This is a genomic window from Streptomyces sp. SID13666, assembly GCF_010548325.1.
GTDB classification, from domain to species: Bacteria; Actinomycetota; Actinomycetes; order Streptomycetales; family Streptomycetaceae; genus Actinacidiphila; species Actinacidiphila fildesensis.
Window position 1 is genome coordinate 396,702 of the sequence record NZ_JAAGLX010000002.1, and the last position, 56,674, is coordinate 453,375.

Below are 56,674 nucleotides of genomic sequence, written 5' to 3' on the forward strand. Positions count from 1 at the left end.
GCCGCCGTCCTGCTCGATGAAGCCGAAGCCCTTTTCCGCGTTGAACCACTTCACGGTGCCAGTAGCCATGTCAAATCTCCTCTGATAGGGGGCACAGCCGGAACACGCACTTCACGTGTTCCGCGTCGCCGCAATGAGCCCATCCGGAGATGACCGGAAAAACAAAATGCACCTGAGGGATGTAACCGTCAGGTGCACACAAAGTTTCATGGGTACCACAACTGCAACTGAGATCTACGATAGCACGTGGCCCGCATCCATGGCGGATGCGGGCCTTCCGGCGGCGACCCGGGTGCGCGGCGCCCTTGTGGCACACCGCCGGAATGGGGTGTGAGACCCGCGTCACGTCCGCCGTGTGCCGCGCAGGAACAGGGCCGCGAGGACCGCTCCGGCCAGCGCGAGGGCCGCGTTCACCAGGACCGCGTTCCCGATGCCGTCCAGCACCGCGCCCGTGCCGGACGAGACGGTGATCCCGGCGGTGGCGATGGCGCTCATGACCGGGGCGCCCATGGTGATGCCGACCTGCTGGGTCATGGTGGCCAGCCCGGTCGCCATGCCCTGCTCGGCGTCGGGGTTGCCGGAGGTGGCGGTGACCATGAAGCCGACGATCACCAGCATGTTGCCGATCCCGCCGAGGAAGGTGCCCGCCAGCAGCAGCGCCATCCAGCCGCGGTCGTCGCCCAGCGCGACCAGCGCCACCGTCGCCACGGCCTGGACGACACCACCGGTCACGAGCGTGGCTCTGGTGCCGATCCGGCCGATCACCCGGGCCGCGACCAGACCGCCGGCGACGGTGCCCAGGCCCAGCACACCGAAGGAGAGGCCCGCCGCCAGCGGGGAGAAGCCGAGCACTTTCTGCAGATAGAGGGTCATGAGGAAGACCAGCGAGGTCTCGGTGACGAAGGCGATGAGGCCCGCGACGTTGCCCCAGATCACGGTGCGGCGCCGCAGCATCGCCACCGGCACCAGAGGAGCGGACGCGCCCTTCTCGACGAGGCAGAACACGACGAGCAGTACGGCGCCGGTCGCCAGGGAGACCAGAGCCACCGGGTCACCCCACCCCTTCTCCCCCGCAGTGGTCAGCCCGAGGACCAGGGCGAGCAGGCCGAGGGTGACCGCGATCGCGCCGGGTACGTCCAGCCGCGGGCGGACCGCCGGGCGGCTCTCCTTGATCACCAGCGGGGCCACGATCAGCACCGCGACGGCGACCGGCACGTTGACGAAGAACGCCCAGCGCCAGGAGAGCAGGTCGGTCAGTACACCGCCGAGGACCGCGCCGGCGGTGAAGCCGGCCGACATCAGGGCGCCGTTGAGACCGAGCGCCTTGTCGCGGAGCGGGCCCTCGGGAAAGGAAGAGGTCAGCAGCGACAGCCCGGCCGGGGTGACGGCCGCGGTCGCCAGCCCCTGGGCGACCCGGGCAGCCAGCAGCATGCCAGGGCTGACCGCCAGCCCGCCGACCAGCGAGGAGACCCCCAGCACCGCCAGCCCGGCGAGGAACAGCCGGCGGCGGCCGACGATGTCGGCGATCCGGCCGAACAACAGCGTGAACCCCGCGGCGGCCAGCGCGAACGACGTACCGATCCACTGCAGGTCCGCCAGCGGGAACCCGAGCCCCTGGCCGACCACCGGCAGCGCCACATTGAGAATCGAGAAGTCCACGGCCAGCATGAACTGCGCGACCAGCAGCACCACCAGGACCAGCCGCAGCCGGCCCGTCATCCGGTCGGGCACGGACTCCCGTACGGACCCGCCGGCCGGCGCCTCCACGCCGGCCGGCACCCCTTCAACAATCGCCATCGTCCCGTTCCCTCCGGATACCGGGCCCGCCGCACCGATCGTGCCGCGGGCTCCCGGAAGGAATGCTTCGCCGCCCGGGGCGGCCGACCCAGCCCCCTGTACCGCGTACGCACGCGGCACGTACCAGCGCGGTTCCTACCACTGGCAGGGTCTGGACCCGGCCGCCCCGGAGGCACGGCGAAGGGCCGGAGGCACGGCGAAGGGCCGGAGGCACGGCGAAGGGCCGGAACGGATCAGGAGACGGGCACCAGCTGCCACTGCTGGTTGCTGCCGCCGTTGGCCGGCCACTGGACGACCGGCGCCTGGTCGGCGGTGGACGCACCGCTGACGTCGGCGAGCTGGCCGCTGTCGCGGCCCTCCAGCGTGTAGTAGCCGCCACCGCTGGGGACGATCAGCCATTGCTGGTGGGCGCCCCCGTTGGACGTCCACAGGTCGAGTTGCGTCCCGGCGACCTTGGCGGCGCCCGGTACGTCGAGCGCTTTGCCGCTGGCCACTCCGGTGACGGTGTAGTAGCCGCCCGCGGCCGGAGTGATCTTCCACTGCTGGTTGCCGCCGCCGTTGCGGGTCCACTGGATGATGGGCGTGCCGTCGGCAGTGCCCTGCTCGGCCGCGTCGAGCGCCTTGCCGCTGTTGCGGTTGACCAGCGTGTACGTACCCGACACGGCGGCCGGGGAGCCGGGCGTCACGCTGAGGTTGTCGAACTGGGCGGCCACGTACCCGGCGGTGCCGATACCGACCTGACCCGCCCCGTAGGAGTCGTCGGTGACGGAGCCGGCCTTCGTGCCGTCGATGGTCGCGGTGATGGTGCGGCCGGCGAAGGTGAGGGCGAGCCGGTGCCAGCTGCCGGTGCCGGGCGCGGCGACGGTGCCGGAGGCGAGGGTGGTGACCGCTCCGGTGGCGCTGTTGCGCAGGATGGACCAGGCCCCGGTGTTGGTGAGTTTGAGGTAGTAGGCGTTGATGCTGCCCGGGGAGAAGCCCTTCTGGGTGCCGACCCGGCCCATCAGCTGGACCGCGCCCGCCTGTTCGAGCATCGCGTCGGCCGACACGGTGTAGTCGGACCAGCTCAGGTCGCCGAGGGTCGCGTACGGGTCACTGCCGCTGTCCCAGGTGATGGGGGTCGTCGTGGCCATCTGCCGTACGCAGGTGCCCGTGCGGCCCGCGCCGCAGGCCGCGCCCTCGAAGGAGCCGTTCATGTCGGCCAGGTACCGGGCCTCGCCGCCGTGCCGGGTGGACTGGAAGTCGTCGGAGTAGGGCAGTGCGAGCAGCCCGCGGGTGGGTGAGGCGGCTGTTCCGGCGCCCTGTCCTGCAGTGGTGGTCACCGAGTACACCCGGCCCGGCTGCAGGGTCAGCTGGTAGGCGCCGTTGACGGGTGTGAGGTCGGCGGTGTGCACGAGGTAGTCGCTCTGCCGGCCGGAGGCGAAGTCGCTGGACCAGACGTGCACCGTGCCGCCGGGCAGTCCTCCGGCGGTCTTGAGGCTGACGGTCTGCGCGGCCGTGGCGTCGAGGGTCTCGATGACGGTGCTCCAGGCGGTCTTTCCCGGTGACTTGTAGCTGACATAGCTGCCGTTGGCCCGGTCGCCGCCCAGGTAGCCACTGCCGGAATCCAGGTACTGCCAGCCCGGCTGGGTGAACTGGGTGGTGTGCGCGGTGGCCCAGGTGCTCTTTCCGACGCTGTACGTACCCGACCAGGGCTGGGTGGCGGTCAGCATGCCGTCGGTGTTGTACGGGAGGTTCTGGTAGAGCGCGGCGGCCAGCGGCCAGTTGATGAACGCGGAGAACTTGGCGTCCAGATAACCCCTGTTGATGGCACGGGCGATGGGCGCGCCACCGGTGTTGTAGTCCTCCGAACCGTTCTCGCTCGCCCACAGCTGCTTTCCGGTCGCCAGGGCGTCGGAGGTGGTGGAGCAGGACGTCATGGCGGACATGTAGCCGCAGGGGTAGTGCGCGCCGACGATGTCCACGGAGGCGGCGAAGGCCGCGTCGCCGCGGATGTCCCCGGCGACCGACCAGTCGGAGTCCGCGCCGACGATCTTCGTCGATCCGTATCCCTTCGCGGCGAGGGTCGCGTGCAGATTCTCGTACCAGGCCTTGTTGTAGCCGCGCTCGTTCCAGCCGCCCAGGTAGTCGATCCGGAGTCCGTGCTGGGTGGCGCAGCCCATCCAGGCGATCAGGTAGTCGATCATGTCCTGGGACCAGAAGTTGCCGTTGCCGATCCAGCCGGGCGCGCCCCAGGCGAGCCCGTACAGCTTCACCGCGGGGTTGCGGGCCTTGGCCTGTTCCATCAGCCACCACTCGTACCCGGTACCGCAGTCGACGGTGCCGCGGGTGTGCTCATGGCTGGGCTCGGCGCCGTCGGTGGAGTTGGTGTCGCCGCCGATCTCGACCTTGAAGATCTGCAGCGCCGCGCCGTAACCGGGCTTGAACAGGTAGTCCAGGATCTGGCCGCGCTGCGGCTCCGGATAGTCCGCCAGCAGCCGCGAGTTGCCTCCGCCGCCGCTGATCGCTCCGACTCCGTCGAAGATCCGGCCGGCGGAGTTCCCGTCGACCGTGATCGCGGTGTTCACCGCCGCGTGGGCGGGCGGGGCCTGCAGGACGGCGAAGGCCGCCATGACGAGCACGAGCAGTACGGTCAGGGGCGTTCGCAGGGTTCGTAAGGTGCGCGGGTGCGCTACGGCGCGCTGTTGCGGTACGGCGTGCGGGCTTCGCATACGCGGGGCTCCTTCTTCGCGGCCGGACAGAGACGGCCGTTGGGGTTTGTGGAGAAGGGTTGCGAAAAGCGAACAGAAGACAACTCAGTCCACCGCCATCGGACGGTAAGACCGTGACCGTGTCTCGTCAACAGTTCGGACAACAGCGGATGCGTCCCCCGAACGGGGGTATACGGCCCGGAGAGACGCCAGTACCGCGCACCCGGCGGTTAACCTGGCGCCTTCCTGATGTACAGCGCCACCGACACCGACAGGGAGGACGAAGATCATGCCCGGCACCACCAGCGGCCCGAGCCAGTCCACCGACAGTCCGCAGCAGAAGCCCTCGCCCGTGCCCGTCCAGCGCTCCGACTCCGCCCAGTCGGCGCACCGCCGCTTCATGCAGCGCTCGAAGTGGTAGGACGCGGCGCTCCGCGCTGACCCGCGCCCCGCCCTCGGCCGCGCCGCGGCGAACGGTCAGATGTGATCACGCGGTGACCAATCGCGACCCTTCCTGAAAATGGAAGGGCAACTTCCTTACGCCATCGTTCACTTCCGTCGGCGCATGCCGCGTCCGGAAGCAGACTCGCTAGCTTTGCCACGACTCCGGTCCGCGGGAACAGCGGTACGGGTCGCAGAAAGCGAGGGGCGATGCCTGTCTGGGATGAGGTCCATCCCGCCACGATCTCCGTGCAACGCATGCGAGCCGGCGACCACTGCTTCGTCAGCTACGGCGACGACGAGTCGAACTGGGATGTGCTGACCACCTTCGCCTGGACGGGGCTGGCCCGCGGCGAGAAGGTGATGGTCTTCGCCGCTCCCCAGGTGAGCGATGACGAGGTGTGGTCCCGGCTGGAGGCCGACAGCCCTTCGATGGCCCGGGTCAGGGCCCGCGGCCAGCTGGTGCTCACCAGCATGCGGTCGCTGATCCGCCCCGACGTCGGCTTCACCCCCGAGCGGCAGTGGCAGCGGATCCGCGAGGAGACCGCCCTCTCGGGCCGGCAGGGGTACACCGGGCTGCGCACCTTCATCGACATGCACTGGGTGCCGGACCTGGACGCCGACATCGACGTGATGATGCATCGCGAGTCCCATGCCGGGCACCTGTTCACCGACGGCTCCTACAGCGAGATCTGCGCGTACGACCGCCGCTGGTTCGACGAGGACGTCCTGGCGCGGATGTGCCGGGCACACCCCGTCAATCTGCTCACCCGGCTCGGCGAACTGCGAGCGGTGCACGGGGACGGCTCGCTGCGGCTGATCGGCGAGGCGGACCTCGCCACCGGCGAGCAGTTCGGTGCCGCCGTCGGCGAGGCGCTCACGCGCACCGCGGACGCCCGCAAACTCGTCGTGGATCTGACGCAGTTGAGCTTCCTCAGCGTCCGGTGCGCCGACGACCTCCTCCGGCTGGTCCGCGCCGCCGACGGCCACGACCGTGTCGAGGTCCGCTGCGAGAGCGGCCAGCTCCGCGTACTGCGCGCGCTGGGCGAGCACGGCTCGGCCCGGCTGGTGCTGACCGGGATGGGACGCCGATGCTGACCGATCCGGCCGGCGGCCGTGCCGGCGAACCGGCGGAGTGCCTGCTGAAGGTGGCGTTCACCGGAGAGGACCTGCCACGGCTGCGGGTCCTCATCGAGCAGCGCGCTTCCCTGGCGGGGCTGTCGGAACCGCGCCGCGGCGAGTTCGTCCTCGCCATGGACGCGCTCGCCTCGAACGTGGTGGAGCACGCCGGCGGGGACGGCGCCCTGGCGCTGACCAGGGTCGGCGACGAACTGGAGTGCCGCATCAGCGATTCCGGTCCCGGCTTCTCCGAGGACGTCATCCCCGAGCTGGCGCCCGGGATCAACGGCGGCCCGGCCGGCCGCGGGCTGTGGCTCACCCGCCTGCTCGCCGACCGGCTGGTGATCGCCGCGGCCTCCCCCGGCGCTGTCGTGACCTTCGCGATGCGACTGGCCTGAGCAAGAACCGGCTGTCGCATCGCGGCACGGCCGGCGGTGGCTACAGGGCCGCTGCGGCCGGCTCCAGCGCCAGCTCGCGGACCACGCCCATGTCGCTGAACGGAAGCAGCTCGTCACCGATGATCTGGAACGGCTCGCTGCCCTTGCCCGCGACGAGCACGACGTCGTCGGGACCGGCGACGGACAGCGCGTAGCGGATCGCGTCCCGGCGGTCGGTGATCCGCTGGAACGGGATCCCGGTGTGGACCAGGCCGGGGGCGATCTGGTCGAGGATCCCCTCGGGGTCCTCGTAGCGCGGGTTGTCCGAGGTGAGGACGCACAGGTCGGAGAGCTCGCCGGCGATGGTGCCCATGGCGACGCGCTTGGTGATGTCCCGGTCGCCGCCGCAGCCGAAGACGGTGATGACCCGGCCGGCCGCGAAGCTGCGGATGGTGGTGAGGACCTTCTCCAGCGAGTCCGGGGAGTGCGCGTAGTCCACGATCACGCAGGAGCCCTGCGGGGTGGTGTAGCGCTCGAAGCGGCCGGGGGTGGGCGGCATCCGGTCGAGAGCGCTGACGAGACCCTGCAGGTCGTGGCCGAGCAGATGGCACGCCGCCAGGGTGGCCAGCGCGTTCGCCACCGAGAAGCGGCCGGGGACCGGGATCGCGGCCGGGTACTTGCGGCCGGCGTGGTGCAGCGTGAAGCGGCTGCCCGCCGCGTCCACGACCAGGTCGGTGGCACGGTAGTCCGCCGGGGCGTCCAGGGCGTACGTGGTCACCGTGTCCGGCATCAGCGCGATGATCTCGGCGCTGACCGGGTCGTCGGCGTTGACCACCGCACGCCGGCACAGCCCCTGGAACAGCCGCATCTTGGCGTTCTTGTAGTGCTCCATCGTGCCGTGGTCGTCCAGGTGGTCCTGGGTCAGGTTGGTGAAGACGCCGACGTCGATGAACACGCCCTCGACCCGGCGCTGCAGCAGCCCCATCGAGGTCGCCTCCAGCACCACGCTGGGCGTCCGGCGGTCACGCATGTGGCCGAGCAGGTACTGCAGGTCCGGTGCCTCCGGGGTGGTCAGCACCGACCTCGGCATGGGGATCGACTCGTCGCCGATCCGGCTGCCCGAGGTGCCGATGACGCCGACCTTCACGCCTTCGGCGATCCGCAGGACCGCCTCGACCATGTACGAGACCGAGGTCTTGCCGTTGGTGCCGGTGATCGCCACGACGTCCATCGCGCGGCCGGGCTCACCGTAGTAGCGCGACGCGACGACCGCGGCCAGCGCGCGGATGTCGGTCACCCGGACCACGCAGACCGCCGCGGGCAGGCCCGCGAGGTGCGGGGCGTCGCCCTCGGCCAGTACCGCGACCGCGCCCAGCTCCAGCGCCCGCCCGATCAGCTCGGGGCCGCCGTCCTCGTGGCCCGGTACGGCGATGTACAGCGAGCCGGCCGTCACCCGGTGGGCGTCGAAGCTCATTCCCGCGGTGATCGGCGTCGCCGGGTCGCCCTGGAGTACGTGGTGGTCGTGACCGTCGAGCAGTGCACTGAGTTTCACAACTATCCCCTCGGAAGCGGCCGGTGGTGCGCTGCGGGTGGCCCGGCCTGTCGGCAGGGGTGAGGGCAAACCGGATACCGCGATGATGACCATGACCCGGCGTCCCGGCACCGGTCGTCCGGTACCCGGCTGCCGGGGATCGTGCTGTCGGCCGGGTGCGGACCCGCTCCGGCGCAGTGCGGTGCACATGCGACGCGGAAGCCGGGGCACCGGCGGTGGTACGCGTGAAGGCGAGCGGTCCCCACAGGGGGGCGATCTGCGTGCGGACCGAAGGGCCGGATCGGCCGAGGACCGCTACCTGTCACTGCGCAACAACTGCGGCGTGCGTCCGGACCGGCTCAGGACCCGTTCCGGGGTCGGCCGAGATCCGGGCGGCAGCACTCTCTGGTCTGGCCGCAGACGGTTGGATACAGGTGGTGCATACAGGTGGCCGGGCGGAGCAGGGGCCTGCCCGACACCTCTTCAGTGTACGTCCGACCCTGCCACCTGCGGCCATGGTGCCAAATGCTGACATTTCGCCATGCCGAAACTCCCTGGCCGCGTTGCGGCGGGACCGTCCTCCACCGGCCCTCAGCGGCCGACCGCGGTCAGGTCCACACGCCAGTCGTTGCACCGGATCGGGTTCCCGGGCGGGTACTCGAAGTCGCAGACGGAGACCAGGGTGAAACCGGCCTTGCGGCAGATCGCGTTCGAGGCGGGGTGGTCGACGGACGGGTACGCGTGCAGGGACCCGTGCGTGCGCCGGGCCGCGGCGTCGGCGATGGCCGTGGTCGCGGCCGCCACCGCGATCCCCCGGCCCTGGTACCCCGGCAGCACACCCCAGCCGGTCTCGTACACCGTCTCGCCCTGCCAGACCCGGTCCCAGTACCCGATGGTGCCGACCGTCACGCCCTCCGGGAGCAGGACGACGCTGAACATCCGTCCCGTTCCGGCGCCTTCGATGTCCAGGTAGCGCTGATGGCGTACGAGCAGCTTCTCCTCGGGTTCCGGGCCGCCCAGGTGCTCCGTCATCTCCGGGGAGTTCGTCAGCCGCAGCAGCTCCAGATCCCGCTCCGCCCAGGTCTCGAGCCGCACCTGCGCCGTGCCGGCCGCGTCGCGCCGTTCGGACATCGCGCCGTTTCCTCTCCTCGGATCCTGGGCCGTCACACGCCCGCCCGGTGCTCCTGCGGCCGGATGCCGCGGACCCGCTTGAAGGCAGTGCTCAGGGCGAACGCGCTTCCGTAGCCTACTTTTCTGGCCACCGAGCCGACCGTGGCATCGGGCTCCCGCAGCAGGTCGGCGGCGAGCGACAGCCGCCATCCGGTGAGGTATGCCATCGGCGGCTCGCCGACGAGTTCGGTGAACCGCCGGGCGAGCGCGGCACGCGACACCCCGGTCTTCGCCGCGAGCGTGGCCACCGACCAAGGGTGCGCCGGGTGGTCGTGGAGCAGCCGCAGCGCCTGGCCCACCACCGGATCGGCCAACGCCACGTACCAGGTGGGCGCTTCGGCCTCCGGCCGGGCGAACCACGCTCTGACGAGGGCGATCAGCAACAGGTCCAGCAGCCGGTCGAGGAAGACCTCCTGGCCCGGCTCGTCGCGGACGATCTCCTCGCCGAGCAGCGCGACGAGCGGGCAGTCCCAGGAGTCGGCGGGCATCACGAGGAGCGTGGGCAGCGCTTCCAGCAGCCGCCGGCTGATCTCGCCGTCCATCGCATAGGTGCCGGTGAACATCATCGTCGCGCCGTCCGGGCGGTTGCCCCAGGTACGAACCCCCAAGTCCATGGTCTCGCACAGCTCGTCGCCCTCCGTGGAGGTGGAGAGCTGCCCGGGGTGGATCACGATCCGCGGCGGCGTGTCCGGAGTATCGGCGACGGTGTACGGGGCAGGGCCGCGGACAACGGCGATGTCGCCGGGGCGCAGGCACACCGCGGCACCGTGCTCGGGCAGCACCCACGCCTCGCCGCGCACCAGGGAGATCAGGGTCAGCGGAGCGCGGTCCTCGATCCGCAGCGACCACGGCGGGTCGAGGACCGACCGCATCAGGAATGCGCCACGGGCCCGGGGCCCGTCCAGGAGACCGGCGAGTGCGTCCATGTCTTTCAGCCTAGACGTCCGGGTGGACGCACGCGTATGGAGTTGAGGCTCTGCATCATGGCCGGTCCTGGCTGTTACGGCTTGACTGTCCTCATGACCGATCAGCCGCACGGCGGCCCGGCGGTCCGCTGAGGGAGGTTTCGACGATGGACGAGTTCCGCACGGTCGCACTGGTGGGCGCCACGATCACCACCGGGTTGATCGCGGGCCTGTACTACGGCTTCGCCTGCGCCGTCATGCCCGGTCTGCGCAGGGCCGACGACCGGACGTTCGTCGACGGCATGCAGTGGATCAACGTCCGTATCCTCAACGGCTGGTTCGCTCTCGGCTTCGGCGGGTCACTGGTGCTCACCCTGCTGGCCGGGGCGCTGCACCTGCCGGGGGACGCCCCGGACGGTCCGCTGCCCTGGATCGGCGCCGCTGCCGTCCTGTACGTGCTGACGCTGGTCTCCACGTTCGCGGTCAACATCCCGCTCAACGACGAGCTCGCCGCGGCCGGCGACCCGGGGTCGGCAGGCGCCTCCGCTCTCGCCGCGGTCCGTGAGCGCTTCGAGACGCGGTGGGTCCGCTGGAACCTCTTCCGCGCGGTGGCCGCCACGGGCGCGCTCGGCTGTCTGATCTGGGCGCTGGTGCTCTACGGGCGGGCCACGCCGTAGGTCCTGTCGCACCGACGGGCCCGGCGGAAGGCTCTCCGCCGGGCCCTCCCCCAGCTACCGCTGGGAGGTGCCCCAGTCGTTCCCGTCAGGGAATCCAGTAGTTGCCGGAGACGACGATCATCGACTGGAGCTGCACACTGCCGCCGTAGTAGAGCGAGGCGTCAATGGGCGTGCCGGCCAGCTTGTTCCACAGGGCGTCGAGCCAGGCCTGGGAACCGGGGTCGGTCAGGGCGGCGACCGCGAACGGTGCGGTGAAGGCCATGTCGTGGCCGCTGTCGAACGTCGATCCGTTCAGGTGGTAGCCGGTCACGATGCTGGCGGGGTTGCCGCCGGTCTTCGTCTTGATCCAGGCGTTGAGCTTGCGGGCCGAGGCGAGGGACGCCGGGTCACCGCTGGTGACGGCGTCGGTCGCCACCCGCCAGGGGTCACGGCAGGCGTTCCATCCGAAGTCCCCGTCGTTGGGGCTTTCGAGCACCTCTCCCGCGGCGGGCTTGGGGGTGGTGTTGGTGTTGACGACGAAGTCGGCGAGCAGTCCGGTACTGGGCGCGTAGCTCGCCTGCTGCTGGGTGATCAGGTTCTGGTGGGCGATGCGGATGGTGTCCCAGGCGCTGTCGCCGGTCGCGGTCCTGAAGGCGCGGAAGTGGTCGATCAGCCAGTCGGAGGACCGGGTGATCCAGTGGTGGGACTCCCCGGAGCCGCTCCAGTCGCCGAGCAGCATCAGGTGCGTGGTGGAGTTGACCTCACTGGCCTTGATGGCGTTGATGTGCTGGACCGCGAGGTTCTTGTAGTTGTAGGTGCCGGTGCTTCCCCACTGCCGGTCGGCGAGCAGCAGGCCGTACGCGACGTCGAGATCGCCGTCGGTCGCGGAGTCCGAGCCGTCGACGCTCTTGCAGGAGCTGTCCTGTTCGGCGGCGAGCAGGTTGGGGTTGTTCACCGACGGGTGCGCGAGCATGAACTTCACCAGGCCGTCGAAGACGGTCTTGGCATTGGTGTCGGCGCCCGCCATCAGCGCGGTGACGACCATGCCGTAGCCCTGGCCCTCGGCGACGTACGGGTGGTCGGCGTCGGGCGAGATGACCTCGTACCAGCCGTTGCCGCAGTTGTGCTTGACGAAGGCGGCCTTCCACTGGTTGTAGGTGGTGACGACGGCCTGGTCGATGGTGCTCTGCGCGCCCGAGGGCTTGAGGGTGCCCGCGGTGTACGGGAACTGGTGGCTGCCGAACGGCACGGTGGGTCCACCGCCGCCGCCTCCGCCCTGGGGGTTCGCGTCGAGGTAGTCGAGGTTGGGCCCGCCGTTGGCGGTGGTCGCGGTGGCGCGGATCTTGTTGCTGCCGGCCAGCAGCGTCGCTGTGAGGGTCTTGGTCTGCCAGGTGTCCCAGGAGCCGGTGCCCGCGAAGGAGACCCCGGACGCGACGGTCGTGCCGTTCACCGCGATGTCCATGGGGCGGTTGACCGTGGTGCCGTTGGCGAAGCCGAGGACGAGGGTGCCGCTGCCCGCGGCGGCCGCGGTCACGGTGAACTCCACGGAGGAGCCGGCGATGTTGGTGTAGTCGACGAAGCCGGTGCCGGAGAACCCGGTGTGGTTGGTGGCGACGGAGGACTGCGACAGTGTCGCGTTCTCGGCCTCGTAGCGGGTGGTGGCCGCCTGGGCCTGCGGTACCTCGACGGCCAGCGGCAACAGCAGGCCGAGCGATGCGGTCAGGGTCAGACCGAGGAGTCTTCGGGGGATGGGGATGCGCACGTGGGGACCTTCCCTCAGGACAGCGGGACGGGACGCGGGACGCGGTTAGGAAAGTTTCCTAACCAAGCATGCATGGGAGCGCCACGCGGGCCTTCTGTCAAGGGGCCCCGGGAGAACCGTTAGCCGATCGCGGCGAACGGCCCTCCCGGGGCGATCCCGCTACCCCACGTCCAGATGGTCGAGATTGGGCGCGCCGGTCGCCGTGGTCGCGGTCACCCGGACGGTGTTGGCCCCGGCGTGCAGCGCCGCCGTCAGCGTCGAGTCGGCCCAGGTGTTCCAGTCGCCGGTGCCGTTGAACGCCCTTGCGGACACCACGGTCGTGCCGTTGACCGCGATGTCCATCGGACGGTTGACCGTGGTGCCGTTGGCGTACCGGACGGCCAGCGGTACGTTTCCGGCGGCCGCCGCGTCGACCGTCCATTCCACGTACGCGCCGGACGCGTTGCCGGTGTTGACGAAGCCGGTCCCGGTGTACCCGGTGTGGTCGGAGTCGACGGTGCTGCCCGCGGAGAAGGCGGCGGCCTCCGCCTCGTAGCGGGCCGGGGACGGACCGGTGCTCCCGGTCGCGTACCCGGACCCGATCCAGGTCTCGTCGATGCGCAGCCGCTTGTAGCGCGCGGTGTCGGTGGAGGCGGCGTAGGTGCTGGTCACTTCGAGGCGGACATGACGGGTGGTGACCGCCGGGATGTCGATGGTCGCGACCCCGCGGGCGCTGGGCAGGGTGCCGGACTTCACCGGGCTCCCCCACGTGCTGCCGTCGCTGCTGACGTACACGTTGTAGCCCTTGATGCGTGCCGACTGCTCGGTGGCGGAGCGGGCGTAACTGACCGAGTCCTCCCGCTGGTTGATGCCGATGTACCGCACCGGCTTCGACGATCCGAGGTCGAAGTCGAGCCGCACGGGCAGCGTCTGATTGCTGTCCCAGTACGTCAGATAACTGCCGTCGGCCGCCGCCGGGGCGCCGTGGCCGCTCGCCGAGGCACTGGCGCTCATCGTGTACGAGGAGGCCGGATAGATCCCCGTACGGCCGTCGGCGGTCACCTTGAAGACCGTGTCGTACGGGTCCCAGCCGCCCAGCCCGGTCAGGGTGAGACTGCCGCCGGACTGGCTGAAGGCGATGGGCGCGCCGGTGCGCAGATCGGTGACGGCGGAGATCCGGTACCCGTTGTCGCGCAGGCGCAGCGTGCTCGTCGACGGCGGGGTGACGACATGGATGTACTGCCGGTCGGGGTCGGACGTGCTGATGGTCGTGACGCCGCGGGCGCCGTCGTTCCAGGCTCCGGGTTGCAGGCCGCCGTACAGATAGCCGCCGCCCTCGGTGCCGTGCAGCGATTCCCAGATCGGGTTCAGATAGCTGTTGGCGAAGGTGTTGAAGGCCTCCTGGTTCGACGGGAACCTGCCGTTGACCTGGGCGGTCTCGGCCATCAGCGCCTTCACGGACGATCCGGCGTTGGTGATGAGCCGGCCGAGGGTGAGGGCCCGGTCGACGGCGGGGTTGGAGCCGTCGTACCACCAGGCCCCGGTGGAAGGCAGTTTGAAGTCGGCCTCGGTCAGCCGGGGGCCGGCGGTGTAGAGCGCCTGCGGGTAGTCGTACGCCGGGGACATGCCGGTCTTCTGCTCGTTGCTGATCATGTCCATGATGGGGGTGTCTTCGTTGTTGTTGCTGATCGTGTAGTTGGGGCGCTTCTGGTAGATCTGGGCGTAGAGGTTGTGGCTCTCCCAGTAGGCGTTGTCGTTGTCGATCCAGAACCCGCCCAGGGTGGGATAGCGGTTCATGACCTCGAAGAAGTTGTCGTAGGAGAACTCCCCGAAGCCATCACGGGTGGTGAGGTCGACGGTCTTGCCCTTGTACGACGAGTAGGCACCCGAGTTGAGCCACTCATGGCCGCCCTCGGCATGCCACTGCGGGTCGTCGGTCATATAGAGGATGACCTTCAGGCCCTTCGCGCTCGCGGCGGTGATCAGTTCGCCGAGGAAGTCGCGGTGGGTACTGCAGCTGCCGGGGATCGCCGACGGCCACGGCCTGGCGTAGCCGAGCCGGCTGTGGAACGTGGCGAGCACCAGGTACTGCGCATGCAGCTTCTGGGCCTCGTTGACCCAGTACGCCGGGGTCCAGCCGCCGTTGGTGACATCGGACTCCCACTGGGCGCAGTCGGTGTGCGCCGGGGCGGTGCGTTCGCCCCAGTGCAGGAACAACCCGCTGGTGGAGCCGCGCAGGAAGTCCTGCCGCGGGTTCTGCAGATCGGCGCGCGCCGCGGTGCCGGGCAGCAGCAGGGCACCGAGGATCAGCGCGACCACGGCCAGCAGCCGCACGAACGTCCTCCGGTCCGCCCTCCTGTCCATCGCGTTCATACCGGACCGTCCAGGTAGTCGAGGTTGGGGCAGCCCGCCGCGGTCGTCGCGGTGGCTCGGATGGTGTTGGCTCCCGCGCGGAGCGGGACGGTGACGACGGCGGTGTGCCAGGTGTTCCAGCTGCCGGTGCCGCCGAAGGCCGTGCCGGCCGGGACCGCGGCGCCGTTGACGGTGATGTCCATCGGGCGGTCGGCCGTGGTGCCGTTGGCGTAGCTCAGGGTGATGTCCGCGGTGCCCGCCTGCGCGGCGTTCACCGTCCACTGGACGTAGGCGCCGGCCGCGTTCGCGGAGTTCACGAACCCGGTCCCGCTGTAGCCGGTGTGGTCGGTGTCGACCGTGCCACCCGCGGAGTACGAGCCGTCCTCCGCCTCGTACCGCGCGGCGGACGGCGGCGCGCAACCGGCGGTCGAGCCGGTGGCGTTGACGCGCAGCGCCCCGCCGGTGGTGTTGGCGCTGTTGGCGACGCAGTAGCCGGTGACACCCTGGAAGCCGAGGTCGTACGGGCTGTTGGTGCCGCGCTGGGCGGTGAAGTGGTCGAACTTCACCGTGCTGCCGGTGTTGGCCAGGACGGCGGGCCGGCCGTCGTTGGCGGCGAAGCGCACCGAGCTGTCGGTGAAGGTGATGTTGTTGGCGTTGTGCAGGTACCAGCCGTAGGCGGGGCGGGTGCCGATGCTGTTCGGGTTGTAGTCGGTGGGGTTGTTGGACGGGACGGTGACCGCCGTGGTGCCGCTGCCGCCCGGGACGGTGATGTTGACGTTCCGGAACATCACACCGTCGATGTGGTTGCCGCCGGACTCGCCCCACAGGGTCGGGCTGAACGCGGGCGAGGCGCCGGTCGCGGTGATGTTGTCGTAGGTGATGTCACTGATGTGACCGACGCCCGGGCTGTTGCCGCAGCGTTTTCTCGTGCCGATCTTCTGCATGATGGGTGAGCGCACACCGGTCATGGTGATGTCGCGGTAGTGGACGTCGGAGATGTCGGCGCCGTCCATGGAGACCATGCCGAGGCCCGACTTGTCGGCGCCGGTGATCGTGATCGCCTGGAACTGGTAGTCGGTGAAGTCCCCGCAGGTCTCGGAGCCGAACATCAGGGCGTTGCAGCAGCGCGCCGACAGATGTGAGTCATGCACGACGACATGGCCGTTGGGGAGTTTCGCGCCGAGCGCGTAGTCGCTCTTGAAGACGAGCGCGTCGTCGTTGGCGGCGATGTCGGCATGCGTGATGACGGCGTTGGTGGTGCTGATGATGTTCCAGCCGTCCCGGTCGCTCGCGGTGTCGATCGTCAGACGGTCCGAGGTCACGTTGGAACAGCCGTTGATGAGCGCGGCGAAGTGGCCGCCGCGCCGCAGGGTGATCCCGCTGAGCGTCAGGCCGTTGCAGCGCGTCAGCGAGATGATCTTGTCCGCCTCGCCGGCCTTCGGGTTGCCGGTGATGAGGTTGCCGCCGCCGTCGATCGTCCCGGATCCGGTGAACCCGATGTTGGTGAGCCGGTCGCCCCAGATCATGGCGTCGTGGAAGTGGCTGTGCCCGTAGTCCTGGTACGCGTCGTACGGGTTGGACTCCGCCGCGTCGTAGGTGTCGGCGCTGGAACCGGTGAGCGTGGCGCCCGAGTCCAGCTGGAGGGTCACATTGCTCTTCAGGCGGATCGAGTTGGCGGACTTGTAACTGCCGGACGGGAAGCGGACGGTGCCTCCGCCGGCGGCATTGGCGGCGGTGATCGCCTTGTTGACGGCGGCCGTGTCGTTCGTCGAGCCGTTGCCCGTCGCACCGTAGTCCCGGACGTTGAACTCGGCGGCCGCCCGGGCCGCCGCGCCGGGTGCGGAACCGGGTGCGGAGCCGGCCGTGCTTCCCATGGCGGGTGCCTGCGCCAGTCCGAGAATGACGAACAGGGCGAGTCCCACGAGAACTGCGATTCGCTTCATCACGTCACTCCCCGGCCTTCGGCGAGCTGCTGCCGGTGGTCCCCCGGAGCTGCTCGTTCATGATCAGGAAGGCGCCGAGGCCGTGGAAGTCGTTCGTGGCCCGGGTGCGCCCGATGTAGTAGGCGTAGGTGCCGACGTTGGTCCCGATGGAGATGTCGGAGAGGTTGGTCCGGCCGTCGGTGCCGAGCGCGACCTTGGCCAGCACACCCTGGTAGCCGCGCTGCGCCACCGCCGCGTAGTGCGGGTCGATGTAGCCCTGCTCCGCCGCGCGCGACAGGGTGAAGGTGAACATGCTGGAGCAGGACGTCTCGGTCCAGTCGTCCGAGTGGGTGCCCTTGTCGGCGACCTGGAACCAGCGCCCGGTGGCCGGGTCCTGGTAGTGCTCGATACCGGCCGCCAGGTTGCGCAGGATGGCCAGCAGCCGGTCCCGGCGCGGTTGGTTCGCCGGGATGTTGTCGAGGACGTCGATGGCCGCCATGCCGTACCAGCCGACCGCCCGGCACCAGTACTCCGGGGCCAGTCCGGTGGACGGGTTCGCCCAGCTCGCGGTCCTCGACTCGTCGTAGGCGTGCTTGAGCAGGCCGTTCGGCTGCTGGAGATGGGTGCCGTAGACCACCAGCTGCTTGGTCGTCTCGTCGTCGGCGTACGCGGTGTCGTTGAACTCCCGCCCGTACTCGACGAGGAACGGGTTGACCATGAACGTGCCGTCGGCCCAGAGCTGGTGGGCGCGGCTGTCCGAGGTGGAGTGCCAGAAGCCGCCGTCGGAGGTCCTGGGGTACGTGGCCAGCCGATTGCGGATCTTGGTGGCGGCCGTCCCGTACTTCGCCTGGCCGGTCTCGTGGTGCATGATCACCAGCAGCCGGCCGGCGAGCATGCTGTCCAGGTTGTTGAAGCTCTGGCCGATGCCGCCCTTGCTGTCGACGAACCGGTCCACCCAGCTCTTGATGTACGCCAGGTCCTTCGGGTTGTGGGTGCGCTGGTAGACGAGGTACTGGCCGTAGAGGTAGAGGCCTACGGGGTATGACCAGCCGCCGATCTGGCTGGGAGTGAAGCGCGCCATCGTCGAGTCGGTCATCGCGACCGACCAGTCGGTACCGGCGGCGGCGACGCCGGGAGCGGACACCGGAACCGGGGCCGGAACCGTGACCGAGGCTTTCTCGGGTACAGCCGCCGCCGGTGGACCGTTCAGCGCGACAAGCGCGGCGCAGGCCGCGAGCGCGGCCGTCAGAGCACGTAATCCGTTCATGATCCCCTCACCCTGAATCCCCTGCATCGGGGGGCTGATCGGGTAGCAAAGGTTGGACCTTTAAACGGAATCTAGCAGCGCTGAAACATCTGTCAATAACCCTAACAATTATCGTCGAACCAACAACTGGCTGGATCTTTGGCTCTCAGAGTGACCCCTGGGACGAACCAGAGCCTCGATGATTCGGACATGCCAGACATCAGATATCGGATGTATTACCAAGAACCATAAGTCGCCAGAAATGCGGCGTGCAGGGACGATGAGTTCTGCGGCGGCGGATCGTCTACCTCACAGACAGCCGCGCCCGAACCCCGCGCCGGGCAGGCACCGCGAGAACAGCTGGAAGGAACCCCTCATGCTCTCCACCGACTACGTCCCGGGCGCGCCGAACTGGCTCGACCTCGCGAGCCGCGACATTCCGGCGTCCGCCGCGTTCTACAACGCGGTCTTCGGCTGGGACTTCCAGTCCGCCGGCCCCGACGCGGGCGGCTACGGAATGTTCGTCCTCGACGGGAAGACCGTCGCCGGCGTCGGACCGATCATGGTCGAGGGCGTGGAACCGCGCTGGACGCCGTACTTCATGACGCCCGACGCGGACGCCACCGCCAAGACCGTGGAGCAGGCGGGCGGCACCGTGCCGTTCCCGGCGATGGACGTCTTCACGATGGGCCGTATGGCCGTCTTCACCGACCCGGCCGGCGCCGCGTTCAACGTCTGGCAGCCCGCCGACAACAAGGGTCTGGACCTGGTGACCGCCGACAACGCGCTGTGTTGGGTCGAACTCCACACCACCGACGCGGCCGCCGCGAAGACCTTCTACCACCAGGTCCTCGGCTGGGACTTCAACGACGCCCCGATGCCCGGCATGACCTACACGCTCATCCGCCCGGCGGGCACCGACGCCGAGGCGGAGCACGGCGGCCTCATGGAGCTGCCCCCGGGCGGCACCGGGCCCGGCAGCACCCCGAACTGGCACCCGTACTTCGGGACGGCCGACTGCGACGCCACCTTCGCCACGGCCGTCGCGCACGGAGCCACCGCCATCATGCCGCCGGACGACGCGCCCGGGGTCGGCCGGCTGGCCATGCTCCTGGACCCGGCGGGCGCCCAGTTCGCCCTGCTCACCGGGGCGGCGCCGGACGCCGGCTGACCGCACGCACCGACGGCCGTCCCACGGCTCGAAGGCTCACCGGCACCCGCTCCCACGGGGGGAGGGGGTTCCGGTGAGCGGCGCGTTCACGGGCCACTCCGACCCCGTCGGCCGTAGGTCCCGTCAGCCGATCGGCAGGCCAGTGTAGTTCTCGGCGAAGTCGGTGGCGGCGGCCGTGGACCCGGTGATCCGGTCGAGCTGGGCGGTCTGCAGCCGGGTGGCGAACGGCGACTGCCCGGGCTCGTTGTGCAGCGTGGTCGTCAAGAAGTACGAGAAGTGCTCCGCGCGCCACACCCGGCGCAGACACGTCCGGGAGTAGGCGTCGAGCAGCTCCGCCGATCCGGTGTCCCGCAGCTCCGCCAGCGCCCGCGCCAGGACGATGACATCGGCGGCGGCCAGGTTCAGGCCCTTCGCACCCGCCGGGGGCACGATGTGCGCGGCGTCCCCGGCCAGCAGCACCCGCCCGTACCGCATCGGCTCGGTGACCGAACTGCGCATCGGCAGCACGGACTTGGCGGTGATCGGCCCCCGGTCCAGCTTCCAGTCGCCGTCGATCGCGAAACGGGCGTCGAGCTCGTCCCAGATCCGCCCGTCCGGCCAGTCGGCGGGATCCTCGCCGTTGGGCACCTGCAGATACAGCCGGCTCACCAAAGGCGAACGCATGCTGTGCAGCGCGAACCCGCGCGGGGAGTGCGCGTAGATCAGCTCGTCGCACGACGGCGCCACATCGGCCAGGATCCCCAGCCACGAGTACGGGTACACCCGCTCGAAGGTCTGCCGCACGCCTTCGGGGATCGCGTCGCGGGCGACGCCGTGGAAGCCGTCGCAGCCCACCACGTAGTCGCACTCCAGGGTCCGCTCGCGGCCCTCGTGCGTGAACCGTATGACGGGCGTGTCGGTGTCCGCGCCTTCAACGGCGGTGGCCCGCGCCTCGAACAACAGCGGCCCGCCACCGTCCAGTTGCAGGGCTATGAGGTCCTTGACCACCTCGGTCTGGGCGTAGACCATCACCCGGCGCCCGCCGGTGAGGGACGGAAAGTCGATACGGTGCGCCCGTCGGTCGAACCGCAGCTCGACACCGTCATGGACCAGCCCCTGCCGGTCCATCCGCTCCCCCGCCCCGCACGCGCGCAGCGCGTCCACGGTGGCCTGTTCCAGGATTCCCGCGCGCTGCCGCTGCTCGACGTAGGCACGGTCGCGGGACTCCAGGACGACGCTGTCGACGCCCGCCAGATGCAGCAGCCGCGCCAGCAGCAGTCCGGCGGGACCGCCGCCGATGATCCCGACCGTGGTGCGCATCAGCGCTCCAGGACCAGGGCGAGCCCTTGCCCCACCCCGATGCACAGCGCGGCGAGCCCGGTACCGCTGCCCGCGGCCTTCAGCTGGTGCGCGACGGCACCGGCGATACGGGCGCCGGACGCGCCGAGCGGGTGGCCGATGGCGATGGCGCCACCGCGCGGGTTGACGACCGCCGGATCGAGGCCGGGCCACTCCGCGAAACAGCCGAGGGCCTGGGCGGCGAACGCCTCGTTGAGTTCGAAGGTGCGCAGGTCGCCGAAGCCCCGGCCGGCCCGCGTCAGCGCGCGGTTGACGGCTTCCACCGGGCCGAGCCCGAAGTACTGCGGTTCGATGCCGGACACGGCGCTCGCCCGGATGCGGGCCAGCGGTTCACGGCCGGTGGCCGCCAGACCCTCCTCGTCGGTGATCAGCAGGGCGGCGGCGCCGTCGTTCAGCGGCGAGGCGTTGCCCGCAGTGACGGTGCCGCCCTCACGGAAGACCGTCTTGAGCTTGGCCAGCGACTCCACCGAGGTGTTGTCGCGGATCGTCTCGTCCCGTACGAGGGTGGTGCCCTCGACGGCGACGACCTCGTCGTCGTAGAGACCGTCCTTCCAGGCGCGCGCCGCCTTCTCATGGCTCGCGACGGCGAAGGCGTCCTGCTGCTCACGGGTGATGCCGTGCTTGTCGGCGATCAGTTCCGCGCCCTCGCCGAGCGGAATCGTCCACGCCGGTTCATGGCGCCGGTTGACCATGCGCCAGCCGATGGTCGTGGAGTACATCTCCTGATGGCCGGCCGGGAAGGCGCGGTCGGGCTTGGGCAGCACCCAGGGGGCGCGGCTCATCGACTCGACTCCGCCGGCGACGGCGATCGACACGTCCCCGAGGGCGACCGCCCGGTACGCCTGGACCACCGCCTCCAGCCCGGACGCGCACAGCCGGTTGACGGTCACGCCCGGCACCGAGACCGGCAGGCCCGCGAGCAGCACGGCCATCCGCGCGACATCGCGGTTCTCCTCGCCCGCGCCGTTGGCGTTGCCGAAGAAGACATCGCCGATCCTGGCCGGGTCCAGTTCCGGTGTGCGGTCCACCAGGGCCTTGAGGACGTGTGCGGCCAGGTCGTCGGGGCGGACGCCGGACAGCGCGCCACCGTACTTCCCGACGGGGGTGCGGACGGCGTCGACGATGTAGACGTCACGGGTGTTCGGCACGTTCGGCACGCTGGCCATATGGGTCACCGGTCCCTTCCTGCGGCCTTCGGGGCGCGGCGCGGAGAGTTCTTCGCCGGCGTCGGGTGCAGGATACCGAGCCGGGTGATCACGGTGACCGGGGGCCGGGGTGGCACCGGTCGCCCGCGGTGGCACTGATGCCACCGCGGGAGTGGCACCAGCGGGATCGATCTTCGTCCCGGTACGCCGGAACATCGGGAGTGGGACCGCAACACCCTCCAGGAGGAACGCTGTTCAGGTTCGGCATGTCACGGTGGAGGATCTCCGCGGTGTCGGGCGCGGTGGTGGCGCACCGGCAGCTGCGCGGCTCGCGCCTGGTGACGGTCACCGGCGGCGGTGACCACGGCCAGTATCTGAACGGCAACGCGTGCGTCGACGGCATGTCACCGGCTACCTGCTCACCGGAGCCGCTCCGGCCCACGACACCAGCTGCGCGGCGAACCCGCTGCCGGTGCCGGACCCGGCGAGAACGGGCCCCTACGCACTCAGCTGAGTGGCCGCAGCACCTCGGCGACCTGCTGGATCCCGGTCCTGTGGGTTTTGACGCGGTCCACCAGATCGCCGAGGGCGACCGTGTCCGGCAGCGTCTTCCAGCCCGCCGCGGCGCAGTACGAACGGGTCATGGCCATGGCGTAGAACTCGTTCATCGGCGATTCCAGCGGCGGGCACACGGTCAGGGTGTGCAGCAGCGCGGCGGCCCGCCAGGCCGTGTCGTGGCCGGGGCTGTCGGGCGCCATGACGAGGTCGGACGCATGACGCGCTATGGCGGCCTCGATACCCGAAGGGTCCCAGACCGTGGGGTCGGACGGCAGGTGATGGGCCAGGACGTTCCAGGCCCAGGTCAGGTCGATCTTCACGACTTGGGGCCGAACCTCTCCTGGACGTACGCCCAGTTCTCCTCGTTGTTGAAGTCCGCCGCCGCGGCCAGGAACCGGTCACGGTTCTCGTCCAGCTCGCGCCTGGCGGCCTCGGTGATCAGAGCGGTGACCGTGGTGCCCTGCTCAGCGGCGCGGACCTTGAGTCGCTCGAGGAATTCCTCGTCAAGGCGGATCGTCACATGCTTCGACATTGCACCAGCGTACAGCGATAGTGCTGTACGCGGCGAGAGGATCGTCACGCGCGACGCGGCGAGGCCAGCAGGAAGCGCCCGCCCGCGCCGTCCGGATGCTCGGTGACCTGCCAGCCGGCGCGCTCCAGCGCGGCCGCGCAGGCGGCCGTTCCGACCGCGGCGGGCTCGGCGCCGCCGCCGGTCCACTCCACGCTCACGGCCTCGGGCTGTTGCGCGGGGCCGACCCGATATCCGCCCTCGCCTGCCACCGCCGGGGAGCAGCCGGCCGCCTCCAGCGCCAGGGCGGCGCCCGAGACGAGGTGGGCGCGTTCCCACGGGCAGGGCTGGTCGGTGATCCCTCGGTTGGTGACGCGGCGCAGCTCCAGGAGCCCTTCCCAGGCGACGGCGACCTCCCGGGCCCGGCGCGGATCGTCGGCCGTCGCCGGCTCGTCGCCGGTGCGCGCGGCGAAGGTCTCCACCTCGGGCGGCGGGTCGGCGGTGGGCTCGGGCGGGGGCGTGAGCAGTTCGGTGCGCAGCGCGAGTCCGGCCGGGGTCAGATAGCAGCGGTGGGGCGCGCGTGAGTGCTTCACGGCGAGCCCCTGGCCGCAGAGCGCGTCGAGCAGCGCCTGCGAGCCGCGGAGCAGCCCGGTGTTCGGGTCGGCGGCGGTGATCAGGCGGCGCTGGGCCACGGTCGGCTGCTTGGTCATGTCCACCCCCGTCCGGTGTCGGTCGTGCGGCGGGGCGTGGTCTGCCGCCCCCTGTGGGACGACAGTACCGACCGGTCGGCCGGGAGCCTGTCCCGGCCGACTGTCCGAGGGGCGGAGCACACTGGAGTCATGTGCCGAAGCATCAAGACTCTCCGACCCCCGATGACCCCCGACGTCGATGACGACGACATCAGGGCGGCGGCGTTGCAGTACGTCCGCAAGGTCTCCGGATTCCGCGCCCCGGCCGCCCACAACCGCGAGGTCTTCGACCACGCGGTGGACGCGGTGGCCGAGGCGACCCGGCAGCTCCTCGCCGAGCTGACCGTGCGCGGCGCCCCGACGACGTAAACCCGTCCGCCGCCGGCCACATTGCGGACAGCACCTGACCGCGATGCCTCCTAACGTCAGACCCACAGGTTCCGACGAAGGGTCGTGCGATGAGCTACGTCACCAGCAATCCACCGGACGGTACGCCGACGTGGATCGATCTCGTCGTCCCCGACCGCGAGCGCGCGATGGAGTTCTACCGGGCGCTGTTCGGCTGGGAGTACGCCGTGGGGTCGGCGGAGAGCGGTCACTGCACGATGTGTCTGCTGCGCGGAAAGCCGGTCGCGGCGCTCCTGCAGGACCCGGAGCGGGAACCGGCCGGGGCGTCCCCGCGCTGGACCATGTACATCGCCACCGACGACTGCGACGCGACGGCCAAGCGCGTGACCGAGGCGGGCGGCACCCTGATCACGGCCCCTGGCGATGTCATGGACCAGGGCCGCATGGCTCTTGCCGAGGACCCGGTCGGCTCGCGGTTCGGTCTCTGGCAGGGCCGGGCGCACGTCGGCTGCGAGATCGTGAACGAGCCCGGGTCCCTGGTCCGCAACGACCTGGTCACCCCGGATCCCGGCCCGGCCCGCGCCTTCTACACAGCGGTGTTCGGCTACACGCTCGACGCCAACAAGGATCTCCCGGACTTCGACTTCACCTTCCTGCGCCGTCCGGACGGCTACGAGATCGGCGGCATCTTCGGCCTGCCGGACGCTCCGTCGTCCGCCTGGGCCACCACCTTCGAGGTCGACGGCACCGACGCCGCGGTGGAGCGGGCCACGGCGGCCGGCGGCACGGCCGGTGTCCCCGAGGACATGACCTACGGCAGGATCGCGACCGTCACCGATCCGTTCGGCACGGAGTTCTCCGTCATCACCAGAGGGTGAATCCGCCGCCCGTCCGCGGTACGGGCGGACGGACGGCGGACAGCGGAGCACCGGCGGGCAGGACGTCAGCCGATGGTGAGCCCGTGCCCGAAGGGGAAGAGCGGGTCGCCGGAGTCGTTGGGCATGTCCTCGTGGCCCGCTTCGACCTGGGCCATGGACCGGGGCAGTTCGAAGGGCAGCCGCCCCTCGGGCGCGGCCCTGCCGAAGAGCACGTCCAGCACCGCGGCGTCGGAGGCCCCGAAGGTACCCACCAGGGCCGCCGCCTGCTCGGCGATGCCCGGGATCACCGCCGGCCGGTCGAGGAAGATGTCGACGACCGTGGGCACCGCTGAGACGACATCGAGGATCGGACGGAGTTCGTCCTCGGTGAAGTCCAGCCGGCCGGCGCGGAAGAAGGATTCGAAGCCTTCGGTGCGCCGGTCGAACGGGGTGGCGATCCGCAGCACCGCGACGTCCGCCTCCTGCGGCGTGGCGACCACGGTGCCGTAGCGCGCGGCGACCTCGGGGTCGACGCCCTCGGTGTACAGCCGCAGTCCGGCGGCAAGGGGCAGCAGCGGCGCGGCGGATGCGGCCGGGCGGTCGGTCAGGACGGTGACCGAGCGGCTCTGCGCCGCGGTGCCCGCGTCGCTGAACTCCTGGCTGCCGCAGATCCGGGCGGCCTCGTCGGGATCCACGAACGGATCGTCGAACAGGCCCAGGACGAACTTCTCCCGCAGCAGCCGGCCCACCGACTCGTCGATGCGCTCCTCACTGATCCTGCCGCCGCGCACCAGCTCGACCACGAGTTCGGGGCAGGCCTCGCCGCCGAGCTGGTCGGCGCCGGCGTCCAGGATGCGCTCGACGCGGGTCAGCCGGTCCAGGTGCTCCGCGCCCCAGGCCCGGGCGGGGAAGGGCGCGCCGAAGATCTCGGAGTCGGTGACCAGCCCCCAGTCGGTGCAGACGATGCCGTCGAAGCCGTAGGTGCCGCGCAACAGCCCGGTGATGACGCCCTTGTTGAAGCCGAAGCCGATCTCCTCGTACTCGGTGCCGACGGGCATCGCGTAGTACGGCATGATCTGCGAGGTCCCCGCCTCGAACGCGGCCTCGAAGGGGATCAGGTGGTGCTTGAAGTTGTCACCGGGGTAGACCTGCTCACGGCCGTAGGCGAAGTGCGCGTCCTCGCCGTTGAGCTGGGGCCCGGCGCCGGGGAAGTGCTTGGTCATCGCCGCGACGCTGGTGGTGCCGAGGGTCTCGCCCTGCAGCCCGCGGATGTAGGCGGCGACCATGCGGGCGGCCAGGCCCGCGTCGGATCCGAAGGTGCCGACGACGCGCGCCCAGCGCGGTTCGGTCGCCAGGTCGGCCATGGGGTGCAGGGCGAGCCGGATGCCGACGGCGAGGTACTCACGGCGGACGATGTCCCCGTGCTGCCGCACGAGTTCCTCGTCACCGATGGCGGCCAGGCCCGGCGGCTCCGGCCACAGCGAGAAGCCTTCGGTGTGCACGCTGGCGGCCGGGTTGTCCATGAACCCGTTGCGCGGGTCGGTGGAGATCGTCACCGGGATACCGAGCCGGGTGGTCGCGGCGAGCGCCTGCAGGCGGTTGTTCCACTCGGCCATCCGGCGCGGGGCGGCGGCGCCGAACAGGTTGAAGTGGTTCATCAGCTTGCCGGTCACCATGCGGGAGGTGGAGGCGCGCATCGGGTCGTCGTCTGCGGCGCCGATCTCGGGCTCGACGAGGGTGCCGTCGGCGTTGATCCCGACCATCGTCTGGAAGAGCAGACCCGCCTTCTCCTCCAGGGTCATGCGCCCGACGAGGTCGGCCGCCCGTTCGCCGGCCGGCAGCCGGGGGTCCTCGTACGGCTCCATGACGCCGTTGCCGTTCAGGTCCCGGAAGGGTGTGCCGTCGGGTGCCCGGAGCAGGGGTGCGCGGGTCGGTGGGCGGGTCGTCGGGTGCTGGGACACAGGGGTTCGTTCCGTTCTGTCGGCTCTGTGGGCTCACCGCCGCGCACGGGCGCCGCCACCGTGAAAGAGGTCGGTCGGGTCGGCGGTGGTGCGCAGTGGTTTCGGCCCGCGCTGGGCGGTGGTGCGGTGCGAGGGCCACCGGCACCGGCACTTCCCCTCCGGAGTGCCGGGGCCGGTGTCCTCGTCCGGCCGCTGAGGTCAGGTCAGCGGCCGGTCCTGACGAAGCGTTCGAGCCGCCCGGCCTCGCGGCCCTCGAACGTCCGGTCAGGAGTGATGGGGGTGACGGTGACGTTCCCCTGCTGCAGCAGCCGGTAGTCGGCGTCGCGCTTGGTCTCGGGACGGCACTTGGGGTTGTCGGCGGCGCAGAGGGCGCCGCCCACGGTGAACGTGTCGCCGTTCGCGGCGGTCTGTGCGTAGCTGGGCCGGATCAGTTTCTGGCTGCCCACCGACGACCGGACGGTGCTCCGGGGCTGCTGCCCTTCGGCGAGGTACGGGTAGTTGACGTTGACGACGAAGTCGGTGGTCAGCAGCCCGCGATGGCGGAGGGAGCCGATGAAGGCGGCACCGAAGTCGGCTGTCTGCCGGTAGGTGCGGTCGGCGACCTCCAGGGAGGTGGTGACCGTCGGGTCGTAGGAGCTGTTGAGGGCGACGGCGGGCGTGCCCTCCTCGATCGCGGCGAGAGCCGCGCTGACCGTGCCGGAATCGTTCACCACCGAGGCGACGTTGGGCCCGAAGTTGCTGCCCGTGACCACGAGGTCGGGGGCTGTCGTCCAGCCCGCCTTGGCGGCGAGGCCGCCGTTCAGCGCGAGCCGGACGGTGTCGACCGGGGTGGCGCTGACGCTCGCGGCGTCGCAGGCGGTGGCGCCCTTGCACACTCCGAAGACGACGCCGGCGGCGGGCGCACCAGCGCAGTCCTGGCCGTAGCCGGCGGGCAGGACCGTACGCCGCTGCACGGTGAGCGAGCCGCTGCCGGCCGCGCCCGTACCGGCGCCGCTCTGGTTGGCCCAGGGCGCCATGACGACGACGTCGGCTCCGGCGGAGCACAGCGCGCGCCGCACCTCGTAGAGGCCCTTGCCGTCGGAGGCGTTGGGGCGGGCCATCTGCATGGAGTCGTCGTTGCTCATCAGGATCCGCATCCCGGCGAGCGGCTCGCTGTCATGGAGGTTGCCGGTTCCGGCGTTCGCGCTGCCGCTCAGCGGCAGGACGAGCGTTCCGGCGGCGAGCAGCGTCGTGACGGTGCCGCGGTGGTCACGGATTCTCATCGCACACCCCGCACGCGCAGCACGAGGACGGCTCCCGCGAGGGAGACGGCGGCGGCCACCGGGAACAGCGCCTCGTACCCGGCGGCGCTGACGATCCAGCCGGCGACGGTCGGGGCGAGGATCTGCGGGCCCGCGTTGGCGATGTTGATCAGACCCATGTCCTTGCCCGCGTCCGCGGTGGCCGGCAGGACCTTGGTGATCAGAGCCATGTCGACGGCCATGTAGACGCCGAAGGCGACTCCGCCCGCGACGTTGTAGGCGACCATGCCGCCCTCGGTCGGCGAGATCATCGGAAGGGTCAGCGCCAGCGCCGCCCCGATGCCGGAGGCCAGGACGAACGGCTTCATCCTGCCGACGCGGTCGACGAGCGGGCCGATCAGGATCACGGCGGCGATCGTGCAGACCGCGTTGACGATCATCAGGAACCCGACGGTCGGGAGCAGGTCCTGCGGTGGGATCTTGATGTAGTCGGCCAGCAGATACATGTTGTAGGTCAGGACGACGAAGTAGCCGAGCATGACCCCCAGCCGGGACAGGAAGGCCCAGATGAAGTCGGGGTGTGCCTTCGGGTTGACCCAGAAGTTGGACAGGAACGCCCGCAGGTCGAACTTCTGCCGCGGCAGGTCCCGGGCGGACGTGTCGGGCGACACGACGGTGAAGATCAGCGCGGCCACGACGACACAGGCCGCGATCAGGTAGTAGCCCTTCTCCCCCGCGAACCGGCCGCCGAAGCCGCCGATGACACCGTCAAGTCCGAACTTGCTGCCCGGCACACCACCGATGACCAGCGCCGCAACGATGGTGCCGAGCGGCACACCGAGTCCGACGAGGGCGGAGAACGTGCCGTACTTGGACTGCGGGACCCGGTCCGGCATACAGGCGGTGAGCGCCGCCTGGTAGCCGTTCATGATGAACTGCACGACGCCCCAGCTCAGTCCGAGCATGGCGATCGAGTTCGCGTGCGCCTGGCCGATCAGTGCCAGCGCGCCCATCCCGGCGCACAGCAGGATCCACGGGGCGCGGCGGCCGAAGCGCGATCGGGTGCGGTCCGAGAGCTGGCCGAATATCGGGTTGCCGACGGTCGCCAGGATGGCGCCCGTGGTGCTCGCCGTGGACAGCGCCCCCGTGTCGTTCGTGCCGGTGATCTGCGCGACCTGGATCGGCAGCAGAAAGCTGCCCACGCCCAGCCACAGCAGGTACAGGGCGATGTTCGCGAGCGGGAGCGTGACGTACAGCGGGCCCAGGCGGTAGCGGTTGACGGGGCGCATGACCTCGTCCGGACCTCCGGGCGCGAGGACCGAAGACCCTTCTTCGGGAAGCAGTGTGCTCATCGGTGGACCCTTCAACGGAAGAGACGGCGGAACGGGGGCAGAGCGAGGGGAACGCGCGCCAGTAGTCGAACCGACCGGCTCCGGAGGCCGCGGCGGGGCGTTGTCGGTGAGCGTAGATGACACGTGTCAGCAATGTAAGAGGTCGGTTCACGAAGCAATGGATCCGTGATGCACGACTGTGTGTTCAAGAAGTGAACACATCATTGCGACAGCGCCCGTTCCCGGCCCTGCTGTCCCCGGTCCTGTCCGGGTCCCTTCCAGGGTTCGGGCTACCCGATCGGAGCCGCATCCACCGGCGGCGCGGCGGCCAGCCGCCGCAGGGTCCGGCCGCAGTGTCGGGCGTAGAGGCGCTGGCAGAGCGGTACGAGCGGCCCGGCCAGGCGGGTGTACCAGCGGCCCGGGCGGCTGAACGCGGTGACGGTGAACCGTACGGAGTCGTCGGGCAGGAGCTCCACGACGAAGGACTCCTCACCGCACTCCGGATGCCCGGTCAGCGTTCCGTAGGCGAAGCCGATCCGCTGGGCCTCGTCAGCGGTCCACACCACGCGGCAGGGGGCGGCGATCCGGAACGGCCCGACGCCGATCGCGCATTCCACCGCGATCCCGGGCTCCGCGCGCGGCGCTCCGGCCCGGATCCGGACACCGGCCGCGCGGTGCATCTGCCAGGTGGTGACGGCGGCGCCCGCCCTCTCGAAGACCTCCCGGCCCCGTCCGATCACGACTTCGTGGTGCAGGTGGTGGTATCCGTCGGGCAGTTCCCCGTGCCGGGTGGCGCCGAACTCGGGATAGCTCGGGACCGGATCCCGGCGGGGACCGGCGTTCGCGACGGGCTTCCGCCCGGGGTTCGGCGTCATGCGGGGGTACCCGCCGCCAGGACGCCCTTCTCGGCACCGTTGCGGACCGGTTCCGGCCCTTCGCCCGGCTCCGGTCGTCCGCCAGGTTCCAGTCGTCCATCGGGTTCCAGCCGTACGTCCGGCTGAGCGGCCGTCCGCTCGACCGGCCGTTCAACTCGCTGTTCATCCCGCCGTTCGTATGGCTGTTCATCCGACTGCCGCAGTCGGCGCCAGGCGAGCACCGAGCACAGCGCGAAGCCGAGGGCGTTGCCGAGGCCGTGGGTCGCCGCCATCCAGGCCGGCGTGGGGTGCGGAATGCCGGTGGCCTCCCCCAGGGCCCAGCTCAGGGCGAGCAGCATCGTCGCCAGGAGAACGGCCGCCGATGTGCCGAGCAGACCGCGGGTGAGCCGGTCGGGGGCGCCGGTGCGGATCTCGCGCCAGGTGACCAGGCCCACCAGCCACATTCCGGCGGTGAGGACGACGGCTCCGGCGAGCTCGGCCCAGTCGTCGATGAAGTAGCCGGCCAGGACGAGCAGCGTTCCCACCGGCACGCTCAACGCGGCGAGCCGGCCCGCGACCCGGCCTGGGGTGGCGCGGCAGACCAGCCCGGCCATCAGCGCGGCGGCGAAGCCGGCGAAGTGGAAGTGCGGCACCGTGAGCTCGAGGATCTTCAGATCGAAGCCGAGGAGCCGGTGGCCCGACCGCTCGGCGACCAGCGCCAGTCCCGCCACCGACGGGGTGACGAGCGCGGTCAGGACCGCGATCTCGCGGGGCGCGAGCGACCGGGTGCGGGCCAGCCGCAACGGAGCGGTGGCGGCGAGGACCACGGTGGCGGCGGCGTAGACGGCGGCGAGCCCGGTCGCCGGACCGCCGCGCGGCAGCCACAGCGCCACGCTCCCCGGCACGGCGCCGACCAGCCAGAACACACGGACCGCGGCGATACCCGGCCCGTGGATCAGCGTGAGTCCGCACGGGACCACGACGAGCATGCCCAGCATGACGATCAGGTTCACCAGAGCCGTCACGGCGCCCCACCCCTACGTTGAACGCGTTCAATTCTCCCGTACGACGCCGACTGTACGCCGAGAACTGAACGCGTTCAACATGACATGGACGACGCAGCCGAACACCGCTCCGACGGCGTACCAGAACAGGTCGGGCGCGTTGAAGGTGGACCCGAGGACCAAGCGCACGAGTGTGCTGCGCGCGGACAGTTCGCCGGGTACCGGGCTGAGCTGAGCGAACTCGACGGCCCAGCTGACGCCGAGGGCGACCGCGGCCGCCACCAGGGGCTTCACCCGAGGCGCGGCGAGGACGACCAGCGCGTGGAGCAGCACGGTGTACAGCGCGTCCCCGGCGTACTTGCCGACCGCTTCCGTCGCACCTGTGGCGCCCGCCCTGACGCCCAGCGCCACCGCGACCGTCAGCACGGCGGCACCGACGGCGAACAGCCGTGTCGACAATGGTCCGCCGCGCCTCAAGGAGTCGTTCATGCCGGAGACCCTATGCGGCGCGGAGGCGACGGGCGCCGGACGGCCGCCCCGCGGGCCGGCGCCCGACCGGGTCGGCGCCGGACCGGATCCCCCAGGGTCGCCCCGAGTCGGAGTTGGCCAGTTGGGCGGCGATGAGTGACTTCGGGTGGTCCCGGCCGCGTTCGAGGTCGGAGGACGTGGTGGCCGGCGCGACGTGCGTCTGGCCCATCCAGGGGAACGGCGCGCGGGTGCACGTGCAGCGGTACGGCGACGAGGAGGGGCCTGGAGCAGGACTCGCACGGACGGCCGTCCGGCGACCGGTAGGCGGCCGGCCCGCGGGTCAGGCTGCGCACCTCGCCCGGCGACTACATCTTCGTGCCGCCCTTCGTCCCGCACCGCGAGGAGAACCCGAGCGACGACGAGGAGGCCGTCGTCGTGATCGCGCGCAGCACCCAGGAGGCGGTCGTCGTCAACCTCCCGGGGCTGTACGTCCTGGGCGACCCCGGCACCGAAGCGCCTTGAGCCGCGGCGCGCCCCGGCCGCCGGATCAGACCGGGAGCATCTGCTGGGGCAGGAACTTCGCCTCGGTGAGGTACTTGCGGGCACCGAGGATCGCCGAGGACATCGGATCGGCCGCCGGGATGACGGGCATGCCGACCACTTCGGCGAGCAGTTCGCGCAGGCCGCCCATGAGCGAGCCGCCGCCGGTCAGCACCAGCCCCTGCCGGGCGATGTCGTCGGCGACGCTGGCCGGGCTCTGTTCGAGTACCGCGCCGACCGTCTCGGCGATCATCCGCACGTAGGGCGCGACGACCTCGGTCAGCTCGGCCATGGTCACCTGCACCGTACGGGGCCGGCCGGTGTCGCCGTCGAGGCCGGTCACCGACAGCGCGGCCGGGCCCGGTGCGCCGGGCGTACCGCTCAGGCCGGTCTTGATGTCCTGCGCCCGGCGGACGCCCAGTGCCAGCCCGTGCCGGCTCTCCAGGTGGGCGGCGATCACCTCGTCGAAGGTGTCCCCGGCCGCGGCGGTGGACGAGGACGCGACCATGCTGCCGAAGGCGAACCCGGCCACGTCGGTGGTGCCCGCTCCGACATCGACGACCATGCACCCGTCGCCGTCCCACACCGGCAGCCCGGCGCCGAGCGCGGCGGCCATCGGCTTGGGCAGCATCCGCACCTGGCGGGCGCCGGCCGCGTGCAGCGCGTCCTGCAGGGCCCGGCGCTCCACCGAAGTGGCCAGGACCGGGACGGTGACCATCACCCGGGGCGGCGCCCACGCCGTCCACTGCCGTCTGCGTCCCAGCACGTGCCACAGCAGCCGTGACGCCGCCTCGAACTCGGTGATCGCCCCGTGGCGCAGCGGGGAGGTGGCGACGATGCCGGGCGGGGTGCGGCCGAGCATCTTCCGGGCGTCCTCGCCGATCGCCAGCACCTTGTTGGTCCCGGTGCGCACGGCCACCACCGAGGCGCCCTCGCTCACCGGGCCGTTCCGGCTGTGCACCCGGGTGGTCGCCGTTCCCAGGTCCACCACGAGGTCGAGGGCGCTGGACGCCCCGTGCGGGACGGGCGAGTCGGTCTGCTGCCGGCTGGTGAAGACGTTCAGCAGCTGAGGGAGCGTCATGGTGACTCCTCGGAGGGATACCTGGGCCGGGCCTGACCTGTCGTCATGAAGGCATGCCCGCCTTCACGCGCGCGGTGGTGCCCCCTGCGCGTTGTCCCTCGAAAGAGTGAATTCCCTCGCCCCGGCGGCCGACGGGTGTGCCGGGGCGGCCCGGCGCCGGGTACCGGCGGTCCCGCCGGCGTCAGATGCTGACGCCGTGTGCCCGCAGGTAGGTGAGGGGGTTGATGTCCGAGCCGTACTCGGGCCCGGTGCGGATCTCGAAGTGCAGATGCGGTCCGGTGGCGTTGCCGGTGGAGCCGGAACGCCCGATCTGCTGACCGCGGTTGACGGGCTGCCCGGACCGCACGGACAGTTGCGACAGATGCCCGTACTGGCTGTACCTGCCGTCGGTGTGGCGGATGACGACCTGGTAGCCGTACGCGCCGCCCCAGCCCGCGGAGACGACCGTCCCGTTGCCGACGGCCTTCACCGAGGTGCCCGTGGAGACCGGGAAGTCGACGCCGGTGTGGTAACCGCTCGACCAGCTGGCGCCGGACGCGTGGTACGGGGTGCTCGGGCTGACCCCGCTGACCGGTGCCATGAAGGTCGATCCGGACTGCGCCGGCTTCTGGGCCGGTTTCTGCGCCGGCTTGTGGGTCGCCGCCGGCTTGGCGGGGGCCTTGGCGGGCGCCGCCTTCTCGTGCTGCTGCGGCTTCACGGCGGGCGCCTGGGTCCTGGCCACGGGACGCTCGGTACCGGTGAGGCTGAGATGCTGGCCGGGGAAGATCAGGTCCGGATCGCCGCCGACGATCTGCCGGTTGGCCGAGTACAGCTGGGGCCAACCGCCCTTGGTGTGATGGTCCGCCGCGATACCGGACAGCGTGTCGCCGCTGACGACGACATACGCGTCGGCCGTGGTCCTGCCGGGTGTCGAGGGCGAGGAGGGCTTGGCGGCCGGTGCCGACTTGGCGGGCGCGGCCTTCGTGGAGACCTTCACCGGCGTCTTCACGGGAGTGGTCTTCTTCGGGTGCGCCGGAGCCTGTTGCGGGGCCGCGCTGTCGCGGGTGAGCCCGGCCCGGGGGCCGCACACCGGCCATGCTCCCGGTCCCTGGCCGCGCAGTACCTTCTCCGCGACGGCGATCTGCTCGGACTTCGACGCGAGGTCGGCGCGGGAGGCGTACGCGGTGCCGCCGTAGGCCTTCCAGGTGCTCGACGCGAACTGCAGCCCGCCGTAGTACCCGTTACCGGTGTTGATGTTCCAGTCCCCGGTGCTCTCGCACTGAGCGACCTTGTCCCAGGTGCTGAGCGGCGCTGCCGCCGCGCCGCTGACGCTGATCAGCGGCAGGGCGAGACCCGCTCCACCGGCGGTGACGGTCAGGGAGGCCTGCGAGACCCGGCTGGGCCGGTAGCGGCGGTGACGACCACGTAAGGGCATAGACCTCGTCCTCTTCCACGACCGGGGGCCGGACTGGCGCCCCACAGGGTAGACGCAACGATTTGACCACCACAAGGGGCGCACGTGGAGCGGCTGTTGGGGCGGGCCGCACCGGATGGCTTCCGGTGCGGCCCGCCCCGCCGGCGATCAGTTGGCGATGTTGTAGCTGTCGCCGTAGACCTTCCAGCTCAGCGGCGGGTTGAGGTCGAAGTTGCCCTTCTGGAGGAAGACGCGCTGCTCGGTGTCGACACGGCTGGTGTCGCTGTGCGCCTCCTCGGTCTTCATCGCGGCCTTGCGGGCGTCGAGGAAGGCATTGAGGTACGTTGTCTCGTTTCCGCCCTGGGCGGGGGTCTTGGCCTTCTTCATGGCGGTCTTGCGGATTCCGCCGAAGCTGGTGCTGTCGGTGCCCGGTCCGTGCATCACGATCGCGTCGTAGTAGGCGAACTGGCCGAGCGCGCGCAGGCCGTCGCTCTTGGCCTGGTTGACGGCCGGGTTGAAGTAGACCCGGTCGCGCTCGTCGTTCTGCGCGGTCTGGAACGCGGCGTCCTTGGCGGCGGTCTTCCAGGCGCTCTCGAACGCGGAGCCGAGGCCCGAGTGCGATTCGGTGCCGTTGACCTTGCGCAGCGCGGGGAGGTACTTGGCAAGGGCGTTGCCGGGCTTGCGGTCCGTGTACAGCTGGACGAGGTCCAGCATGTCGCCGGTGCCCGAACAGAAGCCGATGATGCCGGCGGTGTAGCCGCGGCCGTCACCGATGTCCTCGATGTACTTGTACTGCGACTTCCAGTCCAGCGAGGAGTTCTCTGCGCTGGAGACCAGCTGCATCGCGATGTCCTTCTTGTGGGCGTCGTCGAGACCGACGCCCGCCGCAGCCTTGACACCGGCGCTGTGCGCGGCCACCGGCGTCGCGGCGTTGCCGTTGGCCGCGATCACCAGGGGGGTGGCGCCTGCTGCCAGCAGTCCGGTAGCTATGAGAAGGGTCAGGCGCTTACGGGATCGTCCTGCGCGGTGGTCGTTCACGTGCTCTCCGCTTCCGGCCGGGGGGCGGCCACTTCGGGGCTCAGGAGGTTGCTCACGCCTTAGTTAGGAAACTTTCCTAACCGGGCGGGTGTATTCAAGCACCGCAACGAAGGAACGCCAAGAGGCAGTTCAATGATCAGTTCCGGATCCGTTCGGGTTCGGCCCGAAATCGGCTCCGGATCGGCCCCGAATACGATCGGGGCCGACTCCGGTTCAGCCCCGGCGCAGTTCCTCGAACCAGCTCAGGATCTGCGGGTAGGCCACGAACGGCGACGACATGTGCCCCGCCTCGCCCGCGTGGAGGAGGGGCGCGTGCACCCCGTTCGCCCGCAGTTGCGCCTGGCAGTGCTCGCTGTTGGCGATCGCCACGTCCCGGTCGGTGTCGGTGGCGAAGATCCGTACCGGCACCCGCGGCGTCCAGTCCGAGCAGGTGGAGTCCCCCACGCGCAGCGCCTCGGCGAACGCGCCCGTGGGGTGCTGCAGTGTGTCGATGAAGGCCGGGGTGAACAGCTTGCGCGGGTCGCCCGGCAGCGCGCCGAGGATCTCCTCGTCATTGTGGCTGCCGTCGAAGAGCTGCTCCACGGTCCGGTCGTAAGGCGGCAGGAACGCCTCGGAGGTCGAACCGTAGAGCGGGTGCAGCCGGTTCCAGGACGTCGTGAAGTAGCCGAGGTAGTAGGCGGCGATGGCCGGGTCGAGCCGGCCGTCGAACGCGGCCGGAAGCTCCGCGCCGCGCGCGTCGAACGGGCCGCTGACCGGCGCGAGCGCCTGCAGCCTGAAGTACGGGTCGGTTCCGCCCTGCAGCGCCCGGCCGAGCCCCATCGAGGCCACCCCGCCCTGGGAGAATCCGGTGACCAGCACCTGCCGCTGCAGCGTCCGGCCGTGGCCGGCCGCGAACGTACGGGCCGCGCGCAGCATGTCCAGCGAGGCGCTGGTCTCCGTGCCGATGTCCATGTACGGGTGATGTCCGGGGCCGGTGCCCAGCCCGAGGTAGTCGGGGGCCACGGCGGCGAACCCGGCGCCCGCGAACATCACCGCGACCGCGCGGTCCGCGGTGTCCGGGTCCGTGGAGGCCACGCCCTTCTTCTCGGCGCGCGTGCCGTGCTCATAGGAGACGGTCCGCAGCTCGCGGGGCCCGCCGACCGGCAGGGAGACCAGGCCGCTGGCGGTGGTCGGCCGGCCGTCGGTGCCGATCGTGCGGTACGTGATGCGGTACGAGGCGGTCGCGTACCGCGCGCCGGGCACGTCGAATCCCTGGCTCTCGACGTAGGCGTCCGTCTTCGTACGGTTCAGCAGGGCGACGGGCACGGCGGAGAGCAACGTGCCGCGGCCGTCCGCGTGGTGAGCGGCCGATCCCGCGGCGGCGGGGCGGCCGTCGGCCGCGAGTGCGGCGGCCGGCACACCGGCGACGAGGGCGAGGACGAGCGCGGTGGCCGCGGCCCGGGCGATGTGGGTGCTGCGGGCGGTACGAGCGGAGCGGGACATGGGCTTCCCCTACGGTGAAAGGTGTGGTGAGCACTGGGTTTCTGCTCCCCTCAGCCTTCCGTCCCGCGCTACGCCGCTCCATGGCCCCACACACCCGACGGGGGTGGGGCCGACAACACCCCTGCTCCGGGGGGAATCCGGCGTGCCGGTTACCTGACCGCCACGCTCTGCCGCGCCGGAAGGATCCGCCCTTCCATCATCGCGCCCATCCCCCGCGCCACACACCCGTCCGGATGCTCCGCGATCTGCACCCGTAGCCCGGTGGCGGACCGGAGCAGGGAGTCCAGGCCCGGCATCCGGGAGATGGAGCCGCCGAGCGTGAGTCCGCTGTCCGCGATGTCGACCACCAGGTCCGGCGGGCAGCGCCGCAGGACCATGCTGACCCCGTCGAGGATCGGGCGCAGCGGGCCACGCATCGCGTCCCGCGCCGCGTGGGCGTCGGCCGTCACCGAGCGGGCCAGGCCGCTGACGATGTCCCGGCCGTTCAGCAAGACGTCCGCCTCGGCCGCGGGCGCGGTCCCGCCGATCGCCTCGCGCAGCGACTGCACGGTCTGGAAGGACGGCGCCAGTTCGTGGTGGCCGCGGAAGTACTCCACGACGGCCCGGTCGATGGTGTCGCTTCCCACCGGCACGGTCTCGGCGGCCACCACCGTGCCCATCGAGAGCACCGCCACCTGCGTACTGTCGGCGTTCGCCAGCACGATCATGGCCGCTTCCGGGTACTCCACGGGCAGTCCGCAGCCGACGGCCGCCGCGAGCAGCGAGTCCACCAGCTCGACACGGCGCAGTCCGAGGCCCGCCAGCGTCTCGAACGCGGTGCGCCGCGCGACCGGCGGGGCGTCGTACGGAAGGCTCAGGGCTGCCCTGAGCACCGGGGTGCGCAGTCTGGCCCGGCGCAGTCTGGACCCCGCCACATGCCGGAGCAGACGCCGCGCCATCTCGACGTCGACCACCATTCCGCCCGCCACCGGCTTGATGACCAGGAGGTGCTCCGGCGCGCGGCCGGTCAGCTGTTCCGCGGTGGTGCCGATCGCGACCACCTCGCCGCGCTCGGTGTCGAACGCGACGACGCTGGGCTCGTCGGCGATCAGGCCGTGGCCCCTGAGGTAGACCCGGGTCCTGTCGGCTCCCAGGTCCACGGCGACGGTGCACCGTCGCAAGCGCTCCAGAACCGGTGCCAGGGTCATCACGCGCTCCCGACCCCGGGGAGTTCCCCGGAAGATGTGGACGTGGCCGGCCCGTACGACCGGGTGGTCATGCGAGTTCCTGGCTCGCCGCCCGCACAGCGCTCTCCGGCCGGACCTCCGCCACCTCTTCTTCGACGGCGGGTTCGGTGGCCTCGGCGGATTCGATCATCATGCCCAGACCCAGCACGGTGGAGAGCGCGGGGTCCATCGTGATGTGCACCGGCATGCCGGTCGCGGTCCCCAGCATGGTGTCGAGACCGGGCAGGACGGCGCTGCCGCCGGTGAGGATGATGCCGCGGTCGGCGATGTCGACCACCAGGTCCGGCGGGCAGCGCCGCAGCACCCGGCCGATACCGCTCACCAGCGCGGACAGCGGATCGCGCATCGCTTCCCGCACCCCGCCGGTCTCCAGGTTCAGGGAGCGGGCGAGTCCGCTGGACACGTCCTTGCCGTGCACCTCGGTGTTCGACTGCGGCTCCGCCACCGCCTCGGACAGCACCTGGTGCAGCGGCAGCAGCCCTTGGTGCGGGAGTATCAGATCGTGGTGGATCCGCAGGTGTTCGAGCACCGCGTCGTCCATGGCGTTCCCCCCGACCGGGAGGACCTCGCCCGCGATGATCCCGCCGAAGGAGAGCACCGCGACCTGGGTCTCGGACGCACCGCAGATCACGATCATGCTGCCTTCGGGCTGTCCGACCGGGATCGCGGAACCCACCGCGGCGGCGAGCGGGGCGTGGACCAGTTCCACCTGCCGGGCGCCCAGGTCCGTCAGCGTCTCGGACAGGATCCGGCGTGCCTGCGGTCCTGCGCCGTACGGGACGGCCGCCGCTATCCGCGGTTTGGACTGACGGAGCCAGGCCCTGCGCGCCTTGTCGCCGAGGAGGTGGCGCAGCATCAGGATGCCCATGTCCACATCGACGACGGTTCCGCCGGAGAACGGACGGACCACGCGCACGTATTCGGCGGTACGGCCGGCCATGCGCTCGGCCAGGCCGCCTACCGCGACAAGGCGCCCGTTACGGATGTCGACGGCCACCAGGCTCGGTTCGTCGACGATCAGTCCGGCGCGCTTGGCATAGACGCGGGTCCGTGCAGCCCCCAGATCGATCGCCAAGGTACAGCGGCGCAGATCGTGCAAGCTGTCGGTCACGGTGGTGCCTCTCGAACGGTGGATCCGGCCGCTCGTGCGGCGGCCTTCCCTTCACCATGAGGGCGGCCCCCGGTGATCGCCCGCTGGAATGCGCCGACTGGGGACACGTCAGGTCGGGGCGTGTCAGGACCGTTCGTCGCGAGCGGACGGCGGCCGGAGGCGCGTCCGGCTGTCCGCACCGGGCAAGCACGCCGACGCCGTCCCCGACGACTCGCCCCGCGCAGACGCCGCGCGTTTCACACGTTCGAGTGAAGACCCCGTACGGAGGATTGCCGCCCGCGGCGGCCGGCGAGCGGATGGCTCCCGGTCCGTCAGGTCCGCAGGTAGGAGGCGCCGTTGACGTCCAGGACGGTCCCGGAGGCCCACAGGGCGACGGGCGACGCGAGCCACAGGGCGGCGGCCGCGATCTCGGCGGGCGCGGCGACCCGGCCGAACGGGCTCTGCGCGCGGATCGCCTCGCCGCCGGCGCCGGCCAGCCGGTGGGCGACCCGGTCGGTCTCGATGAAGCCGGGCGCGACGGACGCCACCGCGATGCCGTGCGGTGCCAGTGCGACGGCCAGGGACTGGCCCAGTGCGTGGACCGCCGCCTTAGTCGCGCCGTAGGCGGGATGGTCCGGCTCACCGCGGAAGGCACCGCGCGAGCCGATGTTGACGATGCGGCCGCCGGTGCCCGCGGCGATCATCCGGTTCGCGGCGAGATGACTGAGGTTGGCCGTGCCGAGCAGGTTGACGGCGACATGCCGCTGCCAGGCGTCGGTCCACTCCTCGTAGCCGGTGGTCGCGGGCGGGTGCGGGGTGTTGACGGCCGCGTTGTTCACCAGGACGTCGATGCCGCCGAGAGCGTCGGCCGCATCGGCCGCCAGCCGGGCCGTGGCCGCCGGGTCCGCGAGATCGGCGCCCAGCAGGACATGGCCGGTGCCCGGCAGCTCCGCCAGGGTCTCCTCGGCCTCCTCACGGCGCGAGCCGTAGTGCACCGCCACCCGGTCGCCGTTGGCCGCGAATGCCTGGGCAAGCGCCCTGCCCAGGCCGCGCGAGGCACCGCTGACCAGTACTCGGCGGCCGGTGGCGGGGAACGGCGGGACATCGGTGGCATCGGGTAGCGGGCCGGGCTGGTGCATCACGCGCTGCTTCCTGGAGGGGTGATCGAACCCCCAGCGTAGGAGAGCCTCGGCGCCCTACCGGCCCGGCCCCGTACCTGTCGCCCCGGTGGTCAGCCGGCGTTGGCGGCGTGGGTCAGGGTCTCCCAGGCCACGAAGAGGTTGTTCGAGCCCGCGGGACGCTGCTGCTCGGTGAGCCGCTGGGTGTTGGCCATCGCGATGCCGAGCCGGTTGTGCAGCGCGTTGAAGCCGACCTCGGTGACCGGGCCGAGGCCCAGGTTGAGGTGTCCGCCGCACAGCGAGGACGGTACGGCCGCGCCGAGCTGGTACTTGGCCTGGAAGCCCAGCGCCTGGCGCAGTCGCTCACCGACCTCGGGGTAGAGGTCCTGGCCCTGGATGCGGGTGGTCTCCGCGATGTGCGAGATCGCCGAGATGCCGTAACCGGTGTGGGTGAAGTCGCGGCAGGTCTCCTGGGTCAGGCCCGCGGTGAACGTGCGCTGGCCCTGCCAGTAGCTGATGATCTCCGCGCTGGTGTCGATGCTGCCGCCGGGCGGTGCCTTGGGGAGGGCGCCGTCCGAGGGCAGGTAGATGTAGGCGGGCACCCGGCCGCGGAACTTGGCTATGGCCTTGTCGTAGCTGGTTCGGTCCTCCAGGAAGACCGAGATGCCGACGGCCGCCTCCATCATGCTCAGTTCCCAGTTCCCGTTGCTCTGGGAGCCGTTGATGACCTTCGGAAGGTAGACGTTGCGCAGCATGGTCGCGAAGCGGGTGACACCGGCCGAGGACCAGCCGGCCCCGGTGTAGCGGATGATCTCGGCGGCGCGGGGCCAGGTCGAGCCGGCCCAGCCGGTCTGCAGCGGTGCGTTGCTGTTGGTGTGGTTGGTGATGACCGCGGACCAGGCGTCCATGAGCTGGACGGCCTTGTCGGCGTAGCGGTGGTCCTGGCCGATGTACCAGGCCAGCGCGTCGGTGTACGCGGCGATGGCGTCCTCGCGCTCATCCGTACAGCCGTAGTTGGGGTTGGAGTACGAGCCGCATTCGACGACGGAGCGCGGCTTCGGGGTGCGCGACAGGGATGCGTACGGGCTCGCGAGCATCTTGTCGTAGGCGGCCTTCCAGGGCTGGGCACCCGCCCGGACCTGGGCACGGACGAAGTCGAGCTGACCGCGGCTCACCAGCACACCGGGATGGGCGAACGTGGCGGGGGCGGCGGCGACCGCCGGGCTCTTCGGTGCGGCGGCGACGGTTCGGCTCTGCGGTGCGGCGGGTGCTGTCCTGGCGGCGAGGGCAGGGCCCGCGACCAGGCCTGCCGAGAGCAGGCCCGCGACGGCGGCGAAGGCGAGGACCAGGGTTCTCCGCCTGCGTGGGGGGCGCGGAGTGGTTCCGGTGCGCATGGGGGTGCCTTCCGGTGGGGGGTGGCGTCAACTCCCCGAGATTCACACCTGTGAACTATGTGCATTGGTATGAACCATCGTGGTGAGAGGCGAAGTTAGAAGAAACCCGTGAACACGTCAAGGATTCGCGTCGACCCGGCCTTCGATTGGCCGGGTTTCGGACGAAGGATTCCCTTTGACCCGCGGAACGGCGTTCAGAAGATGGAATCGGGGCTCCCGAGGCCCGCCCGGCACCCCGCGAGTGGTGCTCTGCGAGTCGCGCTCCGCCCGTAAGCCTGTTCCCCTGGTAGGACGGATCCGCCCGCTCCCGCGGCGGGCATGTGGAGAGGGCGAGCATGCACACCAGTGAACTGACCCCCGCGATCCTCGAAGGTCTGCGCCGGCCGCGGCCCTATCCGGCGGTCTCGCTGCTGATGCCCACCCACCGGCACCGGCCGGACAACGCCCAGGACCCCATCCGGCTGCGCAACCTGCTCGAGGAGGCGCGCAAGCGCCTCACGGACGACCCGCAGGTCTCGCGCGCGGACCGGCTCGACCTGGAGGGGCAGCTGGACCTGGTGGCCCAGGACGTCGACTTCCTGCACGCGGAGGACGGACTGCTGGTCCTGCTCGCCCCCGGGGAACGGCACATCTGGCAGCTGTCCTCCCCCGTGGAGATCCAGGAACGCCTCGTCTTCGCCAACACCTTCCTCACCCGCAACCTCGTCGCCGCGCGGCTGTACACCCGCCCGTACTGGGTGCTCGTGGTGTCCGAGGAGGCGACGCTGCTCTGGGAGGGATCCGGCGAACGGCTGGTGCCCGTCGAGCGCCACGGCTTCCCGCTGAAGCCCGGGATCCCGGACCCGGAGGACGCCGTCCCCGGGCCGAACATCGGCTCCGTCCCCGGCCACCAGCGCGAAGAGCGGATGCGCCAGTACCTGCGGTCCGTCGACGCCGCCCTGGACAAGGCACTGAACCAGGAGCGCCGGCCGGTCTTCCTGGTCGGTACGGCCAGCACCGTCACCCTCCTGGCGGAGCTGTCCCAGCACCCGCAGGATCTGGTGGGCCGCCTCGACCGCGCCGGGCTCGACAAGGCGCCCGCGCACGAGCTCTCGGAACGGCTGCGGCCGGTGTTCGAGGAGTACACGGCCAAGCGGAACGCCGATGGGCTGGAGGAGCTCGACTCCGCGCGCGGCCGGCGCCGCTTCGCCGGCGGCCTCGACGAGGCCTGGCGGGCGGTCACCGAGGGCCGCGGATCGCTGCTGCTGGTCGAGGAGCACTTCCAGGCCGCGGCCCGCATCCAGGACGGCCACCTGGTGCCGGTCGAGGGCGGCACGGCGGCCGACGGCGTCGAGGAGGACGTCGTCGACCAGCTCATCGAGGCCGCCCTGGACAAGGAGACCGAGGTCCGCTTCGTCCCGGACGACTCGCTCAGCGACGACGGCCGGGTCGCCCTCGTCCTGCGCTACTGACCGTCCGGTGCCCGCACGGGTGACCGCGCGGCACTGGTGGGCCGATCGCCCGCCCGCCGCCGGAGGGGCCGCGATGGCGACCGCGATCATCTCGGTCGGCCTGCGGCTGACCGGGTACGACGCGGCCTCCGCGGTCTTCCTCGTGGTGGCGGTCGCGGCGTGGCTGCTGCTCGCGGTGCTCTTCGCCGACCGGCTGCTGCTGGACCGCGGCACCTGGAAGGCACAGGCCGGGACCCCGGCCGCGCTCACCTCGATCGCCGCGACGACCGTGCTGGGCACCCGGCTGTCGCTCCAGGGCCGCCAGGGGGTGGCGGCGGCCCTGCTGATCGTGGCCGCCGGGCTGTGGCCGGTGCTGGTGCCGTCCGTCGTCCGGCACTGGAAGCCACGGCTGCCGGGGGCGGGCTTCCTCGTCTGCGTCGCCACCGAGGGCCTGGCCGTACTGGCCGGGAGCCTCGCTCTCGCCGAGCGGCAGACCTGGCTGATGTGGGCGGCGCTGGCGTGTTTCGTGCTGGGCCTGCTGCTCTACGCCGCCGTGCTGCCGCGCTTCGACGTCCGCCAGCTGCGGACCGGCAGCGGCGATCAGTGGGTGGCCGGCGGCGCGCTGGCCATCTCCGCGCTCGCCGGCTCCGAACTCGTCACCGCGTCGGCCGCGAACGGACCCCTGCGCTGGGCCCCTTCGGCGCACGGAACACTGCGCGTGGTCACCGTCGTGCTGCTGGTGCTGGACCTGTGCTGGTTCGCCGTGCTGCTGGTGTGCGAGGTGCGGTGGCCGCGCCCGCACTACGACGTCCGCCGCTGGTCGACGGTCTTCCCGTTCGGGATGACGGCGGTGGCCTGCCTCGCCGTCGCCGCGGCGGCGGACGTCCCGGCGGCGGAGACCGCCGGGCGCGCGCTGCTGTGGCCGACTCTCGCCCTGTGGGTCCTCGCTCTCGCGGGTGCGGTCCGCTCGGCGCGGGCCGGCCAGGGGCCGCCGGCCTAGGGCGTGTTGCGAAAGTCCCGCCTGGCCCACGACGCCTGGCACGCGCCCTCGCTGCGTTGTCAGGCTCGTCCACCTACGTCCAGTACGAGGACGACCCTCCGCCTTGCGAGCGCACCCACCGGACGCCGTGGGCCACGCCCTCCGGGCGAACAGCGCTACTTTCGAAACACGCCCTAGAACTCCGGGTCGGGCTCCCCCGCCGGATCCTCCGCGTCCTCCGGCTCCGGCAGGTCGCCGAACCCCTCCGGCTCGTCCGCCGCTTCCGGCTCGCGCTCGGTGCCGGAGAGCGTGTCCAGGATCTGCTGCCCGTACTTCGCCAGCTTGTTCTCGCCGACTCCGCTGATGGTGCCGAGCGCCGCCAGGTCCGCGGGAGCGGCCGTGGCGATCTCGCGCAGGGTCGCGTCGTGGAAGATCACATACGCGGGGACGCCCTGCTCCTTCGCGCTGGCGGCACGCCAGGCGCGCAGCTTCTCGAACACCGGCAGCAGCGCCTCGGGCAGGTCGACGGGAGCGGCCCGGCGGGACTTGGCCGACTTCTCCGCACGGGCGGCCTTCTCCGGCTCCCGTCGCAGCAGCACCTCGCGCTTGCGGCCCAGCACCTCGGCGCTCGCGTCGGTGAGCACCAGCGTGCCGTAGTCGCCCTCGACGGCGAGCAGCCCCTGGGCCAGCAGCTGGCGGACGACACCGCGCCAGCCGGACACCCCGAGCTCGGTGCCGATGCCGAACACCGACAGCGTGTCGTGGTCGAACTGGATGACCTTGGCCGTCTTCTTGCCGAGCAGGATGTCGATGATCTGGCCGGCGCCGAACTTCTGGTGGCGCTCGCGCTCCAGCCGCAGCACGGTCGAGAGCAGCTTCTGCGCGGGGATGGTGCCGTCCCACGACTCCGGCGGGGTCAGACAGGTGTCGCAGTTCCCGCACGCGGTGCTCTGCTGGCCGAAGTAGGCCAGCAGCCGCACCCGGCGGCACTCCACGGTCTCGCACAGCGCCAGCATGGCTTCGAGGTGGGTGCCCAGCCGACGGCGGTGGGCCTCGTCGCCCTCGGACGTCTCGATCATCTTGCGCTGCTGCACGACGTCCTGGAGGCCGTACGCGAGCCAGGCCGTGGACGGCAGGCCGTCACGCCCGGCCCTGCCGGTCTCCTGGTAGTAGCCCTCGACGGACTTGGGCAGGTCCAGGTGGGCGACGAAGCGCACGTCCGGTTTGTCGATGCCCATGCCGAACGCGATGGTCGCGACGACCACCACCCCGTCCTCGCGCAGGAACCGCGACTGGTTCGCCGCCCGGACCCGCGAGTCGAGACCGGCGTGGTACGGCACCGCGTCGATGCCCTTGCCCACCAGGAACTCGGCGGTCTTCTCCACCGAGGCACGCGAGAGGCAGTAGACGACGCCCGCGTCACCGGGGTGCTCGGTGCGCAGCAGTTCCAGCAGCTGCTTCTTCGGGTCGTCCTTCGGGGCGATCCGGTACTGGATGTTCGGGCGGTCGAAGCTCGCCACGAAGTGCCGGGCGTCCTTGAGGTTCAGCCGGGACGCGATCTCGCCGTGGGTGGCCTCGGTGGCCGTCGCGGTCAGCGCGATGCGGGGCACCTTGGGCCAGCGCTCGTGCAGCGCCGACAGCATGAGGTAGTCGGGCCGGAAGTCGTGGCCCCACTGGGCGACGCAGTGCGCCTCGTCGATCGCGAACAGCGAGATCGTGCCGCGGTCCAGCAGCCGCAGCGTCGCCTCGGAGCGCAGCCGCTCGGGCGCCAGGTAGAGCAGGTCCAGCTCGCCGGAGAGGAAGGCCGCCTCGACCGACCGGCGCTCGTCCATGTCCTGCGTGGAGTTCAGGAATCCGGCCCGCACACCGAGCGCGGTGAGCGCGTCGACCTGGTCCTGCATAAGGGCGATCAGCGGCGAGATGACCACACCGACGCCGTCCCTGACCAGGGCGGGGATCTGGTAGCAGAGCGATTTGCCGCCGCCGGTCGGCATGAGGACGAGGGCGTCACCGCCCGCGACCACATGATCGATGATCTCCTGTTGCGCCCCTCTGAACGACCCGTAGCCGAACACACGGTGCAGGACGCGCAGCGCGTCGCTCGTCTCGGACGTCTCGTCGAGGGCAGCAGCAGTCATCCGGGCAGTCTACGAGGAGCACGGTGCCCGCCATGACACGATTCCCCGTCCCGGCCGGGTCCGGCCGGGACGGGGAACGTTCGGTGTCAGCGCAGCCGCGCCGCCGCCGGGAGCCCGTCGAACGCCGGGCGCGGGACGGCCGGCGCGCGCAGCCCGCGGGCCTGCGGGGTCACCGCGGCGGTGGAGGTGCGCAGAGCGCCGTAGCCGCCGACGAGCGGCAGGTTCACACCCGAACGGGCCAGGTCGACGGTGATCTTCGGGGTGGTGTCGGCGGGCAGGATCAGCCCGCCGTCGGTACCCGCGACGATGACGGCGAGGCGGTGGCCGGCCGGGATCACATGGTCGGTGGCGGCCAGCTTCAGAGTGATCGTGTACGGCTTGCCCGGGGTCAGCGGCACTCCGTGGACGAGGGACGCGTAGTGGCCGAGGTCGGCCCAGCCCCGGCTGAACACGGTGTGGTCGACGGTGGTGGTGTCCGCCGCCGTGTCGAGGAAGCACGAGCTGTCACCGGCCGTGCTGTCACCGAAGCAGGAACGGGTGGCCAGGGTCTTGATGCCCTCGCCCGCCCCCAGATAGTTCCGGATGGTCGCCGGGCCGAGGTCGACCAGCACCGCCGACAGGTGCGCGCTGGTGGTGGAGGACGTCGCGGTGACGGTGACCGTGCCGTTGCCGGACAGCCGCAGGTCCTTGGTGAGGACCCCGGTGGTGAACGCCGTCCTGGCGGGGTTGGCGGCGTCGGGCTGGGCGGCCCAGTCCTCCTCCCACAGCGCCGGGTCGTCGGTGAACGACGCGGTGCTGCCGTGGGCGGCGGGCTTCGTGCCGAGGGTGCCGACGCCGGGCGTGGTGCCGGTGCGCAGGTTCAGCCGGGTGCCGGTGGTCGCGGCCGGCGGCCAGACACGGTCGGTGGTCCAGTGGTCGGGGGTGCGCTCGATGTCGGCCATCGGCTCGCGCTCGATGCCGTTGCGCACGCCCAGCAGGTAGTGGTCGAACCAGCGCTGCAGGGTCGGCACCCAGGTGGTGCGGCGGGTGTCGAACGGGTCGACGTGTCCGGTCTGCGACAGCCAGACCTTGCGCTCGACGCCGTTGGCGGCGATGGCGTCCCACCACTGACCGAAGTTCTTCGTGCGGACGTTGAGGTCCTGCATGCCCTGGACGGCGAAGACGCTGGCGCGCACGTTGTCCGCGTCCTTGACGTAGTCGCGCTCGGTCCAGAACGGGGTCCAGTCACCGGTGCGCGGCGAACCGGCGATGATCTTCTGCTGCTGGGCGGCGCAGTGGGCCTGGGCGTCCGGGCTCTCGACGGCGTCCGACAGCCACTCGGGGCCGTCCTGGAGCGGCGCGCCCTGGTGGAAGTAGTAGTCGTACCAGGAGCTGATCGCGCTGATCGGCACGATGGTCCTCAGACCGGCGACCCCCGTGGCGGCGACGCCGTTGGCGATGGTGCCGTCCCAGCTCTTGCCGATCATCCCGACGGCGCCGGTGGTCCAGCTCGCCTTGACGGACTGGCCGCCGGCACGGGCGCTGTAGCCCTTGGCGCGGCCGTTCAGCCAGTCGACGACGGCCTTGGCGGACTGGATGTCGGACCGGCCGCCGACGTCGACACAGCCGTCGGAGCGGTTGGTGCCCGCCAGGTCGACCAGGACGGCGGCGTAGCCGCGCGGTACGAAGTAGTTGTCGTAGAAGAGCGGCGCCTGGACGATGTGGCCGTTGGCGTCGTACGTCTTCAGCTGGCCCTCGTTGCCGCGTCCGCAGCAGGAGTAGTAGGGGCTGGCATCCATGATCACCGGGATCGTCCGGCCGGCCTTGGCGGGTTCACTGGGCCGGACGATGTCGACGGCGACGCGGTCGGCCTTGCCGTCCGCGTCGCCGTCGAGTCCGGTGTCCACCCATACCGATTCGCGGATGGCGTCGGCATAGGAGTAGTCGGGTTGGCTCAGTCCTTGCCGTACCGTCCCCGCGTCCCGGGTGTTCGCGTGTGCGGCGGTCGGTGCGGTGAGTACGGCGGCCAGGGCGGCGAGTACTGCCACCACGGCGGATATCCAATGGGTGCGGGTTCCCCGCGCATGTATGAGCACGGGCGGACCGTAGCGGTTGTACCCGCCATGACAGAAGGGGGATACGAGACAACTTCTGGTTCAGCCGGGGCGGTTGTGCCCGGCCCCGTCGTGCGGCACCGGACAGCCGCCCGGCCCGAAGGTGCCCAGTTCCGCGATGTCGAAGCCGTTCCGGTATCCCTTGATCTCCGGGTTCTGGCGGGCGTAGTGCGGGGTGCGGCGCGGCGGCAGCAGCCGGACCGCGCGGGCCCGCAGCCGCAGCGCTCCGCGCACCGCGGCCCGGCCCGCCGGGGACGGCGCCGGGTAGCGGAAGGCGCGCAGCAGCGAGTCGTCGAGCAGCGCGCGGGCACCGGCACGGGCCAGCGGGGCGAGCGGGGCCGGGTACCAGGACGCCATCAGGTCCAGGGTCGCGTCGGAGACCTTGCGGCCGCCCTCGTCCCAGCCGAAGTGCGCCACCTCGTAGGCGTCGAGGAGCGACTCGAACTCCTCGAAGGTCCGCGGGAGTTCCGTGATGCCCAGGTGTGCGCCGAGGGTGCGGTAGTACACGGCCGTGGCGCGCAGCTCGTGCGGCGACAGCCGCCGCCAGCCGTACACGCCGAGCCAGCGCTTCGGCATGACGACGAACGTGCACAGCACGTACCGCAGATCGTCGTTGCTGATGTCATAGCGCCCGTGCATCTGGTTGATGCGGCGGATCGCGGTGCGGCCGCTCCCGCTCGCGAAGCCGTGCTCGACGACGGCGTCGAGCAGCAGCGCGGTGTCGTCGTAGCGCTTCTGCGAACGGTCCGTCAGCTCCGCGGTCTCCGCGAGCAGCCGCCCGATGCTGGGGACGGCGTAGGTGCGGTAGAGGGCGAGCTCAAGGGCCCGTGCGAAGTCCCAGGGGAATTCGAGGGTCGCGCTGATCCGGTAGATCCGCAGGAAGTCCCGCTCAGGATCGAGCCGGCGGATCTCGCGTAAGTGGTCGTAGCGTCCCACGGCATACCCCCTGGTTCCCGGCACCGGCGGTAACCCACTCTACGGCCGGCGCGCCCGCGCCGGCCGTAGAAAGTGACGACGGGTCAGCGGCCGCCCTTGCCCTGGTCCAGGCCCGCGCGGCGCAGCGCGTCGGCCATGGCGCCGCCGGGCGCCGGAGCCGCGGAACCGCCGCCGCGCCGGTCACCGCGGTCGTCGCGGGCGCCCCGGCCGCCGCCCTGGCCGCCCCGGGCCTGGCCTCCCCGTGCCTGACGGGGCGGGCCGCCCCGGCGCTCGCCGCCACCGCCGCCGCCCTGACGCTGGTCGTCCCGCGGACCGCGCGGCGTGGCCTCGTCCTCCAGCCGCAGCGTCAGCGAGATGCGCTTGCGGGGGATGTCGACCTCGAGGACCTTCACCCGCACGATGTCACCGGGCTTGACGACCTCGCGCGGGTCCGAGACGAACTTCTGGGACATCGCCGAGACGTGCACCAGGCCGTCCTGGTGAACGCCGACGTCGACGAAGGCACCGAAGGCGGCGACATTGGTGACCACGCCCTCCAGCAGCATGCCGGGCTGCAGGTCCTTCATCTCCTCGACGCCGTCCTTGAAGGTGGCGGTCTTGAAGGCGGGTCGCGGGTCGCGGCCGGGCTTCTCCAGCTCGGCGAGGATGTCGGTGACGGTCGGCAGCCCGAAGGAGTCGTCGACGAAGTCCTGCGGCTTCAGGGCCCGGAGCACGGTGCCGTTGCCGATCAGCGACGGGATGTCCGTCTTGGCCGTGGCGCTGATCCTGCGCACCACCGGGTACGCCTCGGGGTGCACGCTGGAGGAGTCCAGCGGGTCGTCGCCGCCGGGGATCCGCAGGAAGCCCGCGCACTGCTCGTACGCCTTCGGGCCGAGCCGGGCGACGTCCTTGAGCGCCTTGCGGGACCGGAAGGGCCCGTTGGCGTCACGGTGGGCGACGATGTTGCCCGCCAGGCCCTCGGTGATGCCCGAGACCCGGCGCAGCAGCGGCGCGGAGGCGGTGTTGACGTCGACGCCGACGCCGTTCACACAGTCCTCGACGACCGCGTCCAGCGAACGCGACAGCTTCAGCTCGGACAGGTCGTGCTGGTACTGGCCGACACCGATCGACTTGGGATCGATCTTGACGAGTTCGGCCAGCGGGTCCTGCAGGCGCCGGGCGATGGAGACTGCGCCGCGGATGGAGACGTCCAGCTCCGGGAGTTCCGCGGAGGCGTAGGCGGACGCGGAGTAGACCGAGGCGCCGGCCTCGGAGACCACGGCCTTGGTCAGCTTCAGGTCCGGGTGCAGCCGGATCAGGTCGGCGGCGAGCTTGTCGGTCTCGCGTGACGCCGTGCCGTTGCCGATCGCGATCAGGTCCACGGAGTGCTCGCGGGCGAGCTGGGCGAGGGTGGCGACCGACTCGTCCCACTTGTTGCGCGGCACATGCGGGTAGATCGTCTCGAAGGCGGTGACCTTGCCGGTGGCGTCCACGACGGCGACCTTCACACCGGTGCGGAACCCGGGGTCGAGGCCCATGGTGGCGCGGGTGCCGGCAGGTGCGGCGAGCAGCAGGTCGCGCAGGTTGGAGGCGAAGACCCGGACCGCCTCGTCCTCGGCGCCCTGGCGCAGCTGTCCGCGCAGGTCGATGCCGAGCCGGACCAGGAAGCGGGTGCGCCAGGCCCAGCGCACGGTGTCCGCCAGCCAGCGGTCGGCCGGCCGTCCCCGGTCGGCGATGCCGAAGTGGTGCGAGATGCTGCGCTCGTAGCTGCTGGGGCCCTCGCTGGGCTCCTCGGGCTCCAGGGTGAGGTCGAGGACGTCCTCCTTCTCACCTCGCAGCATGGCCAGCACGCGGTGCGAGGGGAGCTTGGCGAACGGCTCGGTGAAGTCGAAGTAGTCGGAGAACTTGGCACCGGCCTCCTCCCGTCCCTCGCGCACCTTCGCCACCAGGCGGCCCCTGGACCACATCCGGGTGCGCAGTTCGCCGACCAGGTCGGCGTCCTCGGAGAACCGCTCGGTGAGGATGGAGCGGGCCCCTTCCAGCGCGGCGGCCGCGTCCTCGACGCCCTTTTCCGCGTCGGCGTAACCGGCGGCCACCGTCTGCGGGTCGAGCCCCGGGTCGGCCAGCAGCGCGTCCGCCAGCGGCTCCAGACCGGCCTCACGGGCGATCTGCGCCTTGGTGCGCCGCTTGGACTTGAAGGGCAGGTAGATGTCCTCCAGCCGCGCCTTGGAGTCGGCGGCCAGGATCTGCGCCTTCAGCGCGTCGTCCAGCTTGCCCTGCGACTCCACGGACTCCAGGATCGCGGCCCGCCGCTCGTCCAGCTCCCGCAGGTAGCGCAGCCGCTCCTCCAGGGTGCGCAGCTGCGCGTCGTCGAGGGTGCCGGTGGCTTCCTTGCGGTAGCGGGCGATGAACGGCACGGTGGCGCCGCCGTCGAGCAGATCGACGGCCGCCTGCACCTGTGCCTGCCGTACCCCGAGTTCCTCGGCGATCCTGCGCTCGACCGACGGCCCGACCGACCCTGCAACAGACATCGTCACGATGCTGAACCTGCTCTCTCCGCTGGACTTCTGCGTGCATTATGCCCGCGCGGGCCGGGACGGCGCGGACGGCCCGCGCCCCCGGCGGAGTCAGACCAGCGTCTTCTCGAACCAGTGGTCGGCGTACTGGCTGTCGTTGTAGGCGGGGATCTCGCGGTATCCGTGCTTGGCGTACAGCGCGCGGGCCTCCACCAGGTCCTTGCGGGTGTCGAGCCGCAGCACGGCCACGCCCAGGATGTCGCGCGCGGCGAGTTCCGCGGCGGCGATCAGCCGGCTCGCGACGCCCTGGCCCCGGGCTTCGGAGCGCACGAACATCCGGGTCAGTTCACCGGTGTCCCGGTCCAGCACCCGCACGCCCAGGCATCCCATCGGCACGCCGTCACGGCGTACGACCAGAAAGTGACCGGCGGGGACGACCAGGTCGTCGCTGGGCTCGTCCAGCAGGACCTGGTCCACTTCCGCGTCGGTCGCCGGCCGGTCGTAGTACCGGGCGACCAGTTCGACGTAGTACTGCCGCAGCAGCGCGGATGCCTCGGGATGCCCCGGCGCCAGGGGGACGGTCTCCCACCGGGCAGCGTGGTCTGTTGTTGCCGTCACGCAGCCCATACTTGCAGGACCGTGCGGGGGTTAGCCCCCGAATATCCGGGGGCTTGGCACCCCAGCGGTTGGGGTGATGCCGTCATGGCTGCTCCGGGCCGCTGATCCGTAGGTTCTACATACGGATTCCGCACGCCAGCATCGAGGAGCACCCATGCCCCCCGTCAGCATTCTCGCAGCCCCTGTCACCGACGCCGCCGACGGCGCCGACTGTCCGGCGGGCAGCGACTTCGCCCCCTTGCTGCGGGTCGTCAAGGAGCACGGGCTCTTCAAACGCAGGCCCGGGTACTACGCCGCCGCGATCGCCCTGAACCTGGTCGCGCTGGGCGCGATATGGAGCGGGGTGCTGCTGCTCGGCGGCTCCTGGCTGGTGCTGCTCCTCGCCCTGCCGGCCGCGGTCTTCGGTGCCCGTACGGCCTTCTTCGGCCATGACGCCGGACATCAGCAGATCGCCCGCAGCCGGGACCGCAACCGGCTCATCGGCCTGGTGCACGCGAATCTGCTGCTCGGTATGAGCTACGGCTGGTGGAACGACAAGCACAACCGGCACCACGCCAACCCCAACCACATCGAGAAGGACCCGGACGTCGAGGTGGGCGCACTGGTCTGGACGCGGGCCCAGGCCGTCGAACGGCAGGGCTTCGCACGCTTCCTCACCCGGCACCAGGCACGGCTGTTCTTCCCGATGCTGCTGCTGGAGGGCATCGCGCTGAAGGTGTCCAGCTTCCAGAGCCTCAAGAGCCGCCCCGCACGCGAGCGCGGCGTCGAGGGCGCCCTGCTGTCCGCCCATCTCCTCGGCTACATCTCCCTGTTGCTGATCGCGATGCCGGTCGGCCAGGCCATCGCCTTCGCGCTGCTGCACCACGCGCTGTTCGGTCTGCACCTGGGCTCCGCCTTCGCCCCGAACCACAAGGGCATGGAGATGCCGGAGCCGGGGTCGCGCTGGGGCCATCTGCGCCGTCAGGTCCTCACCTCGCGCAACGTACGCGGCGGGCTGGTCACCGACTGGTTCCTCGGCGGGCTCAACTACCAGATAGAGCACCACCTCTTCCCGAACATGCCCCGCCCGCACCTGCGCCTCACCCAGCCGCTGGTCCGCGAGCACTGCGACCGGCTGGGCGTCCGCTACACCGAGACCGGGCTGCTCGACTCGTACGCCCAGGCGCTCAGCCACATGCACGAGGTCGGCGCCCCGCTGCGCGAAGCGGCCCCCACCTCCTAGGGCGAACGCCTGCTGCTCCTAAGGCGTTCCGGGGCGGCCGTCGCCGTACAGCCAGACGGCGAACAGGCCGCTGAGGTCCTTGCCGGACTGCTTTTCGCACCAGGCCGTGAACTCGGCGGAGTCGACGTTCCCGCCCCGGTGCCCGGTGGCCCAGCCGCGCAGGATGGCGAAGAACCGCTCGTCCCCGACGGCCTGCCGCACCTTGTGCAGGACCATCGCGCCGCGTCCGTAGACCGGGGCGTCGGAGACGTTCTCCGGCTTGCCGGGGTCGGCCGGCGGGAACGCCCACTGGGCGTCGTCCCGGTAGGTGGCGTCGAAGTGCTTCTGAACGCTGTCACCGCCGTGTTGTTCGTCCCACAGCCACTCGGTGTAGGTGGCGAAGCCCTCGTTGAGCCACATGTCCTGCCAGGTGCGGGGGGTGACGGAGTCGCCGAACCACTGGTGCGCCAGTTCGTGCACCAGGGTCGGCTCGTCCAGGGTGGTGCCCTTCCGGTCGCCGGGGAACACCGGTTTCGTCTGGGTCTCCAGGGCGTAGCCGACGGTGTCGCCGTCGACACGGTCCACGATGGCGCCGGTGGACGAGAAGGGGTACGGGCCGAACAGCCCGCTCTCCCAGTCGACGATCTGCGGGATCCTGCGGAGCACACCGGACCGCTCCTCGCCCGCCTCGCGGGGGTCGACGGCGACGTAGACCGGCAGTCCCGAGGCCGTGGCCGACCGGGTCACCTGGAACTTCCCGATGGCGACGGTCGCCAGATAGCTCGCCATCGGCTCGGCGCTGTGCCACCGGAACGTGGACCGGCCGCCCGTGGTGCGGGTCTCGGTCAACTCCCCGTTGGACACCGCGGTCAGGCCTTCGGGCACGGTCACCGTGATGTCGTAGGCGGCCTTGTCCGAGGGGTGGTTGTTGCCCGGGAACCAGGCCATCGAGCCGACCGGTTCGCCCAGGCCGACGGCGCCGTCGTCCGTACGGACCCACCCTTCGTGCGAGCCGTCGGCGTCCTTGATGGTGCCGGGGACCCCGGAGTACTCGACGACGGTGGTGAACTCCGCCTCCGAACCGATGGCGTGGGCCGGCCGTACGGTCAGTTCGGTCCCGGCGCGGGAGCTCACGGCCCCGGCCCCGTCGACGGTGACCTTGCCGACCTCCAGGCCCGACAGGTCGAGGTTGAAGGTCGGCAGACCCCGCGTGGCACGCGCGGTGATCCGCGCGGTGCCGCGCAGCACCCGGGTCGCGGGGTCGTAGTCCAGGTCGAGGCCGTAGTGCGAGACGTCGTACCCGCCGTTGCCCGCCAGCGGGAACAGCGGGTCGCCGACTCCGGAGGAGCTGTCCGCGGACGGCGGTGACGCGGAGGGGCGCCCTGCGGCGCACGCGGTCACGAGGAGCAGCCCGGAGAGCGCCGCGCGCAGGAGTCGGTGGTGCACAGGTCCTACCCCTCGTACAGGGAATCGATCTCCTCAGCGTACGTACTGCGGATCACCCGGCGCTTCAGCTTCAGCGAGGGGGTGAGCTCTCCGGTGGCCGGACCCCACTCATCGGTGAGCAGGTGGTAGCGCTTGATCTGCTCGGGCCGGCTCAACCGGGCGTTGGCGGTGGCGACCGCGCGGGCGATCTCGGCGCGCAGCGCCTCCGGGCCCTCCCGGTCGGCCCAGGCGGGAGCCAGCTCGGGGTCGAGGACGAGCAGGGCGACGAGGTAGGGGCGGCCGTCGCCGTGCACCAGGGCCTGGCCGATCAGCGGGTGCTCCTTCAGGGCGTTCTCGACGGCGGCAGGGGCCACGTTCTTGCCCGAGGAGAGCACGATGATCTCCTTCTTGCGGTCGGTGATCCACAGATAGCCGTCCTCGTCGATCCGCCCGACGTCCCCGGTGGGGAACCACCCGTCGGCGTCGGTGGCGGGGAGCACCGTGCCGTCCGGCCGCAGATAGCCGGCGCAGACGATCGGCCCGCGTACGAGGATCTCGCCGTCCTCCGCGGTCCGTACCTCCACTCCGTCCAGCGGGCGTCCGACGGAGCCGAAGCGGAAGCCGCCGGGGCTGTTGGTGGTGGCCACGCCGGTCGTCTCCGTCAGGCCCCACGCGTCGACGATGACCAGGCCGAAGCCGGCCCAGAACTCCAGGATGTCGACGGGCATCGGCGCCGCGGCGCTCGCCGTCCAGGTCAGCCGCTCGAAGCCGGCCAGGGCCAGCACCGGGTCGAGCACCGCGGCCTTCGCCTCGGCGTAGGCCGCGGCCAGGGCCGGTGCTGGCTCCTCGCCGCGCTCGCGGCACTTCACCACGGCCCGCGCGGTCTCCGCGGCCGCTTCGACGGCCGCACGCCGCTCCTCGGGCAGCAGGCCGAGGGCGGCCCGTACCGAGGAGGTGAGCTTCTCCCAGACCCGGGGCACGCCGAAGAACTGCACGGGGCGCAGTTCTCTGGCGGTCGCCGCGACGGCTTGCGGATCGGCGCAGAGGTGGACGTGCCCGGCCCGGAAGACCGGCAGATAGATTCCGAGCATGCGCTCGGCTATGTGGGCGAACGGCAGATAGCAGATGCTCGCGGCGTGGCCGGGGAAGTCCGCGACGCGGTCCAGCGCGATGCCGTTGAGCAGCACATTGCGGTGCGAGATCACGACGCCCTTGGGGTCGCCGGTGGTCCCGGAGGTGTAGACGACGGTGAGCGGGTCGGCCGGGTCCACCGCGCGCCAGCCCTTCTCGAAGGCGTCGGCGTCGTACAGCCGGACGCCCTGCGCGGCGATCGAGGAGTACGCGACGTGCGGCCCCGCCTCGCCGGGTTCCACCACGACGATCCGCCGCAGCCGGGTCTGCGGGTCGTCGAGGAGCGGCTCCCACCGGGCGCCCTCGCGCGCCGATTCCACGACCACGAGCCGGGCCCTGCTGTGACGGGCGATATGGCCGATCTGTTCGGGCGCGGCGGTGCCGTAGACGGAGACCGGCACGGCGCCCAGATGGACGAGGGCGAGGTCGGAGAGCCAGTGCTCGGGGCG

47 protein-coding genes and 2 pseudogenes (2 of these 49 only partly in view) are annotated in these 56,674 nt (G+C 71.2%); 12 read left to right on the forward strand and 37 right to left on the reverse strand.

The features are described from left to right. From G3I60_RS06670 to G3I60_RS06680, 3 genes are all read right to left on the reverse strand, one after another. A protein-coding gene (locus G3I60_RS06670) for a cold-shock protein (RefSeq protein WP_034275260.1) crosses the window boundary here: on the reverse strand, positions 1–69 show its 5' portion. 135 nt of this gene lie to the left of the window's left edge; only the first 69 of its 204 coding nucleotides appear in the window; it begins with the start codon at positions 67–69; its stop codon lies off the left edge, out of view. Between the two features lie 273 nt (positions 70–342). After that, the gene (locus G3I60_RS06675) at positions 343–1,719 is read right to left on the reverse strand and encodes an MFS transporter (RefSeq protein ID WP_239069603.1); all 1,377 of its coding nucleotides are present in this window, start codon (positions 1,717–1,719) and stop codon (positions 343–345) included. 311 nt (positions 1,720–2,030) lie between these two features. After that, complete coding sequence (locus G3I60_RS06680; protein ID WP_164297281.1) at positions 2,031–4,406, reverse strand: RICIN domain-containing protein; 2,376 nt, start codon at positions 4,404–4,406, stop codon at positions 2,031–2,033. Between the two features lie 367 nt (positions 4,407–4,773). On the opposite strand from G3I60_RS06680, the gene G3I60_RS46295 reads away from it, so the two are divergent. The 3 genes from G3I60_RS46295 to G3I60_RS06690 all read left to right on the forward strand — a co-directional run bounded on the left by G3I60_RS46295 (position 4,774) and on the right by G3I60_RS06690 (position 6,442). Further along, entirely contained in the window at positions 4,774–4,905 is a 132-nt protein-coding gene (locus G3I60_RS46295; RefSeq protein WP_269288301.1) for a hypothetical protein, read from the forward strand. A 278-nt stretch (positions 4,906–5,183) separates the two neighbouring features. Further along, entirely contained in the window at positions 5,184–6,023 is an 840-nt protein-coding gene (locus G3I60_RS06685) for an MEDS domain-containing protein (RefSeq protein WP_232485124.1), read from the forward strand. Then, positions 6,017–6,442 (forward strand): ATP-binding protein, encoded by a 426-nt coding sequence (locus tag G3I60_RS06690; protein ID WP_138355244.1) that lies wholly within the window; start codon positions 6,017–6,019, stop codon positions 6,440–6,442. The genes G3I60_RS06685 and G3I60_RS06690 overlap by 7 nt, the downstream gene beginning before the upstream one ends. A gap of 40 nt (positions 6,443–6,482) precedes the next feature. Here the strand turns inward: G3I60_RS06690 and G3I60_RS06695 are convergent, their stop codons facing one another. From G3I60_RS06695 to G3I60_RS06705, 3 genes are all read right to left on the reverse strand, one after another. Then, complete coding sequence (locus G3I60_RS06695) at positions 6,483–7,973, reverse strand: UDP-N-acetylmuramoyl-L-alanyl-D-glutamate--2,6-diaminopimelate ligase (RefSeq protein ID WP_138355243.1); 1,491 nt, start codon at positions 7,971–7,973, stop codon at positions 6,483–6,485. Positions 7,974–8,543: 570 nt separating this feature from the next. Continuing rightward, a complete protein-coding gene (locus G3I60_RS06700) occupies positions 8,544–9,083 on the reverse strand; it encodes a GNAT family N-acetyltransferase (RefSeq protein ID WP_164297242.1) in 540 nt (179 codons plus the stop codon). Positions 9,084–9,115: 32 nt separating this feature from the next. After that, positions 9,116–10,048 (reverse strand): AraC family transcriptional regulator, encoded by a 933-nt coding sequence (locus tag G3I60_RS06705; RefSeq protein WP_164297240.1) that lies wholly within the window; start codon positions 10,046–10,048, stop codon positions 9,116–9,118. A 146-nt stretch (positions 10,049–10,194) separates the two neighbouring features. On the opposite strand from G3I60_RS06705, the gene G3I60_RS06710 reads away from it, so the two are divergent. After that, positions 10,195–10,704 (forward strand): DUF1772 domain-containing protein, encoded by a 510-nt coding sequence (locus tag G3I60_RS06710; protein ID WP_138355240.1) that lies wholly within the window; start codon positions 10,195–10,197, stop codon positions 10,702–10,704. Between the two features lie 85 nt (positions 10,705–10,789). Here the strand turns inward: G3I60_RS06710 and G3I60_RS06715 are convergent, their stop codons facing one another. The 4 genes from G3I60_RS06715 to G3I60_RS06730 form a co-directional block, all read right to left on the reverse strand. After that, a complete protein-coding gene (locus G3I60_RS06715) occupies positions 10,790–12,445 on the reverse strand; it encodes a glycosyl hydrolase family 8 (RefSeq protein WP_343241794.1) in 1,656 nt (551 codons plus the stop codon). A gap of 159 nt (positions 12,446–12,604) precedes the next feature. Beyond that, positions 12,605–14,788 carry a discoidin domain-containing protein gene (locus G3I60_RS06720; RefSeq protein WP_239069605.1) on the reverse strand — a complete coding sequence of 728 codons (2,184 nt, stop codon included), beginning with the start codon at positions 14,786–14,788 and terminating at the stop codon, positions 12,605–12,607. A 5-nt stretch (positions 14,789–14,793) separates the two neighbouring features. After that, positions 14,794–16,719, reverse strand: coding sequence for a glycosyl hydrolase family 28 protein (locus tag G3I60_RS06725; RefSeq protein ID WP_164297237.1), 1,926 nt, complete (start codon positions 16,717–16,719; stop codon positions 14,794–14,796). 4 nt (positions 16,720–16,723) lie between these two features. After that, positions 16,724–17,965, reverse strand: coding sequence for a glycoside hydrolase family 105 protein (locus tag G3I60_RS06730; protein ID WP_164297235.1), 1,242 nt, complete (start codon positions 17,963–17,965; stop codon positions 16,724–16,726). Positions 17,966–18,320: 355 nt separating this feature from the next. On the opposite strand from G3I60_RS06730, the gene G3I60_RS06735 reads away from it, so the two are divergent. Then, positions 18,321–19,115 (forward strand): VOC family protein, encoded by a 795-nt coding sequence (locus tag G3I60_RS06735; protein WP_164297233.1) that lies wholly within the window; start codon positions 18,321–18,323, stop codon positions 19,113–19,115. 123 nt (positions 19,116–19,238) lie between these two features. Here the strand turns inward: G3I60_RS06735 and G3I60_RS06740 are convergent, their stop codons facing one another. Both G3I60_RS06740 and G3I60_RS06745 read right to left on the reverse strand, forming a co-directional pair. Beyond that, positions 19,239–20,414 carry a 4-hydroxybenzoate 3-monooxygenase gene (locus tag G3I60_RS06740; RefSeq protein WP_138355236.1) on the reverse strand — a complete coding sequence of 392 codons (1,176 nt, stop codon included), beginning with the start codon at positions 20,412–20,414 and terminating at the stop codon, positions 19,239–19,241. Next, on the reverse strand, positions 20,414–21,619 hold the full coding sequence (locus G3I60_RS06745; RefSeq protein WP_164297277.1) for a thiolase family protein: 1,206 nt from the start codon (positions 21,617–21,619) through the stop codon (positions 20,414–20,416). Before G3I60_RS06745 ends, G3I60_RS06740 begins: the two co-directional genes overlap by 1 nt. Positions 21,620–21,986: 367 nt before the next feature. Here G3I60_RS06745 and G3I60_RS46720 point away from each other — a divergent pair, with 367 nt between their 5' ends. Further along, the gene (locus tag G3I60_RS46720; RefSeq protein WP_343241793.1) at positions 21,987–22,112 is read left to right on the forward strand and encodes a hypothetical protein; all 126 of its coding nucleotides are present in this window, start codon (positions 21,987–21,989) and stop codon (positions 22,110–22,112) included. Here G3I60_RS46720 and G3I60_RS06750 read toward each other — a convergent pair. Genes G3I60_RS06750 through G3I60_RS06760 form a run of 3 tightly spaced genes read right to left on the reverse strand, consistent with a single transcriptional unit; the run spans position 22,105 to position 23,374 of the window. Next, a complete protein-coding gene (locus G3I60_RS06750; RefSeq protein WP_138355235.1) occupies positions 22,105–22,476 on the reverse strand; it encodes a hypothetical protein in 372 nt (123 codons plus the stop codon). The genes G3I60_RS46720 and G3I60_RS06750 overlap by 8 nt on opposite strands. Next, positions 22,473–22,688, reverse strand: a complete 216-nt coding sequence (locus tag G3I60_RS06755) for a ribbon-helix-helix protein, CopG family (RefSeq protein WP_138355234.1) — start codon at positions 22,686–22,688, stop codon at positions 22,473–22,475. The genes G3I60_RS06750 and G3I60_RS06755 overlap by 4 nt, the downstream gene beginning before the upstream one ends. Positions 22,689–22,732: 44 nt before the next feature. Continuing rightward, positions 22,733–23,374 (reverse strand): hypothetical protein, encoded by a 642-nt coding sequence (locus G3I60_RS06760; RefSeq protein ID WP_164297231.1) that lies wholly within the window; start codon positions 23,372–23,374, stop codon positions 22,733–22,735. A 129-nt stretch (positions 23,375–23,503) separates the two neighbouring features. Between G3I60_RS06760 and G3I60_RS06765 the strand changes: the two genes are divergently transcribed. Further along, a complete protein-coding gene (locus G3I60_RS06765) occupies positions 23,504–23,722 on the forward strand; it encodes a DUF2277 domain-containing protein (protein WP_138355232.1) in 219 nt (72 codons plus the stop codon). 89 nt (positions 23,723–23,811) lie between these two features. Further along, positions 23,812–24,579, forward strand: a complete 768-nt coding sequence (locus G3I60_RS06770) for a VOC family protein (protein ID WP_164297229.1) — start codon at positions 23,812–23,814, stop codon at positions 24,577–24,579. 65 nt (positions 24,580–24,644) lie between these two features. Here the strand turns inward: G3I60_RS06770 and G3I60_RS06775 are convergent, their stop codons facing one another. The 7 genes and pseudogenes from G3I60_RS06775 to G3I60_RS06805 all read right to left on the reverse strand — a co-directional run bounded on the left by G3I60_RS06775 (position 24,645) and on the right by G3I60_RS06805 (position 31,646). Further along, the gene (locus G3I60_RS06775; protein WP_343241792.1) at positions 24,645–26,519 is read right to left on the reverse strand and encodes a glycoside hydrolase family 3 N-terminal domain-containing protein; all 1,875 of its coding nucleotides are present in this window, start codon (positions 26,517–26,519) and stop codon (positions 24,645–24,647) included. Between the two features lie 203 nt (positions 26,520–26,722). Continuing rightward, entirely contained in the window at positions 26,723–27,781 is a 1,059-nt protein-coding gene (locus G3I60_RS06780; RefSeq protein WP_164297227.1) for a 5'/3'-nucleotidase SurE, read from the reverse strand. Continuing rightward, entirely contained in the window at positions 27,778–29,112 is a 1,335-nt protein-coding gene (locus G3I60_RS06785; protein WP_164297226.1) for an MFS transporter, read from the reverse strand. Before G3I60_RS06785 ends, G3I60_RS06780 begins: the two co-directional genes overlap by 4 nt. 269 nt (positions 29,113–29,381) lie before the next feature. Beyond that, positions 29,382–29,966, reverse strand: a complete 585-nt coding sequence (locus G3I60_RS06790) for a DUF1990 family protein (protein ID WP_138355228.1) — start codon at positions 29,964–29,966, stop codon at positions 29,382–29,384. 197 nt (positions 29,967–30,163) lie between these two features. Beyond that, positions 30,164–30,970, reverse strand: a pseudogene (locus G3I60_RS06795) (YndJ family protein); the annotation flags it as partial. Positions 30,971–30,997: 27 nt separating this feature from the next. Then, a complete protein-coding gene (locus G3I60_RS06800) occupies positions 30,998–31,438 on the reverse strand; it encodes a DUF2809 domain-containing protein (protein ID WP_164297222.1) in 441 nt (146 codons plus the stop codon). 10 nt (positions 31,439–31,448) lie between these two features. Continuing rightward, complete coding sequence (locus tag G3I60_RS06805; RefSeq protein ID WP_164297220.1) at positions 31,449–31,646, reverse strand: hypothetical protein; 198 nt, start codon at positions 31,644–31,646, stop codon at positions 31,449–31,451. Between the two features lie 110 nt (positions 31,647–31,756). Here G3I60_RS06805 and G3I60_RS06810 point away from each other — a divergent pair. Continuing rightward, positions 31,757–31,939 (forward strand): annotated as a pseudogene (locus G3I60_RS06810) (cupin); the annotation flags it as partial. 25 nt (positions 31,940–31,964) lie between these two features. On the opposite strand, the gene G3I60_RS06815 reads toward G3I60_RS06810, so the two are convergent. The 8 genes from G3I60_RS06815 to G3I60_RS06850 all read right to left on the reverse strand — a co-directional run bounded on the left by G3I60_RS06815 (position 31,965) and on the right by G3I60_RS06850 (position 41,779). After that, positions 31,965–33,038, reverse strand: a complete 1,074-nt coding sequence (locus G3I60_RS06815; protein ID WP_164297218.1) for a rod shape-determining protein — start codon at positions 33,036–33,038, stop codon at positions 31,965–31,967. Between the two features lie 181 nt (positions 33,039–33,219). Next, positions 33,220–34,452, reverse strand: coding sequence for a transglycosylase family protein (locus tag G3I60_RS06820; RefSeq protein WP_164297217.1), 1,233 nt, complete (start codon positions 34,450–34,452; stop codon positions 33,220–33,222). A gap of 147 nt (positions 34,453–34,599) precedes the next feature. Next, positions 34,600–35,379, reverse strand: coding sequence for a chitosanase (locus G3I60_RS06825; protein ID WP_244809906.1), 780 nt, complete (start codon positions 35,377–35,379; stop codon positions 34,600–34,602). 303 nt (positions 35,380–35,682) lie between these two features. After that, a complete protein-coding gene (locus G3I60_RS06830; protein ID WP_164297215.1) occupies positions 35,683–36,951 on the reverse strand; it encodes a lipase family protein in 1,269 nt (422 codons plus the stop codon). Between the two features lie 149 nt (positions 36,952–37,100). Beyond that, entirely contained in the window at positions 37,101–38,138 is a 1,038-nt protein-coding gene (locus G3I60_RS06835; RefSeq protein ID WP_164297213.1) for a rod shape-determining protein, read from the reverse strand. A 67-nt stretch (positions 38,139–38,205) separates the two neighbouring features. Next, positions 38,206–39,288, reverse strand: coding sequence for a rod shape-determining protein (locus tag G3I60_RS06840; RefSeq protein WP_164297211.1), 1,083 nt, complete (start codon positions 39,286–39,288; stop codon positions 38,206–38,208). Positions 39,289–39,599: 311 nt separating this feature from the next. Further along, complete coding sequence (locus G3I60_RS06845) at positions 39,600–40,406, reverse strand: SDR family NAD(P)-dependent oxidoreductase (protein ID WP_164297209.1); 807 nt, start codon at positions 40,404–40,406, stop codon at positions 39,600–39,602. Positions 40,407–40,498: 92 nt separating this feature from the next. Next, entirely contained in the window at positions 40,499–41,779 is a 1,281-nt protein-coding gene (locus G3I60_RS06850; RefSeq protein ID WP_164297207.1) for an alginate lyase family protein, read from the reverse strand. Positions 41,780–42,114: 335 nt separating this feature from the next. Here G3I60_RS06850 and G3I60_RS06855 point away from each other — a divergent pair, with 335 nt between their 5' ends. Beyond that, positions 42,115–43,230, forward strand: a complete 1,116-nt coding sequence (locus G3I60_RS06855) for a hypothetical protein (protein ID WP_164297205.1) — start codon at positions 42,115–42,117, stop codon at positions 43,228–43,230. Positions 43,231–43,237: 7 nt separating this feature from the next. Then, the gene (locus G3I60_RS06860; RefSeq protein ID WP_164297203.1) at positions 43,238–44,209 is read left to right on the forward strand and encodes a tellurite resistance/C4-dicarboxylate transporter family protein; all 972 of its coding nucleotides are present in this window, start codon (positions 43,238–43,240) and stop codon (positions 44,207–44,209) included. A gap of 173 nt (positions 44,210–44,382) precedes the next feature. On the opposite strand, the gene recQ is transcribed toward G3I60_RS06860, so the two are convergent. From recQ to G3I60_RS06885, 5 genes are all read right to left on the reverse strand, one after another. Beyond that, the gene (gene recQ, locus G3I60_RS06865) at positions 44,383–46,326 is read right to left on the reverse strand and encodes a DNA helicase RecQ (protein ID WP_138355215.1); all 1,944 of its coding nucleotides are present in this window, start codon (positions 46,324–46,326) and stop codon (positions 44,383–44,385) included. 86 nt (positions 46,327–46,412) lie between these two features. Then, a complete protein-coding gene (locus G3I60_RS06870) occupies positions 46,413–48,401 on the reverse strand; it encodes a Xaa-Pro dipeptidyl-peptidase (protein ID WP_343241924.1) in 1,989 nt (662 codons plus the stop codon). Between the two features lie 60 nt (positions 48,402–48,461). Further along, complete coding sequence (locus tag G3I60_RS06875) at positions 48,462–49,355, reverse strand: oxygenase MpaB family protein (RefSeq protein ID WP_164606787.1); 894 nt, start codon at positions 49,353–49,355, stop codon at positions 48,462–48,464. Between the two features lie 83 nt (positions 49,356–49,438). After that, the gene (locus G3I60_RS06880; RefSeq protein WP_164606789.1) at positions 49,439–51,865 is read right to left on the reverse strand and encodes a Tex family protein; all 2,427 of its coding nucleotides are present in this window, start codon (positions 51,863–51,865) and stop codon (positions 49,439–49,441) included. 96 nt (positions 51,866–51,961) lie between these two features. Then, positions 51,962–52,468, reverse strand: coding sequence for a GNAT family N-acetyltransferase (locus G3I60_RS06885; RefSeq protein WP_343241832.1), 507 nt, complete (start codon positions 52,466–52,468; stop codon positions 51,962–51,964). 154 nt (positions 52,469–52,622) lie between these two features. On the opposite strand from G3I60_RS06885, the gene G3I60_RS06890 reads away from it, so the two are divergent. Continuing rightward, positions 52,623–53,690, forward strand: a complete 1,068-nt coding sequence (locus G3I60_RS06890; protein ID WP_164298235.1) for an acyl-CoA desaturase — start codon at positions 52,623–52,625, stop codon at positions 53,688–53,690. 18 nt (positions 53,691–53,708) lie between these two features. Here G3I60_RS06890 and G3I60_RS06895 read toward each other — a convergent pair whose 3' ends face one another. Further along, complete coding sequence (locus tag G3I60_RS06895) at positions 53,709–55,115, reverse strand: M1 family metallopeptidase (RefSeq protein ID WP_164298233.1); 1,407 nt, start codon at positions 55,113–55,115, stop codon at positions 53,709–53,711. A 5-nt stretch (positions 55,116–55,120) separates the two neighbouring features. Beyond that, on the reverse strand, positions 55,121–56,674 hold the 3' portion of the coding sequence (locus G3I60_RS06900; RefSeq protein WP_164298231.1) for a long-chain fatty acid--CoA ligase. The gene runs 237 nt beyond the window's last position; only the last 1,554 of its 1,791 coding nucleotides appear in the window; its start codon lies off the right edge, out of view; the stop codon is at positions 55,121–55,123.

What these genes read in the sequence shown, in the direction of transcription:
- G3I60_RS06710 (WP_138355240.1), top strand. Translation starts at nt 10,195, where the DNA reads ATGGACGAGTTCCGCACGGTCGCACTGGTGGGCGCCACGATCACCACC.
- G3I60_RS06850 (WP_164297207.1), bottom strand. Translation starts at nt 41,779, where the DNA reads ATGCGCACCGGAACCACTCCGCGCCCCCCACGCAGGCGGAGAACCCTG.
- G3I60_RS06755 (WP_138355234.1), bottom strand. Translation starts at nt 22,688, where the DNA reads ATGTCGAAGCATGTGACGATCCGCCTTGACGAGGAATTCCTCGAGCGA.
- G3I60_RS06740 (WP_138355236.1), bottom strand. Translation starts at nt 20,414, where the DNA reads ATGCGCACCACGGTCGGGATCATCGGCGGCGGTCCCGCCGGACTGCTG.
- G3I60_RS06685 (WP_232485124.1), top strand. Translation starts at nt 5,184, where the DNA reads ATGCGAGCCGGCGACCACTGCTTCGTCAGCTACGGCGACGACGAGTCG.
- G3I60_RS06820 (WP_164297217.1), bottom strand. Translation starts at nt 34,452, where the DNA reads ATGCCCTTACGTGGTCGTCACCGCCGCTACCGGCCCAGCCGGGTCTCG.
- recQ (WP_138355215.1), bottom strand. Translation starts at nt 46,326, where the DNA reads ATGACTGCTGCTGCCCTCGACGAGACGTCCGAGACGAGCGACGCGCTG.
- G3I60_RS06880 (WP_164606789.1), bottom strand. Translation starts at nt 51,865, where the DNA reads ATGTCTGTTGCAGGGTCGGTCGGGCCGTCGGTCGAGCGCAGGATCGCC.
- G3I60_RS06765 (WP_138355232.1), top strand. Translation starts at nt 23,504, where the DNA reads ATGTGCCGAAGCATCAAGACTCTCCGACCCCCGATGACCCCCGACGTC.
- G3I60_RS06680 (WP_164297281.1), bottom strand. Translation starts at nt 4,406, where the DNA reads ATGGCGGCCTTCGCCGTCCTGCAGGCCCCGCCCGCCCACGCGGCGGTG.
- G3I60_RS06805 (WP_164297220.1), bottom strand. Translation starts at nt 31,646, where the DNA reads ATGGGCCAGACGCACGTCGCGCCGGCCACCACGTCCTCCGACCTCGAA.
- G3I60_RS46295 (WP_269288301.1), top strand. Translation starts at nt 4,774, where the DNA reads ATGCCCGGCACCACCAGCGGCCCGAGCCAGTCCACCGACAGTCCGCAG.
- G3I60_RS06845 (WP_164297209.1), bottom strand. Translation starts at nt 40,406, where the DNA reads ATGCACCAGCCCGGCCCGCTACCCGATGCCACCGATGTCCCGCCGTTC.
- G3I60_RS06730 (WP_164297235.1), bottom strand. Translation starts at nt 17,965, where the DNA reads ATGAACGGATTACGTGCTCTGACGGCCGCGCTCGCGGCCTGCGCCGCG.
- G3I60_RS06790 (WP_138355228.1), bottom strand. Translation starts at nt 29,966, where the DNA reads ATGACGCCGAACCCCGGGCGGAAGCCCGTCGCGAACGCCGGTCCCCGC.
- G3I60_RS06705 (WP_164297240.1), bottom strand. Translation starts at nt 10,048, where the DNA reads ATGGACGCACTCGCCGGTCTCCTGGACGGGCCCCGGGCCCGTGGCGCA.
- G3I60_RS06745 (WP_164297277.1), bottom strand. Translation starts at nt 21,619, where the DNA reads ATGGCCAGCGTGCCGAACGTGCCGAACACCCGTGACGTCTACATCGTC.
- G3I60_RS06830 (WP_164297215.1), bottom strand. Translation starts at nt 36,951, where the DNA reads ATGTCCCGCTCCGCTCGTACCGCCCGCAGCACCCACATCGCCCGGGCC.
- G3I60_RS06690 (WP_138355244.1), top strand. Translation starts at nt 6,017, where the DNA reads ATGCTGACCGATCCGGCCGGCGGCCGTGCCGGCGAACCGGCGGAGTGC.
- G3I60_RS06770 (WP_164297229.1), top strand. Translation starts at nt 23,812, where the DNA reads ATGAGCTACGTCACCAGCAATCCACCGGACGGTACGCCGACGTGGATC.
- G3I60_RS06800 (WP_164297222.1), bottom strand. Translation starts at nt 31,438, where the DNA reads ATGAACGACTCCTTGAGGCGCGGCGGACCATTGTCGACACGGCTGTTC.
- G3I60_RS06700 (WP_164297242.1), bottom strand. Translation starts at nt 9,083, where the DNA reads ATGTCCGAACGGCGCGACGCGGCCGGCACGGCGCAGGTGCGGCTCGAG.
- G3I60_RS06780 (WP_164297227.1), bottom strand. Translation starts at nt 27,781, where the DNA reads ATGAGAATCCGTGACCACCGCGGCACCGTCACGACGCTGCTCGCCGCC.
- G3I60_RS06675 (WP_239069603.1), bottom strand. Translation starts at nt 1,719, where the DNA reads ATGACGGGCCGGCTGCGGCTGGTCCTGGTGGTGCTGCTGGTCGCGCAG.
- G3I60_RS06735 (WP_164297233.1), top strand. Translation starts at nt 18,321, where the DNA reads ATGCTCTCCACCGACTACGTCCCGGGCGCGCCGAACTGGCTCGACCTC.
- G3I60_RS06720 (WP_239069605.1), bottom strand. Translation starts at nt 14,788, where the DNA reads ATGGACAGGAGGGCGGACCGGAGGACGTTCGTGCGGCTGCTGGCCGTG.
- G3I60_RS06815 (WP_164297218.1), bottom strand. Translation starts at nt 33,038, where the DNA reads ATGACGCTCCCTCAGCTGCTGAACGTCTTCACCAGCCGGCAGCAGACC.
- G3I60_RS06890 (WP_164298235.1), top strand. Translation starts at nt 52,623, where the DNA reads ATGCCCCCCGTCAGCATTCTCGCAGCCCCTGTCACCGACGCCGCCGAC.
- G3I60_RS06785 (WP_164297226.1), bottom strand. Translation starts at nt 29,112, where the DNA reads ATGAGCACACTGCTTCCCGAAGAAGGGTCTTCGGTCCTCGCGCCCGGA.
- G3I60_RS06725 (WP_164297237.1), bottom strand. Translation starts at nt 16,719, where the DNA reads ATGAAGCGAATCGCAGTTCTCGTGGGACTCGCCCTGTTCGTCATTCTC.
- G3I60_RS06835 (WP_164297213.1), bottom strand. Translation starts at nt 38,138, where the DNA reads ATGACCCTGGCACCGGTTCTGGAGCGCTTGCGACGGTGCACCGTCGCC.
- G3I60_RS06855 (WP_164297205.1), top strand. Translation starts at nt 42,115, where the DNA reads ATGCACACCAGTGAACTGACCCCCGCGATCCTCGAAGGTCTGCGCCGG.
- G3I60_RS06760 (WP_164297231.1), bottom strand. Translation starts at nt 23,374, where the DNA reads ATGACCAAGCAGCCGACCGTGGCCCAGCGCCGCCTGATCACCGCCGCC.